This window comes from Rhizobium sp. SG_E_25_P2 (assembly GCF_029892285.1).
In the GTDB taxonomy this organism is placed as follows: domain Bacteria; phylum Pseudomonadota; class Alphaproteobacteria; order Rhizobiales; family Rhizobiaceae; genus Rhizobium_E.
Genome location: NZ_JARXVM010000029.1, coordinates 1 through 45174, shown reverse-complemented (window position 1 = coordinate 45174; position 45174 = coordinate 1). Strand labels below are relative to the sequence as shown.

The 45174-nt window shown below is 60.7% G+C and carries 55 protein-coding genes and 1 pseudogene; 42 read left to right on the top strand and 14 right to left on the bottom strand.

Going from position 1 to position 45174, the window contains the following annotated elements; translation table 11 throughout:
• From M2360_RS26315 to M2360_RS26170, 30 genes and pseudogenes are all read left to right on the top strand, one after another.
• Positions 1-95 (top strand): annotated as a pseudogene (locus M2360_RS26315) (elongation factor Tu); the annotation flags it as partial.
• 153 nt (positions 96-248) lie between these two features.
• A complete protein-coding gene (gene rpsJ, locus M2360_RS26310) occupies positions 249-557 on the top strand; it encodes a 30S ribosomal protein S10 (protein ID WP_137156080.1) in 309 nt (102 codons plus the stop codon).
• 156 nt (positions 558-713) lie between these two features.
• Positions 714-1391 (top strand): 50S ribosomal protein L3, encoded by a 678-nt coding sequence (gene rplC, locus M2360_RS26305; protein ID WP_280778350.1) that lies wholly within the window; start codon positions 714-716, stop codon positions 1389-1391.
• A gap of 10 nt (positions 1392-1401) precedes the next feature.
• The gene (gene rplD, locus M2360_RS26300; RefSeq protein WP_280778349.1) at positions 1402-2022 is read left to right on the top strand and encodes a 50S ribosomal protein L4; all 621 of its coding nucleotides are present in this window, start codon (positions 1402-1404) and stop codon (positions 2020-2022) included.
• A complete protein-coding gene (locus tag M2360_RS26295; protein WP_182826473.1) occupies positions 2019-2312 on the top strand; it encodes a 50S ribosomal protein L23 in 294 nt (97 codons plus the stop codon). The genes rplD and M2360_RS26295 overlap by 4 nt, the downstream gene beginning before the upstream one ends.
• A gap of 11 nt (positions 2313-2323) precedes the next feature.
• Entirely contained in the window at positions 2324-3154 is an 831-nt protein-coding gene (gene rplB, locus M2360_RS26290) for a 50S ribosomal protein L2 (RefSeq protein ID WP_280778348.1), read from the top strand.
• A 20-nt stretch (positions 3155-3174) separates the two neighbouring features.
• Positions 3175-3453, top strand: a complete 279-nt coding sequence (gene rpsS / locus M2360_RS26285) for a 30S ribosomal protein S19 (RefSeq protein ID WP_137156075.1) — start codon at positions 3175-3177, stop codon at positions 3451-3453.
• Positions 3454-3455: 2 nt separating this feature from the next.
• Positions 3456-3845 (top strand): 50S ribosomal protein L22, encoded by a 390-nt coding sequence (rplV, locus tag M2360_RS26280; protein WP_280778347.1) that lies wholly within the window; start codon positions 3456-3458, stop codon positions 3843-3845.
• Entirely contained in the window at positions 3845-4555 is a 711-nt protein-coding gene (gene rpsC / locus M2360_RS26275; RefSeq protein WP_280778346.1) for a 30S ribosomal protein S3, read from the top strand. The genes rplV and rpsC overlap by 1 nt, the downstream gene beginning before the upstream one ends.
• A 30-nt stretch (positions 4556-4585) precedes the next feature.
• Complete coding sequence (gene rplP / locus M2360_RS26270) at positions 4586-4999, top strand: 50S ribosomal protein L16 (RefSeq protein ID WP_137156072.1); 414 nt, start codon at positions 4586-4588, stop codon at positions 4997-4999.
• Positions 5000-5010: 11 nt separating this feature from the next.
• On the top strand, positions 5011-5211 hold the full coding sequence (gene rpmC, locus M2360_RS26265; protein ID WP_137156071.1) for a 50S ribosomal protein L29: 201 nt from the start codon (positions 5011-5013) through the stop codon (positions 5209-5211).
• A gap of 11 nt (positions 5212-5222) precedes the next feature.
• Entirely contained in the window at positions 5223-5459 is a 237-nt protein-coding gene (gene rpsQ, locus M2360_RS26260; protein ID WP_280778345.1) for a 30S ribosomal protein S17, read from the top strand.
• Between the two features lie 203 nt (positions 5460-5662).
• On the top strand, positions 5663-6031 hold the full coding sequence (rplN, locus tag M2360_RS26255) for a 50S ribosomal protein L14 (RefSeq protein ID WP_003536525.1): 369 nt from the start codon (positions 5663-5665) through the stop codon (positions 6029-6031).
• Positions 6032-6050: 19 nt separating this feature from the next.
• Complete coding sequence (rplX, locus tag M2360_RS26250) at positions 6051-6362, top strand: 50S ribosomal protein L24 (RefSeq protein ID WP_280778344.1); 312 nt, start codon at positions 6051-6053, stop codon at positions 6360-6362.
• A complete protein-coding gene (gene rplE / locus M2360_RS26245; protein ID WP_280778343.1) occupies positions 6355-6912 on the top strand; it encodes a 50S ribosomal protein L5 in 558 nt (185 codons plus the stop codon). Before rplX ends, rplE begins: the two co-directional genes overlap by 8 nt.
• A 32-nt stretch (positions 6913-6944) precedes the next feature.
• Entirely contained in the window at positions 6945-7250 is a 306-nt protein-coding gene (rpsN, locus tag M2360_RS26240) for a 30S ribosomal protein S14 (RefSeq protein ID WP_280778342.1), read from the top strand.
• A gap of 12 nt (positions 7251-7262) precedes the next feature.
• On the top strand, positions 7263-7661 hold the full coding sequence (gene rpsH / locus M2360_RS26235; protein WP_280778341.1) for a 30S ribosomal protein S8: 399 nt from the start codon (positions 7263-7265) through the stop codon (positions 7659-7661).
• 42 nt (positions 7662-7703) lie between these two features.
• Positions 7704-8237: a 50S ribosomal protein L6 gene (gene rplF, locus M2360_RS26230; RefSeq protein WP_280778340.1), complete on the top strand. Its 534-nt coding sequence runs from the start codon at positions 7704-7706 to the stop codon at positions 8235-8237.
• A 12-nt stretch (positions 8238-8249) separates the two neighbouring features.
• Entirely contained in the window at positions 8250-8612 is a 363-nt protein-coding gene (gene rplR, locus M2360_RS26225) for a 50S ribosomal protein L18 (RefSeq protein WP_280778339.1), read from the top strand.
• 137 nt (positions 8613-8749) lie between these two features.
• Entirely contained in the window at positions 8750-9325 is a 576-nt protein-coding gene (gene rpsE, locus M2360_RS26220; protein ID WP_280778338.1) for a 30S ribosomal protein S5, read from the top strand.
• Positions 9326-9336: 11 nt separating this feature from the next.
• A complete protein-coding gene (gene rpmD / locus M2360_RS26215) occupies positions 9337-9531 on the top strand; it encodes a 50S ribosomal protein L30 (RefSeq protein WP_280778337.1) in 195 nt (64 codons plus the stop codon).
• Between the two features lie 15 nt (positions 9532-9546).
• Entirely contained in the window at positions 9547-10023 is a 477-nt protein-coding gene (rplO, locus tag M2360_RS26210; protein ID WP_280778336.1) for a 50S ribosomal protein L15, read from the top strand.
• 217 nt (positions 10024-10240) lie between these two features.
• On the top strand, positions 10241-11578 hold the full coding sequence (secY, locus tag M2360_RS26205; RefSeq protein ID WP_280778335.1) for a preprotein translocase subunit SecY: 1338 nt from the start codon (positions 10241-10243) through the stop codon (positions 11576-11578).
• Complete coding sequence (locus M2360_RS26200; RefSeq protein WP_280778334.1) at positions 11578-12228, top strand: adenylate kinase; 651 nt, start codon at positions 11578-11580, stop codon at positions 12226-12228. Before secY ends, M2360_RS26200 begins: the two co-directional genes overlap by 1 nt.
• Positions 12229-12459: 231 nt before the next feature.
• A complete protein-coding gene (rpsM, locus tag M2360_RS26195; RefSeq protein WP_280778333.1) occupies positions 12460-12828 on the top strand; it encodes a 30S ribosomal protein S13 in 369 nt (122 codons plus the stop codon).
• Between the two features lie 124 nt (positions 12829-12952).
• Complete coding sequence (rpsK, locus tag M2360_RS26190) at positions 12953-13342, top strand: 30S ribosomal protein S11 (RefSeq protein ID WP_280778332.1); 390 nt, start codon at positions 12953-12955, stop codon at positions 13340-13342.
• A 97-nt stretch (positions 13343-13439) separates the two neighbouring features.
• Complete coding sequence (locus tag M2360_RS26185) at positions 13440-14450, top strand: DNA-directed RNA polymerase subunit alpha (protein ID WP_280778331.1); 1011 nt, start codon at positions 13440-13442, stop codon at positions 14448-14450.
• A gap of 117 nt (positions 14451-14567) precedes the next feature.
• Positions 14568-14993 carry a 50S ribosomal protein L17 gene (gene rplQ, locus M2360_RS26180; protein WP_280778330.1) on the top strand — a complete coding sequence of 142 codons (426 nt, stop codon included), beginning with the start codon at positions 14568-14570 and terminating at the stop codon, positions 14991-14993.
• A 70-nt stretch (positions 14994-15063) separates the two neighbouring features.
• Positions 15064-15594, top strand: a complete 531-nt coding sequence (locus tag M2360_RS26175) for a GNAT family protein (protein ID WP_280778329.1) — start codon at positions 15064-15066, stop codon at positions 15592-15594.
• 641 nt (positions 15595-16235) lie between these two features.
• Positions 16236-18440: a glycosyltransferase family 29 protein gene (locus M2360_RS26170; RefSeq protein WP_280778328.1), complete on the top strand. Its 2205-nt coding sequence runs from the start codon at positions 16236-16238 to the stop codon at positions 18438-18440.
• A 252-nt stretch (positions 18441-18692) separates the two neighbouring features.
• Here the strand turns inward: M2360_RS26170 and M2360_RS26165 are convergent, their stop codons facing one another.
• Positions 18693-19820 (bottom strand): S-(hydroxymethyl)glutathione dehydrogenase/class III alcohol dehydrogenase, encoded by a 1128-nt coding sequence (locus tag M2360_RS26165; protein WP_280778327.1) that lies wholly within the window; start codon positions 19818-19820, stop codon positions 18693-18695.
• Positions 19821-20000: 180 nt separating this feature from the next.
• On the opposite strand from M2360_RS26165, the gene M2360_RS26160 reads away from it, so the two are divergent.
• The 3 genes from M2360_RS26160 (at position 20001) to M2360_RS26150 (ending at position 23492) form a co-directional block, all read left to right on the top strand.
• The gene (locus M2360_RS26160) at positions 20001-21611 is read left to right on the top strand and encodes a GMC family oxidoreductase N-terminal domain-containing protein (protein WP_280778326.1); all 1611 of its coding nucleotides are present in this window, start codon (positions 20001-20003) and stop codon (positions 21609-21611) included.
• 151 nt (positions 21612-21762) lie between these two features.
• Entirely contained in the window at positions 21763-22701 is a 939-nt protein-coding gene (locus M2360_RS26155) for a DMT family transporter (RefSeq protein ID WP_280778325.1), read from the top strand.
• 86 nt (positions 22702-22787) lie between these two features.
• Complete coding sequence (locus tag M2360_RS26150; RefSeq protein ID WP_280778324.1) at positions 22788-23492, top strand: hypothetical protein; 705 nt, start codon at positions 22788-22790, stop codon at positions 23490-23492.
• Here the strand turns inward: M2360_RS26150 and M2360_RS26145 are convergent.
• The 3 genes from M2360_RS26145 to M2360_RS26135 are packed head-to-tail and all read right to left on the bottom strand — an operon-like array spanning position 23475 to position 26033.
• The gene (locus M2360_RS26145) at positions 23475-24740 is read right to left on the bottom strand and encodes an ATP-binding protein (protein WP_280778323.1); all 1266 of its coding nucleotides are present in this window, start codon (positions 24738-24740) and stop codon (positions 23475-23477) included. The genes M2360_RS26150 and M2360_RS26145 overlap by 18 nt on opposite strands.
• 3 nt (positions 24741-24743) lie before the next feature.
• Positions 24744-25439, bottom strand: coding sequence for a response regulator transcription factor (locus tag M2360_RS26140; RefSeq protein WP_280778322.1), 696 nt, complete (start codon positions 25437-25439; stop codon positions 24744-24746).
• Between the two features lie 24 nt (positions 25440-25463).
• Positions 25464-26033: a periplasmic heavy metal sensor gene (locus M2360_RS26135; protein WP_280778321.1), complete on the bottom strand. Its 570-nt coding sequence runs from the start codon at positions 26031-26033 to the stop codon at positions 25464-25466.
• A 325-nt stretch (positions 26034-26358) separates the two neighbouring features.
• Between M2360_RS26135 and mgtE the strand changes: the two genes are divergently transcribed.
• Complete coding sequence (gene mgtE, locus M2360_RS26130; RefSeq protein WP_280778320.1) at positions 26359-27786, top strand: magnesium transporter; 1428 nt, start codon at positions 26359-26361, stop codon at positions 27784-27786.
• Positions 27787-27849: 63 nt separating this feature from the next.
• A complete protein-coding gene (locus M2360_RS26125; RefSeq protein ID WP_280778319.1) occupies positions 27850-28242 on the top strand; it encodes a MerR family DNA-binding transcriptional regulator in 393 nt (130 codons plus the stop codon).
• 35 nt (positions 28243-28277) lie between these two features.
• Here M2360_RS26125 and M2360_RS26120 read toward each other — a convergent pair whose 3' ends face one another.
• The 3 genes from M2360_RS26120 to M2360_RS26110 are packed head-to-tail and all read right to left on the bottom strand — an operon-like array spanning position 28278 to position 30438.
• On the bottom strand, positions 28278-28751 hold the full coding sequence (locus M2360_RS26120) for an isoprenylcysteine carboxylmethyltransferase family protein (RefSeq protein WP_280778318.1): 474 nt from the start codon (positions 28749-28751) through the stop codon (positions 28278-28280).
• A 23-nt stretch (positions 28752-28774) separates the two neighbouring features.
• Positions 28775-29749 (bottom strand): heparan-alpha-glucosaminide N-acetyltransferase, encoded by a 975-nt coding sequence (locus M2360_RS26115; RefSeq protein WP_280778317.1) that lies wholly within the window; start codon positions 29747-29749, stop codon positions 28775-28777.
• Positions 29746-30438 carry a DUF599 family protein gene (locus M2360_RS26110; protein ID WP_280778316.1) on the bottom strand — a complete coding sequence of 231 codons (693 nt, stop codon included), beginning with the start codon at positions 30436-30438 and terminating at the stop codon, positions 29746-29748. The genes M2360_RS26115 and M2360_RS26110 overlap by 4 nt, the downstream gene beginning before the upstream one ends.
• A 179-nt stretch (positions 30439-30617) precedes the next feature.
• On the opposite strand from M2360_RS26110, the gene M2360_RS26105 reads away from it, so the two are divergent.
• Together M2360_RS26105 and M2360_RS26100 are read left to right on the top strand one after the other, a co-directional pair.
• Positions 30618-32018 (top strand): L-serine ammonia-lyase, encoded by a 1401-nt coding sequence (locus M2360_RS26105; protein ID WP_280778315.1) that lies wholly within the window; start codon positions 30618-30620, stop codon positions 32016-32018.
• 70 nt (positions 32019-32088) lie between these two features.
• Entirely contained in the window at positions 32089-32520 is a 432-nt protein-coding gene (locus M2360_RS26100; RefSeq protein WP_280778314.1) for a DUF1489 family protein, read from the top strand.
• A 56-nt stretch (positions 32521-32576) separates the two neighbouring features.
• Here the strand turns inward: M2360_RS26100 and M2360_RS26095 are convergent, their stop codons facing one another.
• From M2360_RS26095 to M2360_RS26085, 3 genes are all read right to left on the bottom strand, one after another.
• Complete coding sequence (locus tag M2360_RS26095; RefSeq protein ID WP_280778313.1) at positions 32577-32843, bottom strand: hypothetical protein; 267 nt, start codon at positions 32841-32843, stop codon at positions 32577-32579.
• A gap of 82 nt (positions 32844-32925) precedes the next feature.
• On the bottom strand, positions 32926-34407 hold the full coding sequence (locus tag M2360_RS26090) for a D-alanyl-D-alanine carboxypeptidase (RefSeq protein ID WP_348529580.1): 1482 nt from the start codon (positions 34405-34407) through the stop codon (positions 32926-32928).
• 179 nt (positions 34408-34586) lie between these two features.
• Entirely contained in the window at positions 34587-35315 is a 729-nt protein-coding gene (locus M2360_RS26085) for a hypothetical protein (RefSeq protein ID WP_280778312.1), read from the bottom strand.
• A 194-nt stretch (positions 35316-35509) separates the two neighbouring features.
• Here M2360_RS26085 and M2360_RS26080 point away from each other — a divergent pair, with 194 nt between their 5' ends.
• On the top strand, positions 35510-35827 hold the full coding sequence (locus M2360_RS26080; RefSeq protein ID WP_280778311.1) for a hypothetical protein: 318 nt from the start codon (positions 35510-35512) through the stop codon (positions 35825-35827).
• 108 nt (positions 35828-35935) lie between these two features.
• On the opposite strand, the gene M2360_RS26075 is transcribed toward M2360_RS26080, so the two are convergent.
• From M2360_RS26075 to parE, 4 genes are all read right to left on the bottom strand, one after another.
• Complete coding sequence (locus tag M2360_RS26075) at positions 35936-36493, bottom strand: transglutaminase-like cysteine peptidase (RefSeq protein WP_280778352.1); 558 nt, start codon at positions 36491-36493, stop codon at positions 35936-35938.
• A gap of 602 nt (positions 36494-37095) precedes the next feature.
• Positions 37096-37728 (bottom strand): LysE family translocator, encoded by a 633-nt coding sequence (locus M2360_RS26070; RefSeq protein ID WP_280778310.1) that lies wholly within the window; start codon positions 37726-37728, stop codon positions 37096-37098.
• A 319-nt stretch (positions 37729-38047) separates the two neighbouring features.
• The gene (locus M2360_RS26065) at positions 38048-38650 is read right to left on the bottom strand and encodes a PilZ domain-containing protein (protein WP_280778309.1); all 603 of its coding nucleotides are present in this window, start codon (positions 38648-38650) and stop codon (positions 38048-38050) included.
• A gap of 92 nt (positions 38651-38742) precedes the next feature.
• On the bottom strand, positions 38743-40776 hold the full coding sequence (gene parE / locus M2360_RS26060; protein WP_280778308.1) for a DNA topoisomerase IV subunit B: 2034 nt from the start codon (positions 40774-40776) through the stop codon (positions 38743-38745).
• 188 nt (positions 40777-40964) lie between these two features.
• On the opposite strand from parE, the gene M2360_RS26055 reads away from it, so the two are divergent.
• The 4 genes from M2360_RS26055 to M2360_RS26040 all read left to right on the top strand — a co-directional run bounded on the left by M2360_RS26055 (position 40965) and on the right by M2360_RS26040 (position 45029).
• The gene (locus M2360_RS26055) at positions 40965-41795 is read left to right on the top strand and encodes a hypothetical protein (RefSeq protein ID WP_280778351.1); all 831 of its coding nucleotides are present in this window, start codon (positions 40965-40967) and stop codon (positions 41793-41795) included.
• A gap of 95 nt (positions 41796-41890) precedes the next feature.
• Positions 41891-42658, top strand: coding sequence for a triose-phosphate isomerase (tpiA, locus tag M2360_RS26050; RefSeq protein ID WP_280778307.1), 768 nt, complete (start codon positions 41891-41893; stop codon positions 42656-42658).
• Between the two features lie 129 nt (positions 42659-42787).
• Positions 42788-43261 carry a preprotein translocase subunit SecG gene (gene secG / locus M2360_RS26045; RefSeq protein ID WP_280778306.1) on the top strand — a complete coding sequence of 158 codons (474 nt, stop codon included), beginning with the start codon at positions 42788-42790 and terminating at the stop codon, positions 43259-43261.
• 139 nt (positions 43262-43400) lie between these two features.
• On the top strand, positions 43401-45029 hold the full coding sequence (locus M2360_RS26040) for a CTP synthase (RefSeq protein WP_280778305.1): 1629 nt from the start codon (positions 43401-43403) through the stop codon (positions 45027-45029).
• Positions 45030-45174 lie beyond the last annotated feature (145 nt).

Below are 45174 nucleotides of genomic sequence, written 5' to 3'. Positions count from 1 at the left end.
TCGTTCCGATCGCGATGGAAGAAAAGCTGCGCTTCGCAATCCGCGAAGGCGGCCGCACCGTCGGCGCCGGCATCGTCGCCTCGATCATCGAGTAACGTGATTTCGGCGAGGTCCGTTGGGGCCTCGCCGATTGATCGTTGACCAATCCGGTTTACGGAGTGAGGGCAGGGTCCTTCGGGCCCCTGTCCTCCTTCAATAAGAAACAAGAACAGTGTCCGGATCGCGGACATACATTAAGGACTAGTCGAATGAACGGCCAGAATATCCGCATCCGCCTCAAGGCGTTTGATCATCGGATCCTCGATGCCTCCACGCGCGAAATCGTGTCGACCGCAAAGCGCACGGGAGCCCAGGTTCGCGGCCCGGTTCCTCTTCCGACCCGGATCGAGCGCTTCACGGTCAACCGCTCTCCGCACGTGGACAAGAAGAGCCGCGAACAATTTGAGATGCGCACGCACAAGCGCCTACTTGACATTGTCGATCCGACACCGCAAACGGTCGACGCGCTGATGAAACTCGATTTGGCCGCAGGCGTCGACGTCGAAATCAAGCTCTGAGACTGGCGAAAGCCGAATAACAAGGAAGGTACGTGGCGGGTCCCGCCAACGGCTTCCAACAACGGGAAACCGTAAGGCCGCGAGGCCTCACGGAATCTTTAAACAAAGAGGCGTGAAGGGGCTTGCCCCGTCAGGGACTCTCAAGAGGACGAACCGATGCGTTCAGGTGTAATTGCACAGAAAGTGGGAATGACCCGCATCTACACAGATGCCGGCGAACATGTTCCCGTAACAGTTTTGCGCATGGAAGGCTGCCAGGTGGTCGCCCAGCGTACCGAAGACAAGAACGGCTACACCGCCGTTCAGCTTGGCGCGGGCGTCGCCAAGGTGAAGAATGTTTCCAAGGCCATGCGCGGCAACTTCGCTCTCGCGCAGGTGGAGCCGAAGGCAAAGCTCGCAGAATTCCGCGTGTCCACCGAGAACCTTCTCGACGTCGGCACCGAACTGGCCGCGAGCCACTTCGTTCCGGGACAGCTGGTCGACGTGACCGGCACTTCGATCGGTAAGGGTTTCGCCGGCGCCATGAAGCGCCATAATTTCGGCGGTCTCCGCGCTACGCACGGCGTGTCCGTCTCTCACCGTTCGCATGGTTCCACCGGTAACCGCCAGGATCCGGGTCGCGTCTTCAAGAACAAGAAGATGGCCGGCCACATGGGCGCAACCCGCGTGACCACGCAGAATCTCGAAGTGGTTTCGACCGATGACGATCGTGGTCTGATCCTGGTTCGCGGCGCCGTTCCCGGCTCCAAGGGCTCCTGGATCCTGGTTCGCGACGCGGTCAAGGCTGGCGTTCCGGCTGACGCTCCGCGTCCTGCCGGCGTCCGCGCGAAGTAAGGGGGCCGATATGGATCTCGTAGTTAAGACTCTCGAAGGCAACGATGCCGGCACTCTTTCGGTCTCGGACGCCATTTTCGGCCTCGAGCCCCGCGAAGACCTGATTGCGCGCATGGTGCGCTACCAGCTCGCCAAGAAGCGTCAGGGCACGCATCAGACCAAGACCCGCGCCGAAATCTCGCGCACGGGCAAGAAGATGTACAAGCAGAAGGGCACGGGCCGCGCTCGTCACCATTCCGCTCGCGCTCCGCAGTTCCGTGGCGGTGGTCGCGCTCATGGCCCGGTGACCCGCAGCCATGCGCATGATCTTCCCAAGAAGATCCGCGCTCTTGCCCTGCGTCACGCGCTGTCGGCCAAGGCCAAGTCCGAAACCTTGATCGTCGTTGACAACCTGGTCGCAGCAGAAGCCAAGACCAAGATCCTCGTCAATGCTTTCGCCGGTCTCGGCCTCAGCAATGCGCTGTTCATCGGCGGCGCCGAGCTGGACAGCAACTTCAAGCTCGCCGCCCAGAACATTCCGAATGTGGATGTGCTGCCGGTTCAGGGCATCAACGTTTACGACATTCTGCGCCGCAACACGCTTGTGCTGTCCAAGGCCGCAGTCGAAGCCCTCGAGGAGCGGTTCAAATGACTGACCTTCGCCACTATGATGTGATCCGCACCCCGTCGATCACGGAAAAGTCCACGCTCGTCTCTGAAAACAACCAGGTTGTTTTCAACGTCGCCAAGGACGCATCCAAGCCGCAGATCAAGGCCGCTGTCGAAGCTCTCTTCGGCGTCAAGGTCAAGGCCGTGAACACCCTGATCCGCAAGGGCAAGGTCAAGCGCTTCAAGGCCACGATCGGCAAGCAGCAGGACGTCAAGAAGGCCATCGTCACGCTGGTCGAAGGCCAGTCCATTGACGTGACCACCGGCCTCTGAGGAATAGAACAATGGCATTGAAAACATTCAATCCGATCACCCCGAGCCTTCGGCAGCTGGTCATCGTCGACCGCTCCGGCCTGCACAAGGGCAAGCCGGTCAAGACGCTGACGGAAGGCCTGAGCTCAAAGGGCGGCCGCAACAATCTCGGTCGCGTCACCGCGCGCTTCCAGGGTGGCGGTCACAAGCGCTCTTACCGTCTGGTGGACTTTAAGCGTCGCAAGTTCGACATGGAAGCCACCGTCGAGCGTCTGGAATATGACCCGAACCGCACCGCCTTCATCGCTCTCATCAAGTATGAAGACGGCCAGCTGAGCTACATCATCGCTCCGCAGCGCCTGACGGCTGGCGACAAGGTCGTGTCCTCCATGAAGGGCGCGGACGTGAAGCCCGGCAACACCATGCCGCTGCAATCCATCCCGGTCGGCACCATTGTCCACAATGTGGAAATGAAGCCGGGCAAGGGTGGTCAGATCGCTCGTTCGGCCGGCGCCTATGTGCAGCTGGTCGGCCGTGACCAGGGCATGGCGATCCTTCGCCTGAACTCCGGCGAACAGCGCCTGGTGCATGGCTCGTGCCTCGCCACCATCGGCGCGGTGTCGAACCCCGACCATGGCAACACGAATGACGGCAAGGCCGGTCGTTCGATCTGGAAGGGCAAGCGTCCGCATGTTCGCGGCGTCGCGATGAACCCGGTCGACCATCCGCACGGCGGTGGTGAAGGCCGCACGTCGGGCGGTCGTCACCCGGTTACCCCCTGGGGCAAGCCCACCAAGGGTAAGCGGACCCGGTCGAACAAGTCGACCGACAAGTTCATCATGCGCTCGCGTCACAAGCGCTAATTGAGAGAGGAAGTCATTAAATGGCTCGTTCAGTTTGGAAAGGCCCGTTTGTCGACGGATATCTTCTCAAGAAGGCTGAGAAGGTGCGCGCAGGCGGCCGCAGTGAAGTCATCAAGATGTGGAGCCGTCGCTCCACCATTCTTCCCCAGTTCGTTGGCCTGACCTTCGGGGTCTACAACGGCGCCAAGCACGTTCCGGTGCTGGTCACGGAAGAAATGGTCGGACACAAGTTCGGCGAATTTTCTCCGACCCGGACCTATTACGGTCACGGCGCGGATAAGAAGGCGAAGAGGAAGTAATCATGGGCAAGGCTAAAACCGAACGCCGGCTCAAGGACAACGAAGCGCAGGCTGTCGCCCGCACGATCCGCGTCAGTCCGCAGAAGCTCAACCTCGTCGCCGCTCTCATCCGCGGCATGAAGGTCGAGCGCGCTCTCGCCGAGCTCGAATTCTCCCGCAAGCGTATTGCCTCGACGGTGAAGAAGACCCTCGAATCGGCCATCGCCAATGCAGAAAACAACCATGATCTCGACGTCGACGCCCTCGTCGTCGCCGAGGCCTATGTGGGCAAGTCGATGGTGATGAAGCGCTTCCACGCCCGTGGTCGCGGTCGCGCTTCCCGCATCGAGCGTCCGTTTTCGCACCTGACGATCGTCGTCCGGGAAGTTGCCGACACTGAGGAGGCTGCATAATGGGTCAGAAAATCAATCCAATCGGCTTCCGTCTGGGCATCAACCGGACCTGGGACAGCCGCTGGTTCGCCGACAACGCCGAATACGGCCAGCTTCTTCATGAAGATCTTGCGATCCGCACCTATCTCATGAACGAACTGAAGTCCGCCGGCATCGCCAAGGTGGTCATCGAGCGTCCGCACAAGAAGTGCCGCGTCACGATCCACTCGGCTCGTCCGGGCCTGATCATCGGCAAGAAGGGCGCCGACATCGAGAAGCTTCGCAAGAAGATTTCGACGATGACGAATTCCGAAACGCATCTCAATATTGTTGAGGTGCGCAAGCCGGAAATCGACTCCACGCTCGTCGCGCAGTCGATCGCCCAGCAGCTCGAGCGCCGCGTTGCTTTCCGTCGCGCCATGAAGCGCGCCGTTCAGTCCGCGATGCGTCTTGGCGCCGAAGGCATCAAGATCACCTGCGCCGGCCGTCTCGGCGGCGCGGAAATCGCTCGTACGGAATGGTATCGTGAAGGTCGCGTACCGCTGCACACGTTGCGCGCCGACATCGATTACGGCGTCGCTGAAGCCCATACGGCTTTCGGCGTCTGCGGCATCAAGGTCTGGATCTTCAAGGGCGAAATCCTCGAACACGATCCGATGGCCTCCGAGCGTCGTGCGCTGGAAGGTGACAACCAGGGCGGTAACAACAACCGCCGCCGCGAAAACGCGTAAGCGCGTAACGGCAGAGTTGGAGAATAGAAAATGTTGCAGCCAAAGCGTACGAAGTACCGCAAGCAGTTCAAGGGCCGCATCCATGGCGTCGCCAAGGGTGGTTCGGATCTCGCATTCGGTGAATATGGCCTGAAGGCCCAGGAGCCGGATCGCGTCAACGCCCGCCAGATCGAAGCGGCTCGCCGCGCGATCACCCGTCATATGAAGCGCGCAGGTCGCGTCTGGATCCGAGTGTTCCCAGACGTTCCGGTGACCGCCAAGCCGACCGAAGTCCGCATGGGTAAAGGTAAGGGTTCGGTGGAATACTGGGCTTGCCGCGTCAAGCCGGGCCGTATCATGTTCGAGATCGATGGCGTGAGCGAAGAGCTTGCCCGCGAAGCCCTCCGTTTGGGCGCCGCGAAGCTCTCTGTTAAGACGCGCTTCGTGCAGCGCATCGCCGAATAAGGAGAAGACGAATGAAAGCGTCTGATGTTCGCGCGCTGAGCGCCGACCAGCTGAACGATGAGCTTGCCAAGCTCAAAAAAGAGCAGTTCAACCTCCGCTTCCAGAAGGCGACCGGTCAGCTTGAAAAGACCGCCCGCATCGACGAAGTGCGCAAGGATATTGCTCGCATCAAAACCATCGCCCGCCAGAAGGCGGCCGAAGCCAAGGCTTGAAGGAATACAAAATGCCGAAACGCATTCTTCAGGGCACCGTCGTCAGCGACAAGAACGACAAGACCGTCGTGGTCCGCGTCGAGCGTCGCTTTGCCCACCCGCTGCTTCAGAAGACGGTTCGCCGTTCCAAGAAGTACAAGGCCCATGACGAAAACAATTCCGTAAAGACCGGCGACGTCGTTTCCATCGAGGAATGCGCGCCGATCTCCAAGGACAAGTGCTGGAAGGTCGTGACGGTTCACAATTGATCCGTGACAATCTGATGCTTTTGAACATCGCGCCCGGAAATAACGTCCGGGCGTGAAGTCTTTTTGAGAAAAGACTTGATTTTGGGCGTGTTTTCTATAAGACGCGGCCATTCCAGTGAAACTTGGATCGACAAGCCGGATCAGGGGATTCGACCTTCGGGTTTCGTCCAACCGTTTCGGTCATAACAAGAAGGCGACCTGACATGATTCAGATGCAAACAAACCTCGACGTGGCGGACAATTCCGGCGCCCGTCGTGTCATGTGCATCAAAGTGCTGGGCGGCTCCAAGCGTAAATACGCTTCGATCGGCGACATTATCGTCGTCTCGATCAAGGAAGCCATCCCGCGTGGGCGCGTGAAGAAGGGCGATGTGATGAAGGCCGTGGTGGTTCGCACCGCCAAGGACATCCGCCGCGCCGACGGCAGCGTGATCCGCTTCGACACGAATGCAGCCGTTCTCATCGACAACAAGAAAGAGCCTATCGGCACCCGTATCTTCGGACCGGTTCCGCGCGAACTTCGCGCCAAGAACCACATGAAGATCATCTCGCTGGCTCCTGAAGTGCTGTAATTATCGAGGAACGACTGAGATGCAAAAAATTCGTAAGGGCGACAAGGTCGTCATTCTGACTGGCAAGGACAAGGGCCGTTCCGGCGAAGTCCTCCAGGTCATTCCCAAGGAAGATCGCGCCATCGTTCGCGGTATCAATGTTGTCAAGCGCCACCAGCGTCAGACCGCTTCGCAGGAAGCTGGCATCATCAACAAGGAAGCTCCGATCCATCTGTCGAACATCGCGATCGCCGACCCCAAGGACGGCAAGCCGACTCGCGTCGGTTTCAAGATCGATGGCGACAAGAAGGTCCGCGTGGCCAAGCGTTCGGGAGTGACTATCGATGGCTGAAGCTAAGTACGAGCCCAGGCTCAAGACGGAATATGTCTCTCGCATCCGCGCTGCGATGCAGGAGCATTTCAATTACGCCAATGAAATGATGATCCCCCGCATGGACAAGATCGTCATCAACATGGGCGTTGGCGAAGCGACGGCTGATTCGAAGAAGCCGACTGTCGCCGCCCAGGATCTTTCCGCTATCGCCGGCCAGAAGGCTGTCGTGACGCGGGCCCGCAATTCGATTGCAGGCTTCAAGGTCCGCGAAGGCATGCCGATCGGCGCGAAGGTCACCCTGCGCGGCGCCCGCATGTTTGAATTCATGGACCGCCTGGTCAACATCGCGCTTCCGCGCGTTCGCGACTTCCGCGGCCTGAATCCGAAGAGCTTTGATGGACGCGGCAACTTTGCCATGGGCATCAAGGAACACATCGTGTTCCCGGAAATCAACTACGACAAGGTTGATCAGATGTGGGGCATGGACATCATCGTTTGCACGACGGCGAAGACCGACGATGAAGCTCGGGCTCTGTTGAAAGAGTTCAACTTCCCGTTCCGTCAGTAACCGTAACGACGAGCGTAGAAAAGGAAAAACCAATGGCGAAAACGAGCGCAGTTGAGAAAAACAAGCGCCGCCGTAAGCTGGTTGCCCAGCAGGCCAATAAGCGGGCCAAGCTGAAGGCAATCATCCAGGACCGCGAGCTTCCGATCGAAGACCGGTTCCGGGCTACCCTCAAGCTGGCTGAAATGCCGCGCAACGGCTCCAAGACCCGCATTCGCAATCGTTGCGAAGTGACCGGTCGTCCGCGCGCGTTCTACCGGAAGCTCAAGATGTCGCGTGTGGCTCTGCGCCAGCTCGGCAACTTCGGGCAGATTCCCGGCATTGTGAAGTCCAGCTGGTAAGGAGGGCAAGCGATGTCCATGTCTGATCCCTTGGGTGATATGCTCACCCGTATCCGCAACGGCGTTGCCCGTCGCAAATCGTCGGTTTCGACACCGGCCTCTAACCTCCGCGCTCGCGTCCTCGACGTGATGCAGGCGGAAGGCTACATCCGTGGCTACAGCAAGACCGATTTCGAGAACGGCAAGTCCGAGCTCAACATCGAGCTGAAGTACTACGAAGGCGCGCCGGTGATCCGCAAGATCGACCGCGTGTCCAAGCCGGGCCGCCGGGTCTATGTCTCGGTCAAGTCCATTCCGCAGGTCGCGAACGGTCTCGGCATCACCATCCTTTCGACTCCGAAGGGCGTGATGGCCGACCACCAGGCTCGTGAACAGAATGTTGGCGGCGAACTGCTCTGCTCGATCTTCTGATCGGACTGACAGTCTCGCGTAACGAACAGACAGGTAAGAAAAATGTCTCGTATCGGTAAAAAGCCCGTTCAGGTGCCTGCAGGCGTGACCGCCACTGTCGAAGGACAGAAGGTGACGGCAAAGGGCCCGAAGGGCGAACTCTTCTTCGTCGCGAATGATGAAGTTGTTCTGTCCTATGAAGATAATGCGATCGCGGTGGCTCCGGCCAACGAATCGAAGGACGCACGCGCCAAGTGGGGCATGTCCCGCACCATGATTGAGAATCTCTTCATGGGTGTTAAGGACGGCTATCAGAAGAAGCTCGAAATCACCGGCGTTGGTTACCGCGCCGCCATGCAGGGCACCAACCTGCAGCTTCAGCTCGGCTTCTCCCACGACGTGATCTATCAGCCGCCGGAAGGCATCTCGCTTGCTTGCCCCAAGCCGACGGAAATCGTCGTCTCGGGCATCAACAAGCAGATTGTCGGCCAGGTCGCTGCCGAGATCCGCGAGTATCGCGGTCCCGAGCCCTATAAGGGCAAGGGCGTGAAATACGCCGGGGAGCGCATTGTCCGCAAGGAAGGCAAGAAGAAGTAAGGAAGACGCAAAATGGCTAGCACTAAAGAAAAGCTCGTGCAGCGCGCAAGCCGCGTCCGCCGTCAGATCAAGGCTGTCGCCAATGGTCGTCCGCGTCTGTCCGTGCATCGTTCTTCCAAGAACATCTACGCGCAGATCATCGACGACGTGGCGGGCCGCACTCTCGCAGCCGCCTCGACGCTCGACGCCGGTCTCCGTTCTTCTCTGAAGACCGGTGCTGACGTTTCCGCCGCCGCCGCTGTTGGCAAGCTCGTCGCCGAGCGCGCCGCTGCAGCCGGCGTGAAGGACGTGGTCTTCGACCGCGGCGCCTTCATCTATCACGGCCGCATCAAGGCTCTTGCCGACGCGGCTCGCGAAGGCGGTCTGAACTTCTGATGTCGAGCCCGGTTCGCCGGGCTCCACGTCACCTGAAGCTCTGCTTCAAGAAGACACCGGCCCTGGAGCCCGATAAGGACCCCAGGGCTTTTATGTAAACTGCCGATTGCACCCGGAAAAGAAAAAGGAAAAGGACAATGGCACAGGAAAAGCGTGGTTCGCGAGATGATCGTTCGAACCGTGAAGAGCGCGACAGCGAGTTTGTAGACAAGCTCGTCGCCATCAATCGCGTCGCCAAGGTGGTGAAGGGCGGCCGTCGTTTCGGCTTTGCTGCTCTCGTCGTCGTCGGCGACCAGAAGGGCCGCGTTGGCTTTGGTCATGGCAAGGCGCGTGAAGTGCCGGAAGCCATCCGCAAGGCCACCGAAGCCGCCAAGCGCGACCTGATCTTCGTGCCGCTGCGCGACGGCCGCACGCTGCATCACGACGTCAACGGCCGCCATGGCGCCGGCAAGGTTCTCCTGCGTTCGGCCAAGGCCGGTACCGGGATCATCGCCGGTGGTCCGATGCGCGCCGTCTTCGAAACGCTCGGCGTTCATGACGTCGTCGCCAAGTCGACCGGTTCGTCGAACCCCTACAACATGGTTCGCGCCACGTTCGACGCTCTGAAGAACCAGGTTCACCCGAAGGACATTGCTGCTCAGCGCGGCATCAAATACGCGACGCTTCAGAACCGTCGCGCGTCCATCGGCGCCGCCGCTGCTTCCGAAGAATAAGGATTCGTAAGATGGCTGAAGCAAAGAAGACGATCACCGTTGAACAGATCGGTTCGCCGATCCGTCGTCCCGACCGTCAGGAAAAGACCCTGATCGGCCTCGGTCTCAACAAGATGCACCGCACCCGCACGCTCGAAGACACGCCGTCTGTCCGTGGCATGATTGCCGCCGTCAGCCACCTCGTGCGCATCGTCGACGAAAAGTAAGACGGAGACACGACAATGAAACTGAACGAAGTCAAGGACAATGAAGGCGCGCTGAAGTCGCGCAAGCGCGTTGGCCGTGGTATCGGTTCCGGCACCGGCAAGACCGGCGGTCGCGGCGTTAAGGGTCAGAAGGCCCGTTCCGGCGTCGCCATCAACGGTTTCGAAGGCGGCCAGATGCCGATTTATCGCCGCCTGCCGAAGCGCGGCTTCACCAACATCTTCGCCGCCGATTACGTGATCGTGTCGCTCGGCCGGGTGCAGCAGGCTGTGGACGCCGGCAAGCTCGACGTCTCCAAGACTGTCGACGCCGCCGCTCTCAAGGCTGCTGGCGTGATCCGCCGCATCAAGGACGGCGTTCGCCTCCTGTCCGACGGCGAACTGACCGCGAAGATCTCCTTCGAAGTGTCCGGCGTTTCCAAGCCGGCCGTCGAGAAGGTCGAAAAAGCCGGCGGTTCTGTCAAGATCCTCGGCGAAGCAGCTGCTGCCGAGTAAGATCATGAATAAGACGCCCGGTGTGCTTCACACCGGGCGTTTTTGCTTCTATATGAAAGCCTCACGACCGGAATCTGTCCGATTGGACGGTCCGGGCCATTCGCCAGAGGTGAGGCCGTGTTGATGTCCATCGCCGCCCGCTTCCGGTTCATTCGACAGGAAAGACCCAGCCACTCCCAGGTTTTCGCCTCGGGAGTTTGGTTTTGCGGAGAGAGTTATGGCTTCTGCAGCGGAACAGCTTGCTTCCAATCTGAGCTTTTCGACATTTTCGAAAGCTGAAGAACTTAAAAAGCGTATCTGGTTCACCCTTGGCGCGCTTCTGGTGTATCGCCTCGGCACCTATATTCCGCTGCCAGGCATCAATCCCGACGCCTTCGCCAACGCTTTTCAGTCGCAGGCGGGCGGCATTCTCGGGCTCTTCAACATGTTTTCCGGCGGCGCGGTTAGCCGCATGGCGATTTTCGCGCTCGGAATCATGCCCTATATCTCGGCATCGATCATCGTTCAGCTGATGACGTCTGTCGTGCCCGCGCTCGAACAGCTCAAAAAAGAGGGTGAGCAGGGCCGCAAGATGATCAACCAGTACACCCGCTACGGCACGGTGTTGCTTGGGGCGCTGCAGGCCTATGGAATCGCGGTGTCGATGGAAGCAGGGCAGGGCATCGTGGGCGATCCCGGCTGGTTCTTCCGGATTTCCACCGTGCTCACGCTGCTCGGCGGCACGATGTTCCTGATGTGGCTCGGCGAGCAGATTACCTCGCGCGGCATTGGCAACGGTATTTCGCTGATCATTTTCGCCGGTATTGTTGCGGCCCTTCCGCACGCGCTGGCCAACACGCTCGAACTCGGCCGCACCGGCACGCTTTCGACGGCGATCATTCTGGTCGTGATCGTGGTGGCCGTTGCCGCCATCGCCATGATCGTGTTTTTCGAGCGCGCCCAGCGCCGGCTGTTGATTCAGTATCCGAAGCGGCAAGTGGGCAATCGCATGTTCCAGGGCGACACGTCACACCTGCCGTTGAAGCTCAACACCGCGGGCGTCATTCCGGCGATCTTCGCCTCTTCGCTGCTGCTGCTTCCCGCCACGCTCGCCGGCTTCTCCGGCTCCAGCGCGCTGCCCGATTGGGCGACGGCGATCGTTGCCGCGCTCGGCCATGGCCAGCCGCTGTATATGCTGCTGTACGGGGCTCTGATTGCGTTCTTTGCGTTCTTCTACACAGCGATCGTCTTCAATCCGAAGGACACCGCCGACAATCTCAAGAAACATGGCGGTTTCATTCCCGGCATCCGGCCGGGCGAGCGCACCGCCGAACATATCGACTATGTTTTGACGCGTATTACGGTGCTTGGCGCCGCCTATCTGATCGTCGTCTGTATTCTGCCTGAAATCCTGATCGCCCAAACCGGCGTGCCCTTCTACCTTGGTGGTACTTCGCTTTTGATCGTGGTTAGTGTTACTCTGGATACGGTCGCGCAGATCCAGGGCCACCTCATTGCGACTCAATATGAGGGACTCATCAAGAAATCAAAGCTCCGGGGAGGGAAGAGGGGATAATGAGGCTTATTCTGTTGGGGCCTCCGGGCGCCGGTAAAGGCACCCAGGCCCAGCGTATTGTAGAAAAGCATGGCATTCCGCAGCTTTCGACGGGGGACATGTTGCGGGCGGCGGTGGTTCAGGGGACCCAAGTCGGCAAGCGCGCCAAGGCTGTGATGGACGCAGGAAACCTGGTGTCGGACGAAATCGTCAACGCCATCGTGTCCGAGCGGATCGATCAGCCGGATTGCGCCAAGGGCTTTATTCTCGACGGCTATCCGCGCACGCTGGTGCAGGCCGATTCCGTCGAGGTGATGCTGGCGGCCAAGGGCATGAAGCTCGACGTTGTCATCGAGATGCAGGTCGATGACGCTGTTCTCGTACAGCGCGTATCTGGGCGGTATACCTGCGCGCAATGCGGCGCGGGCTATCACGACAAGAATCATCGGACGAAGGTCGAGGGCGTCTGCGACAAATGCGGCAGCCACGAGTTCAAGCGTCGTCCCGACGACAATGCCGAGACGATGACGACGCGTCTTCAGGACTATTACAAGAAGACCTCGCCGTTGATTGGCTATTATCATGCGCGCGGCCTGCTTAAGCCGGTTGACGGCATGGCTCCGATCGATGAAGTAACGGCAGCGATTGAAACGATTCTTTCGCGCGTGTGACATCCAAAAAACTTTTAGCGGAAGGTTGCCTTTTTAAGGCTTTTCCGCTAATGACGCGCCAACTCGCGAAAGATTTAAAGCGATCGGCGCGGATTTCCCCGTGAAAGTGGGAGAACCCGTTACGGTCGTTTTTGACATGAAGCGAACCGGATAAAGGCAACAGGCGGCCGTCCGCGGTCGTGAAACAACAACCGATTGCCGGATGGCAAGCGGAATGCAAGGAGAACAGGCGTGGCCCGTATAGCTGGCGTCAACATCCCGACTCAGAAGCGCGTCGTCATCGCGCTGACCTATATTCATGGGATCGGTCCGAAATTTGCTCAGGAAATCATCGAGAAGGCCGGCATCGCTGCCGACCGTCGCGTGCATCAGCTTACCGATGCTGAGATCCTGCAGATCCGCGAAGCAATCGACCGCGACTATCAGGTCGAAGGCGATCTGCGTCGCGAAACCTCGATGAACATCAAGCGTCTGATGGACCTTGGCTGCTATCGCGGCCTTCGTCATCGCCGCTCGCTGCCGGTGCGCGGTCAGCGCACGCACACCAATGCCCGCACCCGCAAGGGTCCGGCAAAGGCGATCGCCGGCAAGAAGAAGTAATCTTCCTGGTCGCAGCAAATAGGCGGCGGGTGCCGGTTCTCGGCGTCCACCGCCTAAATGCTATGACCCGGATGGTGTAGCCGCTGGTGTTACGGCGGTGAAGAGATCAACGAAAGGACTAAATATGGCCAAGGAAGCCACTCGCGTTCGCCGTCGCGAACGCAAGAACATCTCGTCGGGCGTGGCTCACGTCAACTCTACCTTCAACAACACGATGATCACGATCACGGATGCCCAGGGCAACGCGATCGCCTGGTCGTCTGCTGGCGCGAAGGGTTTCAAGGGTTCGCGCAAGTCGACCCCGTTCGCTGCTCAGGTTGCTGCTGAAGACTGCGCCAAGAAGGCCCAGGAACACGGCATGAAGTCGCTGGAAGTCGAAGTCTGCGGTCCTGGCTCCGGCCGTGAATCCGCGCTGCGCGCCCTTCAGGCCGCTGGTTTCACCATCACTTCGATTCGCGACGTCACGCCGATCCCGCACAATGGCTGCCGTCCGCGCAAGAAGCGCCGCGTCTGATCATCTATCTCGGCCGGTTCGGGTTTCGTCCTGAACCGGCTTTCCTCGATGTCGATCGCCACGATTGGATGGTGGCGCGAATGAAAGGTCATACCACATGATTCAGAAGAACTGGCAGGAACTCATCAAGCCGAACAAGGTTGAGTTCACTTCGTCGAGCCGCACCAAGGTGACCCTGGTCGCCGAGCCGCTCGAGCGGGGCTATGGCCTGACCCTCGGCAATGCTCTGCGTCGCATCCTGCTGTCGTCGCTGCGCGGCGGCGCGGTGACTGCCGTGCAGATCGACGGCGTGCTGCATGAATTCTCCTCGATTCCGGGCGTCCGCGAAGACGTGACGGATATCGTGCTCAACATCAAGGAAATCGCCATCAAGATGGACGGCGATGATCCCAAGCGCATGGTCGTGCGCAAGCAGGGTCCGGGCGTGGTCACCGCTGGAGATATCCAGACGGTTGGCGACATCGAGATCCTCAATCCGCACCATCCGATCTGCACGCTCGACGAGGGCGCGGAGATCCGTATGGAATTCACGGTCGCCAACGGCAAGGGCTATGTTCCCGCCGATCGCAACCGTGCGGAAGACGCGCCGATCGGCCTCATCCCGGTGGACAGCCTGTTCTCTCCGGTCAAGAAAGTGTCCTACAAGGTGGAAAACACCCGTGAAGGCCAGGTTCTCGACTATGACAAGCTGACCATGACCATCGAAACCGATGGTTCCGTCACCGGTGAAGACGCCGTCGCTTTCGCGGCTCGCATCCTTCAGGACCAGCTCTCGGTATTCGTCAACTTCGACGAGCCGCAGAAGGAAGCCGAAGAGGAAACGATCACCGAACTCGCGTTCAACCCGGCCCTCCTCAAGAAGGTCGACGAACTCGAACTGTCGGTGCGTTCGGCGAACTGCCTGAAGAACGACAACATCGTCTATATTGGCGACCTGATCCAGAAGACCGAAGCCGAGATGCTCCGCACTCCGAACTTCGGTCGCAAGTCGCTCAACGAGATCAAAGAAGTTCTCGCATCCATGGGCCTGCATCTCGGCATGGAAGTGCCGGCATGGCCGCCGGAGAACATCGAAGAGCTCGCGAAGCGCTACGAAGACCAGTATTAATAAACAAAAAGGCAGGCTCGCTTGCCTTTCCCAGACAAACGGCAGGACAGGTTCCTGCTTGTGCCAGGAAACGGCAGGCTCGCAAGATCAGAGACCTGCGCTTAAAGGAGTATAGCCATGCGCCACGGAAATTCGGGCCGCAAGCTCAACAGAACCGCCAGCCACCGGAAGGCGATGTTCGCCAACATGGCGGCTTCGTTGATCGAACATGAACAGATCGTCACCACCCTGCCGAAGGCGAAGGAAATTCGCCCGATCGTGGAAAAGCTGGTGACGCTCGGCAAGAAGGGCGACCTGCACGCTCGCCGTCAGGCCATCTCGCAGATCCGCAGCCCGGAACTCGTCGCCAAGCTTTTCGCCGCGATCGCTCCGCGCTACGCCAACCGTCATGGCGGCTACCTTCGCATCATGAAGGCCGGCTTCCGTCACGGCGACAACGCGCCGCTGGCTGTGATCGAATTCGTCGATCGCGACATCTCGGCCAAGGGTTCCGCTGACCTGCAGCGCGTCGAAAACGAAAAGGCTGCCGCCGAAGCCGCTTGATCGGTTCTCGTTGGTCGTCATTGGAAAGCCGGGCCTCGCGCCCGGCTTTTGTCGTTGAGGGAGATGGAGAATGATCACCACCGAACGGCTCTTGCTCCGGCCGCATGCGCTTGACGATTTCGAGGCTTATGCGCCGATGTGGCTAACGCAATCGATGAGCGGCGACATCAAATCGCCGCTGCCGGTGCTTAACGAAGAGCAGGTGTTCGCCCGGCTGTTGCGGTGGATCGGCCATTGGCAGAGTTTTGGTTTCGGCCCGTTTGTGGCCGTGGATCGTGAGACAGGCGCAATCTGCGGTGAAGTTGGTTTCGCCTATTTCAAACGTGGTCACGGACCGCTGTTCGATCAGGCGCCGGAAGCGATGTGGAAAATCGCCAATGACTTTCAGGGCCGTGGTTTTGCGCGTGAAGCCAAACAGGCGGCGCTGGCCTGGATGGATAGACGGCCCGAAGGAAGCCGGGTGGTCTGCATGATCGACCCGATCAACACGCCGTCGCTCGTTCTGGCGGAGAAGCTTGGATTTCAGGAGTGTGGGCGCGGTGATTATCACGGCGTCGAATTGGCGCTCTTCCACAGGATGCGGCATCCGCAATGGCCTTGATTGGTGGCTGGTGATATTTTTTGACGGAGCAGTTTTTCTGTTGTGGATGTACGGCGACGCGGTCGTTGCCGAAATGGAAAAATGTATCTTAAACGGGGAGCTTAGATAACGCGATCTCGGCGGCTTGCTCTTTCCATTTCGGCGACTGAATAAATTTTCGCGAAATTACATCCCCGCCCTTTCGCCCGGCGTTATCCTCTTTCCGTTCCGTCACCGGAGTGTTTCGCGAGACTTTGCGGGCAGGCGGAAACGAAGCGATCGTTCAGGCCTGTCGTCCTCCAAGCCTAGACGATTCCGAAGCAATCGACGCCTCTGCTGGCGGCGTCGGCCAAGTTCGGTGAGCCGGTTCCCATTACGGTTCATGCTTCGAGGCCGCGCGGAAGCAACGCCTGACTACAAACTACCAGGAATGCCCGCTTTCGCGCGGCTCTCCCGTGATCACCCCGGCGGAAATTTCCGTGCGGGATTTTCGTATTGGCGACATGTCGATCGCGATGCAGCCAGTTACCTCTCTTTTTCTTATTTGTCATCGCTATGCGGCGTCCAGCCTATCTTGGCGCTCGGCATTGCGCAAAAACGGCTTTTGTCGTGTTTAGGGTTCATGTAAGACCGCCTGTGTTTGTTGTCCAAGGTGCCGCTACATGTATGATCGTCTATTTCATCGTCCTTTGAAGCGCACATTGGATTTTCTCGACGGCGCGGCGCGACACAACGTCTTGGACCGGAAAAATGCGCTGGCGGGCGTGCAATGGTCCATTCTATCGGTCTTTGGCGCGGCGACCGGCAGGGTTGAGACCGCCCGGTTTCTCGCCGGCCAGGGTCGGTTCGAGGACGCCTTCGCTTTGTTGTTGGCGGAAATTCGGTCAGGCGGCCCGTTGCGGGCCGACGCGGTGCTGGAATATCAACGCTTCTCGATGTGGCTCGCCAAAGCGGGATATCTTGTCGAGATTCAGCGCCATCTCAAGGCGCTGCGCGAGGCGGGTGTTGCCGAGGCTGATGAGTTTCTGGTCGACATCTGGGCTCAACGGGCCGTGCTTGATCCCGCCAATATCGATTTTATTCGCGAATTTCTGGAAAAAAGGCGCAAGGACTCTGTAGAGGGCCAAGCGCTATGGCTTCTGTTCATGATCGGCGAGGAGCCTGCAAGGCTGAAGGCGCTTTATCAAAAGCTGCTCGCGCGCGGCAATGACAAGTTGCTCAATGACTATCTCGGCGTGCTTGCCCGGGTCGATCCGGAATTGTGCCGGAACACGATACGGCAGAGAGCCAGGGAGCTTAAGCCCAACGCCTTGCCGCTGGCGGCGGATCTTGTCCTGCGGGGAGATCCCGCAGCCGTCCCGGGTTTTCCTGGCAAGCGGGCCAAGGCGTTCGCCGACCGTTTCGCCGCCGATTGTCTGTGGCTGCGCGATATCTTGTCGGATGTTACGCGGCGCATCGCAGTCGTGGGAAACTCCACGATCGAGACTGGATCCGGCAAGGGTCTTGAGATTGATGCCCATGATCTGGTTATCCGGTTCAATCTGGCGGCGGTTCCCTCACATGCTCAAGTTGACTATGGGTCGAAAACTGACCTGCTGGTCTGTAATTACTCCGAGCTCAGGAAACTGGTCGGCCGGGCGTCCGCGCCGCTTATCGTGACCGGAAAAGACTGGGAAGCGTTCACGGTCCAGAAAGGCGCCGCCTTTCAGGTTTCGGAGGGTGGGGTCAGGATGGCGACGCCGCCCTATGAGGTTCGCCAGCGGCTCAACAAGGCGTTTCGAGGTACGGCGAGCAGCGGCATCCAAATTCTGGCGATGTTGGCTGAGTGGCGCGGCGGCCTGACGAATGTGGATACCTATGGGTTCTCCATGGTCGACCAGATTGGGGCAAACCCTACGTCGGCGAATTATTTCCGTGCAAGTCGACCCTCCGCCAATCATAACTGGAAAGGCGAGGCTGCGGTTCTCGGCGCTTTGCGGCGGGGGGATGCGATTGAGTCCGTGCTCGACGATGTCGCCCAATCCCGGTATCAAAACCAGTGGATGACCTATGAAACGGTCAAACCGCTTCGCATCAGGCTTGAAGGCGATCATTCGCATTATCATTGCGGATCGGCCGCCGTGACGCGGAGCCTGCTTCATCATCTTGCACCCGTTGGGGTCGTCGTCGAGGACGGCGACTATGACATCATGGTCATGAATGGCGAGGGCACGATGCATAGCGGCGGCGTCGGCTTTCATCGCAAGATGAAGGCGCTCGGCTCAGCCGTGGACGCCGGCAAAGCCGCCTATCTTGTCAATTCGGTATGGCAGGACAATCCCGGCGACTATGACGAGGTGCTGCGGGGTCTCAAGGGCATTCATGTCCGGGAGGTTCTCTCGAGAGATGACCTTGCGAAGCGACACGGCATTTCAGCAAGGGTCTACCCCGATCTTTCCTATCTTGCGCCGCTCAAGGCGCCGGTGAACATGATCGACCACAAGGACAGTATTGTCCTGACCGACTTCTATTCCAAGGAGTTTACCGCCTTCGTCAAATTAACGCGCGCGGAGGCGCTGAAATATCCGTTTGTCGACATGATGGCCATGACCTGGGACGATCTCGTCGCCACATTGAAGACTTCGAAGCTTCTGATCACCGGCCGCCATCATGCTGTCTATGCTGCTTGCCGCGCGGAAATTCCCTTTGTGGTGTTCGGCGGCAACACCCACAAGATCGAAGGAATCTTCAAGAGTGCCAATGTGGAGATCCCTCTCTGCGCCAGCCGCGCGGAGATTCCCAAGATGATCTCCTGGGCCAAGAAAAATCGGGCTGTCTATACGGAATTGTTCACCTGGATGAAGTCGCACAAAAACTGGTCGCTGTAACGTCGGGCCGCGCGGTCGTTTTTAAAGATTGGCGGCGTGGTTCAGATGTTTGGGCATGTCTGGCCAATCTCGCCGCGCCGAAAAAAGGCTCGGTTCGTTCCTCATACCAGTGGTCCTTGATAGGGACGCATAGGCTCGTCATCAAACCGGCGACGTCTGTATCCGGGCTCTTGTGTCGGCTCGTCCTCACGAAAAACAAAACGCCGGAATCGCGAGATTCCGGCGCTTGAAGAGTCGGTGGGTCTTGTCGGCTCAGTACACGACCACGCCGCGCACGCTTTCGCCTGAGTGCATCAGGTCGAAACCCTTGTTGATGTCTTCGAGTGGCATGACATGGGTGATCATCGGATCGATCTGGATCTTGCCGTCCATGTACCAGTCGACGATCTTCGGCACGTCGGTGCGGCCGCGCGCGCCGCCGAAGGCGGTGCCCATCCAGGTGCGGCCGGTGACCAGCTGGAAGGGACGGGTGGAGATTTCCTGACCGGCGCCGGCGACGCCGATGACAACGGACTTGCCCCAGCCGCGATGCGACGCTTCGAGCGCCTGGCGCATCACCCTGGTGTTGCCGGTGCAGTCGAAGGTGTAGTCGGCGCCGCCGATCTGGTCGGCGCCGCGCTTGGTCATGTTGACGAGATAGGGGACGATGTCGCCCTCGACTTCCTTCGGATTGACGAAGTGGGTCATGCCGAAGCGCTCGCCCCAGGCCTTCTTGTCATTGTTGATGTCGACGCCGATGATCATGTCGGCGCCGGCGAGACGCAGGCCCTGAATGACGTTGAGGCCGATGCCGCCGAGACCGAAGACGATGGCGGTTGCGCCCATCTCCACCTGCGCGGTGTTGATGACCGCGCCAATGCCGGTGGTGACGCCGCAACCGATATAGCAGATCTTGTCGAAGGGCGCGTCTTCGCGCACTTTGGCCACGGCGATTTCCGGCAGCACGGTGTAATTGGCGAAGGTCGAGCAGCCCATATAGTGATGGATCTTGTCCTTGCCGATCGAGAAGCGGCTGGTGCCGTCGGGCATCAGGCCCTGACCCTGGGTCGAGCGAATCGCGGTGCAGAGGTTGGTCTTGCGCGACAGACAGGACGGGCAGGAGCGGCATTCCGGCGTGTAGAGCGGAATGACATGATCGCCCTTTTTCACTGAGGTCACGCCCGGGCCGACATCGACCACGACGCCTGCGCCTTCATGGCCGAGAATGGCCGGGAACAGGCCTTCAGGATCGGCGCCCGACAGGGTGAAATCGTCGGTATGGCAGATGCCGGTCGCCTTGACCTCGATCAGCACTTCGCCGGCGCGCGGGCCTTCGAGCTGAACGGTCATGATTTCAAGCGGTTTGCCGGCCTGCACGGCCACGGCGGCGCGAACGTCCATGGGAATCCTCCATTAGCGGATGACGATTGTTTTGCGGCTAGAGAACATATCGGGGGGCGGCGGGGCAAGCCTGAAAGCGCAAAATATCGCCGCGTCTGACGCAGGGACCGAAACGGCTGCAAGATCCTGTTGACCTTTACGTAAAGGAGAACAATTCTAGACGCGGGGAGGAACTGCATCATGGAATTCGACTATGTCATCGTCGGCGGGGGATCGGCGGGTTCGGTGCTGGCTGCGCGGCTGAGCGAGATGCCGGGGATAACAGTGTGCCTGATCGAGGCGGGCGGCGAGGGCCGGGATATCGCCATCCGAATGCCGTTCGGCATCGTCGCCATGGTCAGCGGCAAGCCGAAGATCAACAATTGGGCGCTGTTCACCGAGCCGCAGGAAAAGCTCAATGGGCGACGCGGATTTCAGCCGCGCGGCAAGGCGCTCGGCGGCTCCAGCGCCATCAATGCCATGCTTTATGTGCGCGGCCATCCCTCGGATTACGATCGCTGGGCGCAGCTCGGCTGCGCCGGCTGGTCCTGGCGGGAGGTCTTGCCCTGGTTCGTGAAGACGGAAGGGAATCAGCGCGGCGACAGCCGGTTGCATGGCGGCTCGGGTCCGCTTCAGGTGGGCGAACAACAGACGCCGCGACAGGTTTCCGCCCGCTTCATCGAGGCCTGCCGCCAGGCTGGCTTGCCGCTCAACGACGATTTCAACGGACCGGAGCAGGAAGGCGCGGGCCTCTATCAGGTGACGCAGTTCTGGGACGGGCCGAAAAAGGGCGAGCGCTGCTCGGCGGCGGCGGCCTATCTGCATCCGCTCATGGGCCGGCCCAATCTCCAGGTGCTGACGGGCGCGCATGCCGAACGATTGAGTCTCGATGGCCGCAGCGCGCGCGGCGTCGTCGTCAGGCGCGGCGGCCAGAGACAGGAGGTGAAGGCGCGGCGCGAGGTGATCCTGGCGGCCGGCGCTTTCGGCTCGCCGCATCTGCTGCTGCTTTCGGGAATCGGGCCCGGCGGCAAGTTGAAGAAAGCCGGCGTCGATGTGGTGCATGATCTGCCGGGAGTCGGCGAGAACCTGCAGGACCATCTCGACTATGTGCATGCCACTCGCTCCAGCGGCGCCGACACGGTCGGTCTGACGCCGTCAGGGTTGATGACGATCGCCAGGGAAATGCTGCGCTGGCGGAAAGATGGGACCGGGCTCTGCGCCTCGCCGGTGGCCGAGGTCGGCGCGTTTCTCCGGTCTTCGCCCGATGTCGCCATTCCCGATCTGCAACTGCATTTCGTCATCGGCCTCTTGGAGGATCACGCCCGCAAACTGCACCTGCCGCAGGGTTATTCCGGTCACGTCTGCGTGCTTAGGCCCTATAGTCGCGGCGAAGTGGGCCTTCATGGTCCCGATCCCAAACTGCCGCCCAAGATCGATCCCCGCTTCCTTAGCGACACCCGCGACGAGGCCTTGATGATCACCGGGATCAGGACGATGCTCGACATCATGGAACGACCGGCGCTCGACGACATCAGGGGCCGCGATCTGCATCCCTTCGCCGATCTGAGCGACGCCGAGATCCTCAGGCAAATCCGGGCGCGGGCCGATACGATCTACCACCCGGTCGGCACCTGCCGGATGGGCGTCGACGCGCTCGCGGTCGTTGATCCCGAGGCGATGACGGTCAAGGGCATGGAGAGGCTTCGGGTCATCGACGCTTCGGTGATGCCGACCCTGATCGGCGGCAACACCAATGCGCCTGTTATCATGATGGCTGAGCGGATGGCGGCGCGGATCGCGGCGGAGCGGTGAGGGGTAGTCCGCCTGATGGTCGGCGTTGTGCATCGTAGTCAAGCAATGCTGATTCTTAGGTTCAAGACTATTCGGCTGAGAAACTGAGTTAGCGCGTGTTCTCAACAGCAGCCTTCGATAAACTCAGCTCACGAATCCGCTGCGAGTCTTCATGACCACTCTTTCCTCTTCGCCTCCGTCGTCGTCTCTCATCCGCGGGCTTCTCATCATGGCCGCCGCCATGATGATCCTGCCCTGCATGGACGCCATCGCCAAGTATATGGCCAATGTGCAGGCGATGTCGCCGGGGCAGGTGACCTTCTATCGCTTTTTCTTCCAGACGGCGCTGACGCTGCCGCTTCTGGTGACGGTGGCCGGGCGCGGGGCTTTCGTCGCCAAGCGCCCCTGGATGAACCTTTTGCGCGGGGCGCTGCATGCGGCGGCGACGCTGCTGTTCTTCACGGCGGTCAAATATATGCCGCTCGCCGATGTCTTCGCGATCTATTTCGTCGAGCCTTTCATGCTGACGGCGATGTCGGCCTGGCTTCTCGGCGAGAAAGTCGGCTGGAAGCGCTGGCTCGCTATCCTCATCGGCTTCGGCGGGGCGATGATCGTCATCCAGCCCAGCTTCCAGCTCTTCGGCCTGACGGCGTTGCTGCCAGTCGCCTGCGCGTTCCTATTCGCGCTCTATCTGTTTCTTAACCGCGCGATCGGCGAGGCCGATCCGCCCTTGACCATGCAGACCTTGTCGGGCGTCGGCGGCTCGCTGTTCATGGGGGCCGTGCTGCTGGGCGGCGACGCTGCCGGCTGGGGCGACTTCCAGATGGCGCTGCCCGACGGACTGTTCAGTTTCGGGATTCTCGTGCTGCTCGGCGGCCTGTCGGGTTACGGCCATCTGCTGGTCGTGAAAGCCTTCCGGCTGGCGCCAGTCTCGGTGCTCGCGCCGTTCCAATATTTCGAGATCATTTCGGCGACTGCGCTGGGATATCTGTTGTTTGGGGATTTTCCCAATCTCTCCAAATGGCTGGGCGTCGCCATCATCATCGGCTCTGGCCTCTATATTATCTGGAGCGCCCGGCGCGACGAGACCAGGGTGGTGGTTCAGGATTAAGAAAACATACACCATTCCGATTGAGACGAAATTTACGTTCGACTGCGAGATTGCAACTGCTTCATGATGAAGCGGGAGCTACTTCGATGCTGGAGTTAACGTTGCGTTATCCCGCCTCGGCGCTTGCCGGGAAACAGCGGCTGACGCAGGACGACGCGCTGATGCTGCGCGGACGCATGTTTGTTTCGGGACTCGTCAGCGAGGCCGACGCCTGGCTGTTGCTGGCGCTTCACAAGTCGTCGCCGGAAAAAAGCCCGCAATGGAGCCGGTGGTTCGTCGAAGCCATGGCGGATTTTTTCGTCAATGGCGGCTATGCCGAAAATTTCCTCGACGCCGATGACGCCGACTGTCTTCTGGCGATGATCGCGCCAGACGCCGTGATTCGGGACAATGACGAACTCGAACTCCTTCTGCATGTGATGGAACTGTCGCGCGACTGTCCGGATATCCTGTCGGCTCTGGCGCTCGACCAGTTGCGGTTGGCGCTGGCTACAGGCGAGGGCGCTTATGCCGCCCAACGGTCCTGCAAACGAGCTGGCGTTTCAATTGAGGATCTCGATTATGTCTACCGTATCGTCCGGGGCAAGCTCGATCACGGTCGCCTCCGCCTGACGCAGCGTGAGGCCGAGGCGCTCGAGCGCATCGACACTATCGTCAGCGATCGACTAAACCATCCAGGGTGGCGACGTCTCATCGACAGCGTGGCGGTGACCGGCGAGTGCGGGTCGCACTCCCGCGGCTGGCTGCGGCTGGATGAAGCGGGGCTGCCCGCGCTAGAGGAAGCGGCCTGAGGGGCCCTTCGCGATCCTGACCAGAATACAGGCGCCCGCTCCTTCGACATTCTCTATGATCACCGATCCGCCATGCAGGCGGGCGATTTCCGCGACCAGCGACAGGCCGAGTCCCCAGCCGCCATCCGCCTCGCTGCGACCGGCGGGGCGATAGAACGGCTCGAACACCCGTTCGCGGTCTTGCGGCGCGATCCCCGGGCCGTGATCGCGAATGCGCAGGATCGCAGCGTCGCCTTCGGCGGCCAGCGTCACTGTGACCGGCGGCGCGCCATGGCGTTCGGCGTTCTGCAGCAGATTGCGGATCAGCCGGCGCAGGAGTTTTTCATTGCCGATGATCAGGCCCGCATCGCCCTCGACCCCAGCGCCGGTGGCGGCGGCCTCTTCGCTCGCAAGCGCCAGGAGGTCGACGCTTTGGTCGAGCGGCGGCGGCCGTTCGCCGCTCAGGCGGCTTTTCAAGAGAATTTCCTCGACGATGTCGTCGAGTTCGGCCAGATTGCGAATGATTTCGTCGCGGGTTCTATCAGACCGCGCCAGTTCCTGCATTTCCACGGCGAGACGCAGGCGGGCGAGCGGCGAGCGCAATTCGTGACTGGCGTTGGCCAGCAGGCTCTTTTGTGATTTGACCAGCGCCTCGATGCGGTCGGCGGCGAGATTGAAGGTGCGCGCCACGGCGGCGACCTCGTCGCGGCCATGAACAGGCGCGCGAACGGTAAGATCGCCATTGCCCCAGTGATCCACGCTGACCCGCAGGTGATCCAGCCTCCGGGTGAGATGGCGGACGACGGGATAGGCGCCGACGCCCACCATCAAGGCGGTGACCAGGAACAGGCCGACGAGATGTCCGCGCGGCGGCGCAAAGCGCCGGGGCACATAAGCGACCAAGGTCGCGCCGTCCGGCATATCGATGCGGAACGCCCGGAAACGATCGGTCTTCTCGATCCAGGGATCATCGGCGTCGGGCCGCTCGATGCGCGCGCCGGCGCCCTGAACGAAACGACCCTTGGCGTCGAAAATGGCGATATCGGCGTCGAAGGCGCGGGAGAGCCGGTCGAGCATCGACTGCCGTTGCGCAAGCGGCACATCGGCGCTCAGCACCGAAGAGGCGAGTTTGCCGACGCCCTGTTCGAGCGGGCCGCGATTGGGGTCGAGCCGGCCGAGAAAGGTCAGCGCGCTCAGGGTGATCACGACGAGTGCGAGACAGCCGAGCACGGTCAAGTAGACCTTGAGAAACAGGCGGGAGGCGATCACGGCTCAGCCCTCGTCTTGATTGCGGGCGAAGAGATAGCCGGAGCCGCGCAAAGTGAGGATCCGCCGAGGATTTTTTGGGTCCTTTTCGATGGCGGCGCGGATACGGGAAATATGCACGTCGATGGAGCGATCGAATGCTTCGAGCTCCTCGCCCTTGACGAATTCCATCAGCCGGTCGCGGCTCAACACCCGGCCGGCATTTTCGGCGAGAGCCACCAGCAACGAGAACTGATAGCCGGTCAGCGCCGCCTCATGGCCGTCAACGGTGGCGATGCGGCGGTCACGGTCTATTTCCAGCCCTCCGAAACGCAGCAGTTCCATCTGCTGGACCGAGGAGCGGGCGCGACGAAGCAACGCCTTCAGCCGCGCGGCAAGCTCGCGCGGGCTGAAGGGCTTGCCGAGGTAATCATCGGCGCCGATCTCAAGTCCGACGATGCGGTCGGTTTCCTCGCCGCGCGCCGTCAGCATGAGGATGGGCAGGTTGGAGCGGGCGCGGATCTTCCGGCAGACATCGAAGCCGTCGGTGTCTGGAAGCATCACGTCGAGCACGATGGCGTCCGGCGGACGACGGGCGATCTCCTGGAGGCCTGAAGCGCCCGTCGCCGCCGTCCGTACGGCATAGCCTGCCGATCCGAGATAGTCAGAGAGCATGGCGGACAGTCGGGTGTCGTCGTCGATCACAAGAATTTCATCCGCCATGTCATGGTCCTGCTGTTGGGGCGCTCAAGGAGCCTTGGGCGGCATGTCGTCCATCATCGCCGGCGGATGGTCGCCGCCAGGCCCGCGCCCGGGGCCAAAGCCCATCTCGTCGAGTTCGTCCACCAGCTTCTTGCGCTGATCGGGGTTCAGCACATCTGCGGCATCGGCGACGGCCTTGGCAATGATTTTCGATTTGGCGTCGAGCTTTTCGATCTGCTGGGCCCGGAATGCCTCGATGGCGGCGCGGTCGATGGTCGGGGCTTCCAGGAGGTCGAGCGCGCCGTCACGCATGGCGCGGCGTTCCTGCCGGTCCGGACGGACCTGTTCCATCGCGGTTTTCAGGATCGTCTTGATCTTGGCCTTCTGCTCGTCATTGGCGCCGGCATCGCCGAGCATGCGGTCCATGCGATATTCCATATAGCCCTGCATGAATTTGTGTCGCATGCCGCCGGGGCCGAAGCCGTCCTGGCCGCCGGCGAAGGCCAGCGCGCCCGCGCCAAGCACCACGGCGGTGGTGGAGCCGACGATGACGATGCGACGCAGCCAGCTGGATTTCGGCGTCTCAGTGATGCTCGTGTCGAGGTCTTGCGTCATGGGGAAGTCCTTTCTTCGCTCTCATTCCGATGAGGCCAGAATGGACAACCGATGTTGCGGCGTTTTTGCCGGCGCATGAAGAAATGTAAAGTTCGGGGCGCTGTACGAAAAAACACCGCATCGAATTGATTTTGCACAGAAAATTAACGCCGCTCCCGCTAGTGTCGGCGCCGGGATTTTCGGTGGACCCAGCTTGCGAATTCGTCTAGCACCGTTCGGCGGCCATGGATCCGTCGGAAAGAGAAGTCGTTCATGCCAAATTGCCCGCGCGCCCTGGGGTGGGCGAGGGCGAATAGGACAGGGTCAACGGGAAGGGGGCGCAGCGATGTCGAGAGACCGCGAACAGGACGTTTTGGACGCCCCTGAACCGGCGGAGCGCCCGGAACTTCCGGATATCTATACCGAAGACGGCTCGGTGCGGCACGATTTCCTGGCTCTGGTCGGCGCGGCGATCGCGGATCGCGACGTCATCTTCCTGCGTCGCCATGTCGGTCGGCTGCATATTTCCGAACTCGGCGACGTGCTCGAAGCGATGATGGCGGAGCAGCGCATTGCGCTGATCCATCTGCTCGGCGACGATTTCGACCTTGCGGCGTTGACCGAGGTCGACGAGGCGATCCGCCTGGAAATCGTCGAGCAGATCCCCAACGACGCCATCGCCGCCGCCATCGGCGATCTCGATTCGGACGACGCCGTCTATATTCTCGAAGACCTCGACCAGGAGGACCGCGAGGAAATCCTCGCCAAGCTGCCTTTCACCGAACGGGTGCGGCTGCGCCGGGCGCTCGACTATCCGGAAAGCTCAGCCGGCCGCCGCATGCAGTCGGAATTCGTGGCGGTGCCGCCATTCTGGACGGTCGGCCAATGCATCGACTATATGCGTGAAGAGGAGGATCTGCCGGAAAGTTTCACCCAGATCTTCGTCATCGATCCGACCTTCAAGCTTCTGGGCGCGGTGGATCTCGATCGCATCCTGCGCACCCAGCGGGGCGTGAAGATCGACGATATCATGCGCGAGACCAGCCACTCGATTCCGGCCGACATGGACCAGGAAGAGGCCGCGCAGCTTTTCCAGCAATATGACCTGCTGTCGGCCGCCGTCGTGGATGAGAATGCCCGGCTGGTCGGGGTGCTGACCATCGACGACGTCGTCGACGTCATCCATGAAGAGGCGGAAGAAGACATCAAGCGTCTGGCGGGCGTCGGCGACGAAGAACTGTCGGACAATGTTCTGTCGACCGTGCGGTCGCGCTTTCTCTGGCTGTTCATCAATTTCGGCACGGCCTTCCTGTCGTCGACCGTGATCGGCCTGTTCGACGCCACGATCGAGCAGATGGTGGCGCTGGCCGTGCTGATGCCGATCGTCGCCTCGATGGGCGGCAATGCCGGCACGCAGACCATGACGGTGACCGTGCGCGCGCTCGCCACCCGCGATCTCGACATCTACAATGCCGGCCGGATTATCCGGCGCGAATTGGGGGTGGGGACGACCAACGGCCTGATCTTTGCGATCCTGGTGGGGCTCGTCGCGGGCTTCATGTATCACGACGTCCATCTGGGCCTGGTGATCGCCACCGCGCTGTTCATCAATTTTCTCGCCGCAGCGATGGCCGGCAATCTCGTGCCGTTGCTGCTCAACCGGTTTGGCGCGGATCCGGCCGTGGCGTCGTCGGTGTTCGTCACCATGATCACCGATCTGACCGGCTTCTTCGGCTTTCTCGGTCTCGCGACGCTGTGGTTCAGCTGGCGGTGAGAAAAATTGACTTTTACGTCAAGGTCAATTAACCTGACGCCAATCCTAAAATCGGCGGCGGGCATGGCAGTGAGCAAGTTTTACAGTATAACCGAGTTGACGCGCGAGTTCGATATCTCCACGCGCACGCTCAGGTTCTACGAGGATGAAGGTCTCATTCATCCTGAAAGACGCGGCCGCACCCGGCTCTACAGGCAGGCGGACCGGCATTTGATCGCGCAGATCCTGCGCGGCCGTCGCATCGGCTTCACCATCGCCGAAATCCGCGAAATCATTCAGGTCTACAAGGAGCCGCCCGGAGAGATCGGGCAGTTGAAGCTGCTGATGCGCAAGGTCGACGACAAGCGCGACGATCTCAGGCAGAAGCGACGCGACATCGACGAAACGATCACCGAGCTCGACAGTATCGAAGAGTCCTGTCTCAACCGGCTGGCGGAAATCGGCGTCTCGACCTGATTTTCAATAAAACATGCGCGACGTGTCGCCCCGGCTTACAGCCAGGCGCGCGTGCGCTGGCGATAGCGCTCGAATTCATAGCCGAAACGGGCCTGCAGGAATTGTTCCTCGCGCCTGATCACCCAAAGATGGGTGGCGGCGGCGGCGCAAACGGCGAGGCCGGCCGTCCAAAGATTGTTAGTCGCCAGCGCCAGGCCGAGGGCGGCGACCGTATAGCCGAGATAGATGGGGTTTCGCGTCAGCCGGAACGGACCCGTGGTGACGAGCCGCGAGGTGTTCTTCATCGAGCCGAGCGCCGTGTGGTGGCTCTTGAGCGCCGCGATCGCCCAGATCGCCATGACTATCCCCGCTCCAATCATCAGGCTGGAAATGGCGATCCTCAAAAGCGGCACACCGTTCAGCATATGTATCGGCGCATAATCGTAACACAGGGTGGAAAGCGGCAGGATGACGAGAAAAAACGCCGTCGGCCAGGGATAGGTCACCGGTCTTGCGCGATATACATTCATCTGGTCCACCCGCCATTGTGCTCCTATTCGGAGCGAATGCTGCACTGGAATGCGATATCCTTGATCCGATCATCGCTTACCGAGATTGCGCCAGACTGGAATAGCGCCAGCAAATCGCTTTTCGAAAGCGACTGCAGCGTGCAATCGCAGAAAGACTGGCAAAAGCCTGGCGTTTGATTTCGTTCGCAACTCGGTCGGCAATTCTGGATATAGGCCTCGCCGGGATCCACCGCCGGCGGTGGAACTACAAGACTTAACCCATAAAGAATCGCAATCAGCACAGGTTGATGCGCCAGATAGAAGACGAGACTGTGTCGCCCGAAAAAGGCAAGCACGGTTTTCCAATGTTTTTGTGTGGTTTTCCCCAGGTTATTTTCTGGCGCGGGTAAGCGGGCGCTGACGAACTTGCTGACGGCCAGACCGGTGAGGAACGGCGCGAGCCAGGGCAGCATCGGCACGAAGTCGAAGGAGGGACGGTTCTGGTCCGCCAATCCGACCCACCAGAGAAAGGGCGAATTGAACACGCCTCCCGGAGCGATGACATGCGGCGCGGCGAAAGCGGCGGCCGCAGCCGCGAGCGTGACGACGACGGGCGCGCGCAGGAACACCAGGGCGATGACGCTGGCGGTCGCCATCGCGTGCAGAATGCCGAAATAGATAAGCCCGCCCGGCATCCAGAGATAGGTGCCGAGCGTGACGGCGCCGGCCGCCAGGCCGATCACTCCCAGCCGCTTGAGAAAGCTCCTGGCGTTGAAGCGGGCGCTATGGGCGAGATAGAGCGAATAGCCGGCGAGAAACAGGAAGGTCGAGGCGATGACCCGCGCATAGACCTTTGGCCAGCCGGATGTCGGGAAATCCGCCGCGAGATAGCCGAAATCGGCGAGATCCCACATGAAGTGATAACTCGCCATCGGAAACAAGGCGAAGCCGCGGGCGATATCGAGCCAGGCCTGGCGCCGCTTCGGCGTCGAAGCCTGAGGAGAAATGTCTGAATTCAAGATTCCATGCCTCGGACAATGGCGTCGCGCGCCTCGGAGAAGAATTGCCGCCGGATCAGGACGAAGATGACGAAGGTGGTCATGGCCATGAAGGCATAGGCGTTCACGAACCATCCTAGATAACCGATCGACAGAAATATGGCGCGAAGCCCGGCATTGAAATTCTTGGCGGCCACGACATTCATGGCGATGACAGCCTCGGCCGCCCGGCGCGCGCCTTCAGGATCTTTCTCCGCTTCGGACTGCATCGGCAGACCGCCGAACATGATTGAGCAATAATTGAACAGCCGGTAGGACCAGCCGAATTTGAAAAAGGAATAGGCGAACATGGCGGCGAGACCGCCAACCTTGAGTTCAAAGGCGGCGCGGCTGCTGTGGAAGACGGCGGGCAGATCGGCGAAGATTGCCTGCACCTGTTCGGTCTGGCCGAGCAGCGCGAAACAGCCGCCAAGCGCCAGGATCGAGGTCGAGGCGAAGAAACCGGTGCCGTTCTGAAGCCCCGCCATGATCTGGGTATCGATCATCTTGAGGTCGCGATTGAGCGAATTGCGGATCCAGTTGGCGCGGTGAATGGCCATGCCGCGGGTGACGCTCAGGCGATTGAACCGGCGGGAAACGCCGGTCACCCAGTTGAACAGCGCCCAGAGCAGCACGAAATAGGCGATTGCGATATAGTCCAGATGGGTCATGGCCGCTCTAAGCCTCGGGAATCGGAGAAACTGACTGTGTGTATCGCCCAATCAGCTTGCGCATGAAATGGGTCAATGTCGCCCCCGTGCCAGTGGCTGGCGGAAGTTCGGAGGCGACAAACGTCAAAACCATACTAATGTCCGGCGCAAGGGTCATGACAGGCGGAAGGCGATAATTCATGTTTCTTTCGGTATTCGATGTTTTCAAGATCGGCATAGGTCCGTCGAGCTCACACACAATGGGGCCTATGACGGCGTCCAATCTGTTTCTCGATCTCATCCTGTCGCCCGACTGGCCGCGTCCATCCGCCGCCAAGGTTGCCGCGATCAAGGTCAGCCTGCATGGCTCGCTCGCCCATACCGGCATCGGCCATGGGTCAGACCGCGCGGTCATTCTGGGCCTGACGGGGGCGAAAGCCAATACGATCGATCCAGACAGAATGGACGCGTTGGTCGCCGAGGTCGAGTCTTCAGGCCGCATCTCGCCGCCGGGGCATGATGGCTATGCCTTCCGTCCCAAGGACGATCTCGTGCTCGACAAGAAGACCCCGCTGACCGGGCACGCCAACGGCATGTTGTTCCAGGCGTTCGACGCTTCGGGTCGACTGCTCCTGAAGCAGATCTATTATTCGATCGGCGGCGGGTTCGTCGTCACCGATCTCGAACTCGAAAAGATGCGCGCCGCCGCCAAGAAGCCGGAGGCGATCAAGGTTCCCTATCCCTTCGCCACCGCCAAGCAGATGCTCGACATGGCCGCGCGTTCGGGCCTGACCATCGCCCAGATGAAGCGCGCCAATGAAGAGGCGACCATGAGCCGCGAGGCGCTGGACGCCGGCCTCGACCGGATCTGGGACGCGATGCGCTCCTGTATCGAACGCGGCTTGCAGGTGGAGGGCATCATGCCGGGCGGGCTGAAGGTGCGCCGCCGCGCCCGCCAGATTCACGACAAGCTGCAGGAGGAATGGCGCTCCAACAAATCCAATCCGCTGCTCGCCAATGACTGGCTTTCGGTCTACGCCATGGCGGTGAACGAGGAAAACGCCGCCGGCGGCCGCGTCGTCACTGCGCCGACCAATGGCGCTGCGGGCGTGATCCCGGCCACGATCCGCTATTATGAGCATTTCCACGAGGATTGGGACCAGGACGGGATCCGCGATTACTTGCTGACCGCAGCGGCCGTGGGCGGCATCATCAAGCACAACGCCTCGATCTCCGGCGCTGAAGTCGGCTGTCAGGGCGAGGTGGGCTCCGCCGCCGCCATGGCGGCCGCGGGCCTTGCCGCCGTGATGGGGGCTTCGCCCGAGCAGGTGGAAAACGCCGCCGAGATCGCGCTCGAACATCATCTCGGCATGACCTGCGATCCCGTCGCGGGCTTGGTGCAGGTGCCCTGCATTGAGCGCAACGCGCTCGGCGCGGTCAAGGCGGTGACGGCGGCGTCGCTGGCGCTCAAGGGCGACGGCCAGCATTTCGTGCCGCTCGACGCCTGTATCGAGACCATGCGCCAGACCGGTCACGACATGAGCGAGAAATACAAGGAAACCTCCACCGGCGGCCTCGCCGTCAATGTTGTGGAGTGCTGAGCGGGTTGACGCGCTGTTGATGGCGGATGCGCCGCATTGACTGCGGCGCGCGACTGGTCGAAAAGACGCCATGGCATTGCATCTCATCAAACTCTGCGTCGGCGCGGAATCGATCGACGACCTGCGCGACTGGGTGGCGGAGCGGACCAGCTTGGCGATCGCCGCCGGCCTCCCCCCGCACTCGGTCCATGTGACGCGCATGTCGCCCAAGCGCAGCGCCGAGATACTTGACGGCGGTTCGCTGTACTGGGTGATCAAGGGCGTGCTGTCGGCCCGGCAGCAACTCATCGGCATCGAGGACTTTACCGACAATGACGGCATCGGTCGCTGCCGGCTGATGCTCGCGCCGGATGTCATCGAAACCATGCCGCAGCCGAAGCGGCCGTTCCAGGGCTGGCGCTATCTCGAGACCAAGGATGCGCCGGCGGATCTGATGGCCGGCGGACTGGGCGAAATGCCGGCCGATCTCAAGCGCGAACTCGCCGAACTCGGGCTGCTCTGAAACAAGAATGGCGGAGCCTCGCGGCCCCGCCATTTTCTGTCGATCATTTTTCCCAATCAGCGCATTCTCAGCCGAACTGGCGTCTTGCCGCGCGGCGAGCGAACATGCAGATGCAGATCTGCTTGCGGCTGGTTGGCCCGCCAGGCGCGCGCGCCATGGCTGAGCAGCATGGCCACGAGATCCTTGGTCTTGTCATGGGATCGGTTCAATCCCATGCCGGCGAGCTTGAGCGCGGCTTCGTGCAGCGGCAGAAGGCCGAGGCTCTTGCCATAGGCTTTCCGTTGGTTTTCGTCACGCAGGTCTGAATACGGCGTGTTGGACATAAGGGGCCTCGTACGCAAAACAAAATCGAGGTTTCCGTGCGACCGCGGCGAAAACACACGCCGCGGCCTGATCTTTCAAAAACTATTGCATGGCGGCCCAGCAGCCGACGCCCTTGCGCTTCAAGGCCTTGCAGGCGTTGACGGCGGCGGATTGGTCGGCGAAGCCGCCGAACCGGGCGCGGTAGACCTGGGCGCCGCCATTGGAGAAGGCCATGGCGAAGGGAGTGGCTGCGCGCAGCGCGCGGCCGCCCTTATCCTTGACGCGGTCGAGGATGTTCATGGCTTCCTGGCGTTCGGAGGCGGTGCCGACCTGAATGACCCAGCCCTTGCCATAGGATTCGGAGGGGGCGGTCGAGGCGGTGGTGACGGAGTCGACCTTCGGCGTTTCGGCGACCGGACGCTCCGGGATCTCGGCGAGCGAGCCGGTGTCGGGCGCGCCCACAGCGCTGTCGAGAGACGCGGTCTTGGTGATCTTGACGGTCTTGGCGCGGATCACCGGCACGGTGTCTGCCGCATCGGCCTGGAGTTCCTGGCCCTGGGCGCCGTCGTCGTAGCGGGCTTGGGGAACCGGGCCTTTGTGCGGCAGGTCAAGGCTGTGATCCGCCGAGGCGACTTCCATGGCCGGGGCCGACTTGGCGGACGGGGTGGCATAAGCCGTGTCGACCGCATTTTTCGAGGCCATGGACACAAAAGCTTCGCCATCGCCCTTGCGCGACGCCTTGGGAAGATTGGCTTCGACCAGTCGGCGCATCTTGGCGTTGCGGGCGCCGCCCGACGGGCTGCCGAGCACTACGGCGACGATCGAGCGACCGTCGATCTTGGCCGATGTCGCGAGGTTGAAGCCAGCGGCGCGCGTGAAGCCGGTCTTGATGCCGTCAACGCCCCGGACAACGCCGAGCAGACGGTTGTGGTTGCCGATCACGCGCTTGCCATAGGTGAAGCTGCGGGTCTGGAAGTAGCCGTAATATTGCGGAAAATGCTTGCGCAGCGCCAGGCTGAGGCGAGCCTGGTCGCGGGCGGTGGTTACCTGTCGGCTGTCGGGCAGGCCGTTGGCGTTGACATAGATGGTGCGGCTCATGCCGAGGCCGCGGGCCTTGGCGGTCATCATCTTGCCGAAGCGCGGCTCGCTGCCGCCGAGGAATTCGGCGAAGGCGGTGGCGCAGTCATTGGCCGACAGTGTCACCAGCGACAGGATGCCCTGTTCGACCGTAAACGAGCGGCCGGCGCCGATGCCGAGCTTGGTCGGCGACTGCGAGGCGGCGTGCTTGGACATGGTGATCTTGGTCCTGAGCGAGATGCGACCGGATTCGAGCGCGTCGAACACCATGTAGAGGGTCATCATCTTGGTCAGCGATGCAGGATAGCGCAGACCGTCGGGGTCTTCCTGATGCATGACCTTGCCATTGCGGGCGTCGATCACGATCGAGGCCGGCTTGGGGCCGGCGAGGGATTCCGAGGCATTAGCAAAAACGAGAGTTGCCGCCACAGCCAGCGAGCAAACGGTTTTTGCGAGAAGGACGCATTTCCCCCTGAGGGAGAGCAACGAGAATGTGGGCTTTGACACTAGGCTACTCTTTGCTTCTGTTGCACTGACCTTGAAAGGCCGAGAGTTCGAAAAAGCATGATAGGTCGTTAGCGTTACCAAACTGTTGACGCGGTGTGCAAAAGCGGGGCGAAAGGCGGCAATTGCCGCAGTTCGGGACGTTTCGTGAACAGCGCGGCGGCTCACGGTTCACGGCGTATTCACGGCGAAAGATTAAGTCTTTCGTCGGAGAAGAGACGGACAGCGCGGTCGAGGTTCCGCCATTGCGGCAGGAGCGCCGAGGAGAAGCGGTAGAGCAGCGTCAGATCGCGGCCGACATGAATGTCGCGCTGGCAATCGCTCGACGTGGCGTCCTTCTCCGTTTTCGGCATAACGCAGCGGGTGACGAATGGCGCGCCGCCATCCTCGCCAGTCAGGATGACCTCTTCGCCATAGCCGGCCTTGGGATCGAGGTGGTGAAGGGCAAGGCCGGCCGGTCCGGCCTCGGGCGCGCCCGCAAACAGCCGTCGATAGATCGGCTCGAGCCGTCCCGACATATCCCTGGACATCACGCTCTGGCTATATTGCAGGAAAAGCAGGTTGCCGTCGTCTGCGGCTTTGTCGAAGCGGGCGGCGGTGGCGGCTGAATAGCCTTTCATTTCAGGCCAGGTGACGACGATGTCGACCTGTTCGGCGGCGCCATTCTTTCGGTGTTCGGCGAAACGAAACATGTTGGCGGCAAGGACGAGCGTATCCTGACCGATCGTCACGGCGATCGCCTGTTCCGACTCGGTGCGGCCATCCTGGGCCAGCCAGGCGCCGTAGCGGCTCGCTGCAAACGACAGAAGAAGCGAGGCGACCGAAAGCGCCGCCAGGCCGCCCACGATCTTCCACAACAGCGATGTCGAAAGAAGCGGCGCTTCGTCCGGTTCCGAATCATCCTCGTTCATCAGGGCTCTCCTGGTGGGCTGATGCCGGGGATCATTGATAAGAACTGATGAGATCGATCAATGACCCTTGCAATCTGGTTTTGACGCCAAGGACCGTTGCTAGAGCCGCAGCCCTGCGCCTGGCTGGATGTGGCGCGGTTGGCCCGAAACTTGCTGTTGAAAGAAATGACTCCGGTTATGGATGGAAGTGGCACATGTTTGAAGCGAGCGACATTATCGTCAGTCTGATCATCGGGCTTGCCGCGCCTCTGGCGATCCTGGATTCGAGCCGGCTGATATTCGATGGCCTGCTTGTCGCGCGCGGAACGGCGCAAGATGGGCGCGGGCGGTTGCTGTCGTGGATCTTCGCGCTCGCAGCGGGACCGGCATTGTTCGGAGAGAGGGTTGTCCGCGAGGCGAGGGCCGGGCGAATGCGCGGCGGACAGGTCGGGCTGTCGGTTGCTGCGGTGCTTGGATGGGCCTGGCTTTACGGCCTGGTTCTTATCGGCCTGCTCAAGCAGGTTCACGGATAAAAAAAAGCCGGTCCCGGGGACAACGGGACCGGCAATGAGGGCTCGGTCGGACGGGGATTGGGGGACGTGACCGGCCCTTGGAGGGTTAAAGCGCGGCTTTCGCCGAATTCAGTTCAAACTGCCGACCACAGGGGCGCGATCGTCTTCGATCTTCACCCATTTGGCGGCGCTGAGCGTCGATTGACGCTTGAGATAGGTATATTCCGTATCCGACCAGAGCAGGACCTTGTTGCGCATATTGTCGAGCACGAAGTCGCCGCGATCGGTTCTGACCGTGAGCACGGCATGGCCTTCGCCATTCGGCTGCAGCACGACGGTGATCAGCAGATCCGAGGGCGAGAAGCCCTGCTTGACCAGCAATTTCTGCTTCAACAGCACATAATCTTCACAATCGCCGACATCGGTGGGATAGGCCCATTTTTCCTCGACGCCATAGATTTCCTCGTCGGTCAGCGGCTGGATTCTGGTGTTGACGTCGTAATTGACCTTGAGGATCGTCTTCCAGGTCGCTTCCGTCAATTGCATCGGACCGGTGTCGCTCTGCTTGGCTGAGCAGGCGTTGGGATTGTCGCGGCAAAACTCATAGTGACCGATCGGCGGATTGGTTTTTCCAAGCGTCACGATATTCGGCGAAAAGGCGAAAGCGGTGTTCGTGGCTGCGGTCATTGCCGCCGCTGTGATCAATACTTTGATGTTTCTTGCGTTGAACATGTTTTTGTCTCCCCGTGTTGAGAAGACAATGACACATGCTTTTTTACTCCTCGCGAAAATGCGAAGTAAGATAAAGTACAAATTCGAGTAGAACTATCGAATATTTTGAATATCTATTGATATATATTTGATGTGTACTTGAGTAAAATCTGCTGAAGTTTAGGCGAAAATCAAGCGATAATTCGCGCAAAATCTGGCGAAAAGTTTATCGGACATCTTTCAAGGCCTTGATATTAAATCGTATTTTAAGGCGCCGCATCACGCGGACATGGTCGCGCCCTTGGACGCGGGCAGACTGTGCCAGCACGATACAGATTGTTTCGCGTCGAAGCAGAAGGGACTGCCGTGACTTCGCGGCTCTTGTTTGCGGATGAGCGTTGAAAATCATCGAAATTATTTTTTGAATTTTTTGTCGCTGGATATTTGCCGGCTGCGCAGCCTCGCCTGGGATCGCCTGACGCGCGACTGCGCGAGGATCAGGCCCAGGCTCAAAAGATGAAGGCCGGGCGCTGGGCCCGGCCATAGCTCTTGCGACAGGCTTGCGTTCGTTCCGCCCGTCAGGGCCGCGTGCTGAGCGCCAAGCGGCACGCCAATCCAGCGAATACGGTTGCAAGCAGATACTGCGGAAGCTTGGGAAAGCGTCGTAACGCGGAGAGTCGATTGCGGATGTGACCTCCCAAAAGGATGACCGCGCCGTTCACAAGAAAGCCTACTCCGTTCAAGATGGTGGCCAGTACGACCATCTGCGCGAACATCGCGCCGCCCGAGGGGTCAACGAATTGCGGGAAGAGCGCCAGGACAAATAGCGCCATTTTCGGATTGAGAATATTTGTTGCGAAACCTTCCGCGAATATACGCCTGTTTGAAAGGCGTTTGAGCCCGGACGATGGCGCGAAAGCTGCCCCTTCGGAACGAACAGTTTTATAGGCTAGGTAAATCAGGTAGATGCAGCCCGCCCACCGAATGATTTCATAGGCGATGGGAACAGCAAGAAAGAGCTGTGACAGACCAAGCCCCGCAGCGATCGCGTGGCAATAAGTGCCGGCAGCTATTCCTGCATATGTGAGGAACCCGGCGGAACGTCCTTGGCTTACGCTACGAGAGGCGATGAGCAACATATCCGGCCCAGGTGTGGCGGTCAGCACCAGAGAGGCGGCGGCAAAGAGCATGAACGTGGAAAAATCCGGCATAATATCTTCCTTTTGGAATGGAGCCGGAATTCCTGCTTATCATCGTCAAGCCCAATAGCAACTGTTTTTGCGCTGCTATGGCGAGACACGTTCTAAAGAACCAGGTCTGCAACTGAATTTCGCAAAGTCGCAAAACCATGGTTTTGCGATCAATCCGCGCACAGATTGCTTCACCAAGAAATCTGCAGGACGATAAACCGTCCCCAATATCCCTGTCTCAGGAAGGCAGCGCCAGCCAGTATCTACTCGGATTTCATATTCCAGTGAGGGGCTTGGGGGGGCATGGCCCGGCCTTTGAAGCGTATTTCGCCGGCTGCTGTCAGCGATAGGCTTCGAAATTCTCGCGGCTCAGCATGCTCGCGAATTCGATCGCCACGCCTTCCTGGAACTGGCGCACGACCTTGCCGCGCATGGTTCCGAGCCGGACGGGCGTTCCCAGCGCCGGGCGAACCTCGATTTCAACGGCGCAGCCCGACATCGACAGGTCGATGATGCGGCAGGGATAAGCGCGGCCATCATCCAGCGCCAGTTCCGAGCGGGCGGAGCGTGGCGCGATACGCTCATGGCGCCGATCTTCCGGCAGGCCGAGCGCGGTCTTGTTTGCGAGCCAGGTCAACTGTGCGGCGAGCTTCTCGCGCTTGCGGTCGGTGGCGTTGATAGTGGTGACGAAGCCATGGTCAACAACCTTGATCACCGAGCCCTCGATGCGGCCGATATGATCGATATAGGCGATGATCCGGTCGCCGATCTTCGGAAGCGCGGCGCAATGGAAATGGATGTCGCCGGGCGACATGTCGACGGCCTTGCATTCAAGCTCAGTATAGTCCGGCAGCATCAGGCGACCGGCAAGGTTCACGACCACGCGCTGGAAGGAGCGGGCGTCGATCGTGACCGTTGAGGCGGCGGTTTGCGGAGCTGGCATTCTGATACCCATTCATGTTTCAAGAGGGCAAGATAGCCTCGCGCCTCTTAAGAATATGTATCAGTTCGATGCTCGCAGCTGTTACAATCTCACTAAATGTCCAAATTTTCGGCGAACTGGGCCCGCTCCTGAATGAAGCGGAACCGCGCCTCCGGTTTGGTGCCCATCAGCGCGTCGACCGCGCCGCGCGTGCCCTCGAAATCCACCTCGTCGATATCGACGCGCAGCAATGTCCGGCTGGACGGATCCATCGTCGTCTCTTTCAGTTGCGGGGGCGACATTTCGCCGAGACCCTTGAATCGGCTGATCTCGATCTTGCCGCGGCCGGTAAACTCCTTCTCCATCAGCGCCATGCGATGGGCGTCGTCGCGGGCGTAGAGAACCTTGGCGCCTTGGGAAATGCGGTAAAGCGGGGGAACGGCGAGGAACAGATGCCCCTTGCGGATCAGATCCGGCATTTCCTGGTAAAAGAAGGTGATGAGCAGCGAGGCGATATGGGCGCCGTCGACATCGGCGTCGGTCATGATGACGACGCGCTCGTAGCGCAGGTCTTCCTCGCGATATTTCGACCGCGCGCCGCAGCCGAGCGCCTGGGTAAGGTCGGCGATCGTCTGGTTTGCGCCGAGCTTTTCCTTGCCGGCGCTGGCGACATTGAGGATCTTGCCTTTCAGCGGCAGGATGGCCTGGTTGGCGCGGTTGCGCGCCTGCTTGGCCGAGCCGCCGGCCGAATCGCCTTCGACGATGAACAGTTCGGCGCCCTCGGCCGAATTCTGCGAGCAATCGGCGAGCTTGCCGGGCAGGCGCAGTTTGCGCACCGCCGTCTTGCGGCTGACTTCCTTTTCCTTGCGTCGACGCATGCGCTCGTCGGAGCGCTCGATCACCCATTCCAAGAGCTTGTCGGCTTCGTTGGGATTGTCGGCGAGATAATGGTCGAACGGGTCGCGGATGACGTTTTCGACAATGCGCTGGGCTTCGACCGTGGCGAGGCGATCCTTGGTCTGGCCGACGAATTCCGGTTCGCGAATGAACACCGACAGCATGCCGGCGGCCGAAATCATCACGTCGTCGGTGGTGATATTGGCGGCGCGCTTGTTGTTGGTCAGTTCGGCATAGGCCTTGAGGCCCTTGGTCAGCGCGATGCGCAGGCCGGCTTCATGCGTGCCGCCTTCGGGCGTCGGGATGGTGTTGCAGTAGGAATGCAGCATAGCGTCGCCGCCATACCAGGTCACCGCCCATTCGACGGAGCCATGGCCGCTGCGCTCGGTCTTGCCGGCGAAGATGTCGCGGGTAACGGTGAAATCCTTGCCGATCTGGACGGCGAGATAGTCCTTGAGGCCGCCGGGGAAATGGAAGACGGCCTTGTCTTCATATTCCGTGCCAGCCACGAGTTCGGGCGCGCAGGACCAACGGATCTCGACGCCGCCGAACAGATAGGCCTTGGAGCGCGACATGCGATAAATGCGGCCCGGATCGAATTTGGCGTGGGGCCCAAAGATCTGCGGATCGGGATGGAAACGGACCCGGGTGCCGCGGCGATTGTGGACATCGCCCAGTTCTTCCAGCGGACCCTGCGGAATGCCGCGGGAGAAGCGCTGGCGATAGAGCTTGCGGTTGCGGGCGACCTCGACCTCGACGAAATCCGACAGCGCATTGACGACCGAGACGCCGACGCCGTGCAGACCGCCCGATGTCTCGTAAGCCTTGCCGTCGAACTTTCCGCCGGCATGCAGCTTGGTCATGATGACTTCGAGGGTGGACTTGCCGGGAACCTGCGGATGGTTCTCGACCGGAATGCCGCGGCCATTGTCGGTGACAGTGAGAAAACCCTCGGCGTCGAGATGCACTTCGATGAAATTGGCGTGGCCGGCCACCGCTTCGTCCATCGAATTGTCGATGACTTCGGCAAACAGGTGGTGCAGCGCCTTCTCGTCGGTGCCGCCGATATACATGCCGGGGCGCATGCGCACAGGCTCAAGCCCTTCGAGCACGCGAATGGCGGATGCGCCATAGTCTTCGCTCGTCTTCGGCGCTTGGTCCTGCGGCGCGGGCTTGGGCGGGGCGACTTCGGGCCGCTCCGGCTTCGGGCTCTCGGGCATGTCGTCGAATAGATTCAGGGCTTGGCTCATAGTGTCCTGTTCGGAAGTGTTTGGTTCCGCGAATCAGCAGATTCTGCCAGAAGCCGCGGACAGGCGCGATTGGCCGAGATTTGCGTCCGAAACCGCCGAAAGGCAAGGGCGCAAGCGAGATGCAGGCAAGGGGGGATGCAATGTCCACAGTTCAGTTGCTAAAAAGCGTCGCAATCGCCGCAGTTTTCATGGTTTTTGCGACAGGGCAGGCGTCTGCGCTGGAACTGAAGCCCTTCAAGGATGCGCTGTTCGCTTATCCCGCAATCCTCGCGTCAGAGGACAATGGCGATTTCATCACCGTCGATTATCAGGAAATGCGCGATATCAACGGCCGCGACAGCGTGCCCGAACGCGAGGTGAAGGGCGATTATGTCTCGCTCGGCGTGCGCTGGAAACAGGATTTCGAGAAGATCGAGGTTGGCGGCCGCGAGATCGAGATTTTTCGCGCGGGAAAGATCAAGAACGCCGCTTTTGCCGTCATCTTCATTCATGGCCGCGGCGGCGACCGCAAGCTGGGCGCCAATGACAAGCGCTTCGGCGGCAATTTCAACCGGCTCAAGAATCTCGCCGTCGACAATGGCGGCGTTTATCTCGCGCCATCGGTGAAGAGTTTCGACGCCGCCGGCGCCGAGGAGATTTCGGCGTTGATCGGGGCGGTGAAGGCGAACGCGCCGAAGGCGCGGATCGTGCTGTCCTGCGCCTCCATGGGCAGCTTCATCTGCTGGAGCATCGCCCGCGACGCGAAGACTGTGGCTGAGCTGAGCGGCATGATGGTGATGGGCGGCGTCAGCGATCCGGACTTCAAGGCGAGCGCCGCGCATCAGGCCAAGCTGCCGCTGTTCTTCAGCCATGGCGCACGCGACAGCGTCTATGCGGCCGATCAACAGGTCGCGGCCTACAGGGCGCTGAAGAAGGAAGGTTATCCCAGCCGTTTCGTGTTGTTCGAGACCGGTTCGCACGGCACGCCGGTTCGCATGACCGACTGGCGCGACAGCCTGAACTGGATCTTCTCGCGCTGAGGCGCCGACACTGGCGAACCCGGCTGGCCACAATTCGCTTGCCCGCTTTTCCCCGCCTCTGATAGAGCGGCGAGGACAATTTCGGGAGAGACGAGATGACACCGGACGTTCGGCCGCTCGTGGCGGGCAATTGGAAGATGAACGGGCAGCGCGAGCAGCTCAACGAACTCAAGGACATGGGCGAGGGCGCGCTGAGCCTGGCCGGCAAGATCGACATGCTGATCTGCCCGCCGGCGACGCTTCTCTATGTCGCCACCGCGCTTCTGACCGACAGCCCGCTGGAGATCGGCGCGCAGGATTGCCATACCGCGCAATCCGGCGCCTATACCGGTGACATTTCGGCGTCGATGGTGGCCGATTGCTTCGGCACGCATGTCATCGTCGGCCATTCCGAGCGCCGGACGCTGCATGGCGAAAATGATGCGCTGGTGCGGGCCAAGGCGGAAGCGGCGCATGCCGCCGATCTCACGGCCATCGTCTGCATCGGCGAGACCGAAGCCGAGCGCAAAGGCGGCCAGACGCTCGACGTGCTGGAGACGCAACTTGCTGGCTCCGTGCCGGATGCGGCCACTGCGGAAAATACTGTCATCGCCTATGAACCGGTCTGGGCGATCGGCACCGGGCTGACGCCGACGGCTGACGATGTCGCGGAAGCGCACGCCTTCATGCGCAAGGAGCTTGTCGCGCGCTTCGGCGCCGAGGGCGCCAAGATGCGCATTCTCTATGGCGGCTCCGTCAAGCCGTCCAACGCCGCCGAACTGATGGCGGTCGACAATGTCGATGGCGCGCTGATCGGCGGGGCAAGCTTGAAATCGTCGGACTTCCTCGCCATTTGCGGCGTGTATGACACGCTGATCTCCTGATCGCCTGTTTCCTGATCAAGGGGCGATCCCCGCATTTCGCTCGCCGGGGGCTTTCAAATCGGCGTGCGCTCGTGTATGAGCGCCGCGAAACTGGGCTTTTTCCGGAAGGGCCCAAACAGGATAGGACTTATGCAGACCGTATTGATCGTGATCCATCTGATGATCGTGCTGGCGCTTGTCGGCGTGGTGCTCATCCAGCGTTCTGAGGGCGGCGGGCTCGGCATCGGCGGCGGCTCGGGCCTTATGAGCGCCCGCGGCGCGGCCAATGCGCTGACCCGCACCACGGCGATCCTCGCGGCGCTGTTCTTCATCACGTCGCTCGGTCTTGGCCTGCTCGCCCGCTACGAGGCGAAGCCCACCGACATTCTCAACAAGCTGCCGACCAGCACCAGCGGCTCGAACCCGAACGGTCTGCTGGATTCGCTCGGCGGCAAGACGCCGGCCCCGGCGCCCGTCGATCCGAACGCCATTCCGACCGGCGGCGACAACACCAACGCGGCCAAGCCGGCCCAGACTGGCGCTGCGGCTCCCGCCGCCACGCCGGCCGAGCCCGCAGGCGCCGTTCCGGCGACCAACGGGCAGCAGCAGACGCCCGCGCAATAACAAGGCCTTCGATGGCTGACGAAACCGGCAGGCTTGACCTGCCGGTTTTTTGTTGGGAATGCGCAAACATTTCCAATTTCGCATCAAGATGAAATCAGGACTGGCGGAATCAGCCGGGACGCAGTAACGGATAAAGCCCATGGCGCGATATGTTTTCATCACTGGCGGTGTGGTTTCCTCTCTCGGCAAGGGGATCGCGGCCGCAGCACTGGCGGCTTTGCTTCAGGCGCGGGGCTATCGGGTCCGGCTGCGCAAGCTCGACCCCTATCTCAATGTCGATCCGGGCACGATGAGCCCCACCCAGCACGGTGAAGTCTTCGTCACCGACGATGGCGCCGAGACCGATCTCGACCTTGGTCATTACGAGCGCTTCACCGGGCGTTCGGCCAACAAGGCCGACAACATCACCACAGGCCGTATCTACAAGAACATCATCGACAAGGAACGCCGTGGCGATTATCTCGGCGCGACCGTGCAGGTCATTCCGCATGTCACCAATGAGATCAAGGATTTCGTGGTCAGCGGCAATGAGGACTATGATTTCGTGATCTGCGAAATCGGCGGCACGGTGGGCGATATCGAAGCCATGCCGTTTGTCGAGGCGATCCGCCAGCTCGGTAACGACCTGCCGCGCGGCACCGCCGTATATGTGCATCTGACCCTGATGCCCTATATTCCGGCGGCCGGCGAGCTCAAGACCAAGCCGACCCAGCATTCGGTCAAGGAATTGCAGGCGCTCGGCATTCATCCCGATATTCTGCTCGTGCGCGCTGATCGCGAAATTCCGGAAGCCGAGCGCCGCAAGCTGTCGCTGTTCTGCAATGTGCGCGCCTCCGCCGTCATCCAGGCGCTGGACGTGGCCTCGATCTATGACGTGCCGATCGCTTATCACAAGGAAGGCCTTGACGATGAAGTGCTGGCCGCCTTCGGCATCGAGCCCGCGCCGCAGCCGCGGATGGACGCCTGGGAAGAAGTCTCCCGCCGCATCCATAATCCCGAAGGCGAAGTCACCATCGCCATTGTCGGCAAATATACCGGCCTGAAAGACGCTTATAAGTCGCTGATCGAGTCGCTCTATCACGGCGGCATCGCCAACCAGGTGAAGGTGAACCTGGAATGGATCGAATCCGAAGTGTTCGAGAAGGAAGACCCGGCGCCCTATCTCGAAAAGGTCCACGGCATTCTGGTGCCCGGCGGCTTTGGCGAGCGCGGCTCGGAAGGCAAGATCCGCGCGGCGCAGTTTGCCCGCGAGCGCAAGGTGCCGTATTTCGGCATCTGCTTCGGCATGCAGATGGCGGTGGTGGAAGCCGCCCGCAATCTCGCCGGCATCGAACACGCCTCGTCGACGGAATTCGGCAAGACCTCGGATCCGGTCGTCGGCCTGATGACCGAGTGGATCAAGGGCAATGAGCTGCAGAAGCGCTCGGCGTCGGGCGATCTCGGCGGCACGATGCGTCTCGGCGCCTATCGCGCGGCGCTCAAGAAAGGCACCAAGATCGCCGACATCTACGGCTCAACCGAGATTTCCGAACGTCATCGCCATCGCTATGAGGTGAATGTCGACTACAAGGACCGGCTGGAAAATTGCGGCCTGGTGTTTTCTGGCATGTCGCCGGATGGCGTTCTGCCGGAAACGGTCGAATATCCCGATCATCCCTGGTTCATCGGCGTGCAGTATCACCCCGAACTCAAGAGCCGCCCGTTTGAGCCGCATCCGCTGTTTGCGAGCTTCGTCGAGGCGACGCTGGTGCAGAGCCGGCTGGTCTGATCGGTCGAAAACCGTGTTTGAAAAAGGCCCGGAAGCGACGCTTCCGGGCCTTTTGTTATGAAGTAAATAAACCTCCACCTACGGTGGAGGACTGGACGAGTTCTACATAGTAGTTGAGAGACCTCTGGCTTGGACCGTTAGATTG

Excerpts from the sequence above, each read along its gene's own strand:
- rplR (WP_280778339.1), top strand. The coding sequence starts at position 8,250 with ATGGCTAGCACTAAAGAAAAGCTCGTGCAGCGCGCAAGCCGCGTCCGC.
- rplP (WP_137156072.1), top strand. The coding sequence starts at position 4,586 with ATGTTGCAGCCAAAGCGTACGAAGTACCGCAAGCAGTTCAAGGGCCGC.
- rplV (WP_280778347.1), top strand. The coding sequence starts at position 3,456 with ATGGGCAAGGCTAAAACCGAACGCCGGCTCAAGGACAACGAAGCGCAG.
- M2360_RS26075 (WP_280778352.1), bottom strand. The coding sequence starts at position 36,493 with ATGACCGCAGCCACGAACACCGCTTTCGCCTTTTCGCCGAATATCGTG.
- M2360_RS26150 (WP_280778324.1), top strand. The coding sequence starts at position 22,788 with ATGCTGGAGTTAACGTTGCGTTATCCCGCCTCGGCGCTTGCCGGGAAA.
- rpsK (WP_280778332.1), top strand. The coding sequence starts at position 12,953 with ATGGCCAAGGAAGCCACTCGCGTTCGCCGTCGCGAACGCAAGAACATC.
- M2360_RS26185 (WP_280778331.1), top strand. The coding sequence starts at position 13,440 with ATGATTCAGAAGAACTGGCAGGAACTCATCAAGCCGAACAAGGTTGAG.
- M2360_RS26100 (WP_280778314.1), top strand. The coding sequence starts at position 32,089 with ATGGCATTGCATCTCATCAAACTCTGCGTCGGCGCGGAATCGATCGAC.
- M2360_RS26140 (WP_280778322.1), bottom strand. The coding sequence starts at position 25,439 with ATGGCGGATGAAATTCTTGTGATCGACGACGACACCCGACTGTCCGCC.
- rpsC (WP_280778346.1), top strand. The coding sequence starts at position 3,845 with ATGGGTCAGAAAATCAATCCAATCGGCTTCCGTCTGGGCATCAACCGG.
- rplE (WP_280778343.1), top strand. The coding sequence starts at position 6,355 with ATGGCTGAAGCTAAGTACGAGCCCAGGCTCAAGACGGAATATGTCTCT.
- M2360_RS26085 (WP_280778312.1), bottom strand. The coding sequence starts at position 35,315 with ATGAACGAGGATGATTCGGAACCGGACGAAGCGCCGCTTCTTTCGACA.
- M2360_RS26070 (WP_280778310.1), bottom strand. The coding sequence starts at position 37,728 with ATGCCGGATTTTTCCACGTTCATGCTCTTTGCCGCCGCCTCTCTGGTG.
- rplD (WP_280778349.1), top strand. The coding sequence starts at position 1,402 with ATGGATCTCGTAGTTAAGACTCTCGAAGGCAACGATGCCGGCACTCTT.
- M2360_RS26135 (WP_280778321.1), bottom strand. The coding sequence starts at position 26,033 with ATGACGCAAGACCTCGACACGAGCATCACTGAGACGCCGAAATCCAGC.
- rpsJ (WP_137156080.1), top strand. The coding sequence starts at position 249 with ATGAACGGCCAGAATATCCGCATCCGCCTCAAGGCGTTTGATCATCGG.
- rpsH (WP_280778341.1), top strand. The coding sequence starts at position 7,263 with ATGTCCATGTCTGATCCCTTGGGTGATATGCTCACCCGTATCCGCAAC.
- rplO (WP_280778336.1), top strand. The coding sequence starts at position 9,547 with ATGAAACTGAACGAAGTCAAGGACAATGAAGGCGCGCTGAAGTCGCGC.
- secY (WP_280778335.1), top strand. The coding sequence starts at position 10,241 with ATGGCTTCTGCAGCGGAACAGCTTGCTTCCAATCTGAGCTTTTCGACA.
- M2360_RS26295 (WP_182826473.1), top strand. The coding sequence starts at position 2,019 with ATGACTGACCTTCGCCACTATGATGTGATCCGCACCCCGTCGATCACG.
- M2360_RS26055 (WP_280778351.1), top strand. The coding sequence starts at position 40,965 with ATGGTTTTTGCGACAGGGCAGGCGTCTGCGCTGGAACTGAAGCCCTTC.
- M2360_RS26040 (WP_280778305.1), top strand. The coding sequence starts at position 43,401 with ATGGCGCGATATGTTTTCATCACTGGCGGTGTGGTTTCCTCTCTCGGC.
- M2360_RS26170 (WP_280778328.1), top strand. The coding sequence starts at position 16,236 with ATGTATGATCGTCTATTTCATCGTCCTTTGAAGCGCACATTGGATTTT.
- rplN (WP_003536525.1), top strand. The coding sequence starts at position 5,663 with ATGATTCAGATGCAAACAAACCTCGACGTGGCGGACAATTCCGGCGCC.
- M2360_RS26125 (WP_280778319.1), top strand. The coding sequence starts at position 27,850 with ATGGCAGTGAGCAAGTTTTACAGTATAACCGAGTTGACGCGCGAGTTC.
- M2360_RS26200 (WP_280778334.1), top strand. The coding sequence starts at position 11,578 with ATGAGGCTTATTCTGTTGGGGCCTCCGGGCGCCGGTAAAGGCACCCAG.
- M2360_RS26095 (WP_280778313.1), bottom strand. The coding sequence starts at position 32,843 with ATGTCCAACACGCCGTATTCAGACCTGCGTGACGAAAACCAACGGAAA.
- M2360_RS26105 (WP_280778315.1), top strand. The coding sequence starts at position 30,618 with ATGTTTCTTTCGGTATTCGATGTTTTCAAGATCGGCATAGGTCCGTCG.
- M2360_RS26120 (WP_280778318.1), bottom strand. The coding sequence starts at position 28,751 with ATGAATGTATATCGCGCAAGACCGGTGACCTATCCCTGGCCGACGGCG.
- rpsQ (WP_280778345.1), top strand. The coding sequence starts at position 5,223 with ATGCCGAAACGCATTCTTCAGGGCACCGTCGTCAGCGACAAGAACGAC.
- rplF (WP_280778340.1), top strand. The coding sequence starts at position 7,704 with ATGTCTCGTATCGGTAAAAAGCCCGTTCAGGTGCCTGCAGGCGTGACC.
- M2360_RS26080 (WP_280778311.1), top strand. The coding sequence starts at position 35,510 with ATGTTTGAAGCGAGCGACATTATCGTCAGTCTGATCATCGGGCTTGCC.
- parE (WP_280778308.1), bottom strand. The coding sequence starts at position 40,776 with ATGAGCCAAGCCCTGAATCTATTCGACGACATGCCCGAGAGCCCGAAG.
- rpmD (WP_280778337.1), top strand. The coding sequence starts at position 9,337 with ATGGCTGAAGCAAAGAAGACGATCACCGTTGAACAGATCGGTTCGCCG.
- tpiA (WP_280778307.1), top strand. The coding sequence starts at position 41,891 with ATGACACCGGACGTTCGGCCGCTCGTGGCGGGCAATTGGAAGATGAAC.
- M2360_RS26175 (WP_280778329.1), top strand. The coding sequence starts at position 15,064 with ATGATCACCACCGAACGGCTCTTGCTCCGGCCGCATGCGCTTGACGAT.
- rpmC (WP_137156071.1), top strand. The coding sequence starts at position 5,011 with ATGAAAGCGTCTGATGTTCGCGCGCTGAGCGCCGACCAGCTGAACGAT.
- rplQ (WP_280778330.1), top strand. The coding sequence starts at position 14,568 with ATGCGCCACGGAAATTCGGGCCGCAAGCTCAACAGAACCGCCAGCCAC.
- secG (WP_280778306.1), top strand. The coding sequence starts at position 42,788 with ATGCAGACCGTATTGATCGTGATCCATCTGATGATCGTGCTGGCGCTT.
- rplC (WP_280778350.1), top strand. The coding sequence starts at position 714 with ATGCGTTCAGGTGTAATTGCACAGAAAGTGGGAATGACCCGCATCTAC.
- rplX (WP_280778344.1), top strand. The coding sequence starts at position 6,051 with ATGCAAAAAATTCGTAAGGGCGACAAGGTCGTCATTCTGACTGGCAAG.
- M2360_RS26110 (WP_280778316.1), bottom strand. The coding sequence starts at position 30,438 with ATGACCCATCTGGACTATATCGCAATCGCCTATTTCGTGCTGCTCTGG.
- rplB (WP_280778348.1), top strand. The coding sequence starts at position 2,324 with ATGGCATTGAAAACATTCAATCCGATCACCCCGAGCCTTCGGCAGCTG.
- mgtE (WP_280778320.1), top strand. The coding sequence starts at position 26,359 with ATGTCGAGAGACCGCGAACAGGACGTTTTGGACGCCCCTGAACCGGCG.
- M2360_RS26065 (WP_280778309.1), bottom strand. The coding sequence starts at position 38,650 with ATGCCAGCTCCGCAAACCGCCGCCTCAACGGTCACGATCGACGCCCGC.
- rpsE (WP_280778338.1), top strand. The coding sequence starts at position 8,750 with ATGGCACAGGAAAAGCGTGGTTCGCGAGATGATCGTTCGAACCGTGAA.
- rpsN (WP_280778342.1), top strand. The coding sequence starts at position 6,945 with ATGGCGAAAACGAGCGCAGTTGAGAAAAACAAGCGCCGCCGTAAGCTG.
- M2360_RS26165 (WP_280778327.1), bottom strand. The coding sequence starts at position 19,820 with ATGGACGTTCGCGCCGCCGTGGCCGTGCAGGCCGGCAAACCGCTTGAA.
- rpsS (WP_137156075.1), top strand. The coding sequence starts at position 3,175 with ATGGCTCGTTCAGTTTGGAAAGGCCCGTTTGTCGACGGATATCTTCTC.
- M2360_RS26155 (WP_280778325.1), top strand. The coding sequence starts at position 21,763 with ATGACCACTCTTTCCTCTTCGCCTCCGTCGTCGTCTCTCATCCGCGGG.
- M2360_RS26160 (WP_280778326.1), top strand. The coding sequence starts at position 20,001 with ATGGAATTCGACTATGTCATCGTCGGCGGGGGATCGGCGGGTTCGGTG.